General features: G+C 46.9%; 44 protein-coding genes and 1 pseudogene (1 of these 45 running past the window's edge). 20 read left to right on the top strand and 25 right to left on the bottom strand.

Going from position 1 to position 57671, the window contains the following annotated elements:
• Positions 1–101 carry the 5' portion of a hypothetical protein gene (locus tag QUA33_RS08985; protein WP_333148189.1) on the bottom strand. It extends 94 nt beyond the left edge of the window, so only the first 101 of its 195 coding nucleotides appear in the window; it begins with the start codon at positions 99–101; its stop codon lies beyond the left edge, outside the window.
• A gap of 362 nt (positions 102–463) precedes the next feature.
• Complete coding sequence (locus QUA33_RS08980; protein WP_333148187.1) at positions 464–1372, bottom strand: Rpn family recombination-promoting nuclease/putative transposase; 909 nt, start codon at positions 1370–1372, stop codon at positions 464–466.
• 677 nt (positions 1373–2049) lie between these two features.
• Here QUA33_RS08980 and ccsB point away from each other — a divergent pair.
• The 3 genes from ccsB (at position 2050) to tilS (ending at position 5099) form a co-directional block, all read left to right on the top strand.
• Entirely contained in the window at positions 2050–3120 is a 1071-nt protein-coding gene (gene ccsB, locus QUA33_RS08975; protein WP_333148186.1) for a c-type cytochrome biogenesis protein CcsB, read from the top strand.
• Positions 3121–3400: 280 nt separating this feature from the next.
• Positions 3401–3826 carry a KGK domain-containing protein gene (locus QUA33_RS08970; RefSeq protein WP_333148183.1) on the top strand — a complete coding sequence of 142 codons (426 nt, stop codon included), beginning with the start codon at positions 3401–3403 and terminating at the stop codon, positions 3824–3826.
• Positions 3827–3953: 127 nt separating this feature from the next.
• A complete protein-coding gene (tilS, locus tag QUA33_RS08965) occupies positions 3954–5099 on the top strand; it encodes a tRNA lysidine(34) synthetase TilS (protein WP_333148181.1) in 1146 nt (381 codons plus the stop codon).
• Here tilS and hmpF read toward each other — a convergent pair.
• The 3 genes from hmpF to QUA33_RS08950 form a co-directional block, all read right to left on the bottom strand.
• Positions 5096–6841: a pilus motility taxis protein HmpF gene (gene hmpF / locus QUA33_RS08960; RefSeq protein WP_333148179.1), complete on the bottom strand. Its 1746-nt coding sequence runs from the start codon at positions 6839–6841 to the stop codon at positions 5096–5098. The two genes, tilS and hmpF, sit on opposite strands and share 4 nt — an antisense overlap.
• Before the next feature lie 151 nt (positions 6842–6992).
• Positions 6993–7271: a hypothetical protein gene (locus tag QUA33_RS08955; RefSeq protein ID WP_333148177.1), complete on the bottom strand. Its 279-nt coding sequence runs from the start codon at positions 7269–7271 to the stop codon at positions 6993–6995.
• Between the two features lie 585 nt (positions 7272–7856).
• Complete coding sequence (locus QUA33_RS08950; RefSeq protein ID WP_333097412.1) at positions 7857–8129, bottom strand: hypothetical protein; 273 nt, start codon at positions 8127–8129, stop codon at positions 7857–7859.
• A 359-nt stretch (positions 8130–8488) separates the two neighbouring features.
• Here QUA33_RS08950 and QUA33_RS08945 point away from each other — a divergent pair, with 359 nt between their 5' ends.
• The 7 genes from QUA33_RS08945 (at position 8489) to QUA33_RS08915 (ending at position 22135) form a co-directional block, all read left to right on the top strand.
• Complete coding sequence (locus QUA33_RS08945) at positions 8489–9727, top strand: response regulator (RefSeq protein WP_333066407.1); 1239 nt, start codon at positions 8489–8491, stop codon at positions 9725–9727.
• A gap of 489 nt (positions 9728–10216) precedes the next feature.
• A complete protein-coding gene (locus tag QUA33_RS08940) occupies positions 10217–10402 on the top strand; it encodes a hypothetical protein (protein WP_333148175.1) in 186 nt (61 codons plus the stop codon).
• A 22-nt stretch (positions 10403–10424) separates the two neighbouring features.
• Positions 10425–10958: a chemotaxis protein CheW gene (locus QUA33_RS08935; protein WP_190661936.1), complete on the top strand. Its 534-nt coding sequence runs from the start codon at positions 10425–10427 to the stop codon at positions 10956–10958.
• A 147-nt stretch (positions 10959–11105) separates the two neighbouring features.
• Positions 11106–14201 carry a methyl-accepting chemotaxis protein gene (locus QUA33_RS08930; RefSeq protein WP_333148173.1) on the top strand — a complete coding sequence of 1032 codons (3096 nt, stop codon included), beginning with the start codon at positions 11106–11108 and terminating at the stop codon, positions 14199–14201.
• Positions 14202–14258: 57 nt separating this feature from the next.
• The gene (locus QUA33_RS08925; protein ID WP_333148231.1) at positions 14259–15158 is read left to right on the top strand and encodes an HNH endonuclease; all 900 of its coding nucleotides are present in this window, start codon (positions 14259–14261) and stop codon (positions 15156–15158) included.
• Between the two features lie 51 nt (positions 15159–15209).
• Positions 15210–20525, top strand: a complete 5316-nt coding sequence (locus QUA33_RS08920) for a response regulator (protein ID WP_333148172.1) — start codon at positions 15210–15212, stop codon at positions 20523–20525.
• Positions 20526–20824: 299 nt separating this feature from the next.
• Positions 20825–22135: a Rid family detoxifying hydrolase gene (locus QUA33_RS08915; protein WP_333148170.1), complete on the top strand. Its 1311-nt coding sequence runs from the start codon at positions 20825–20827 to the stop codon at positions 22133–22135.
• 359 nt (positions 22136–22494) lie between these two features.
• Here the strand turns inward: QUA33_RS08915 and QUA33_RS08910 are convergent, their stop codons facing one another.
• Positions 22495–24648 (bottom strand): polyribonucleotide nucleotidyltransferase, encoded by a 2154-nt coding sequence (locus QUA33_RS08910; RefSeq protein WP_333148168.1) that lies wholly within the window; start codon positions 24646–24648, stop codon positions 22495–22497.
• 449 nt (positions 24649–25097) lie between these two features.
• Between QUA33_RS08910 and QUA33_RS08905 the strand changes: the two genes are divergently transcribed.
• Positions 25098–29981 (top strand): SNF2-related protein, encoded by a 4884-nt coding sequence (locus tag QUA33_RS08905; protein WP_333148166.1) that lies wholly within the window; start codon positions 25098–25100, stop codon positions 29979–29981.
• A gap of 249 nt (positions 29982–30230) precedes the next feature.
• Positions 30231–31058: an SWIM zinc finger family protein gene (locus QUA33_RS08900; RefSeq protein ID WP_333148164.1), complete on the top strand. Its 828-nt coding sequence runs from the start codon at positions 30231–30233 to the stop codon at positions 31056–31058.
• A gap of 151 nt (positions 31059–31209) precedes the next feature.
• On the opposite strand, the gene QUA33_RS08895 is transcribed toward QUA33_RS08900, so the two are convergent.
• Both QUA33_RS08895 and queG read right to left on the bottom strand, forming a co-directional pair.
• Positions 31210–31848: an HAD-IA family hydrolase gene (locus tag QUA33_RS08895; RefSeq protein WP_333148163.1), complete on the bottom strand. Its 639-nt coding sequence runs from the start codon at positions 31846–31848 to the stop codon at positions 31210–31212.
• A gap of 310 nt (positions 31849–32158) precedes the next feature.
• On the bottom strand, positions 32159–33124 hold the full coding sequence (queG, locus tag QUA33_RS08890) for a tRNA epoxyqueuosine(34) reductase QueG (RefSeq protein ID WP_333148161.1): 966 nt from the start codon (positions 33122–33124) through the stop codon (positions 32159–32161).
• Positions 33125–33403: 279 nt separating this feature from the next.
• On the opposite strand from queG, the gene QUA33_RS08885 reads away from it, so the two are divergent.
• Together QUA33_RS08885 and QUA33_RS08880 are read left to right on the top strand one after the other, a co-directional pair.
• Positions 33404–34366: an orange carotenoid protein N-terminal domain-containing protein gene (locus tag QUA33_RS08885; RefSeq protein ID WP_333097388.1), complete on the top strand. Its 963-nt coding sequence runs from the start codon at positions 33404–33406 to the stop codon at positions 34364–34366.
• Between the two features lie 347 nt (positions 34367–34713).
• A complete protein-coding gene (locus tag QUA33_RS08880; RefSeq protein WP_333148159.1) occupies positions 34714–35148 on the top strand; it encodes a nuclear transport factor 2 family protein in 435 nt (144 codons plus the stop codon).
• Positions 35149–35485: 337 nt separating this feature from the next.
• Here QUA33_RS08880 and QUA33_RS08875 read toward each other — a convergent pair whose 3' ends face one another.
• From QUA33_RS08875 to rsmH, 3 genes are all read right to left on the bottom strand, one after another.
• Complete coding sequence (locus QUA33_RS08875; RefSeq protein ID WP_006633914.1) at positions 35486–35908, bottom strand: ATP-binding protein; 423 nt, start codon at positions 35906–35908, stop codon at positions 35486–35488.
• A 496-nt stretch (positions 35909–36404) separates the two neighbouring features.
• A complete protein-coding gene (locus QUA33_RS08870) occupies positions 36405–38078 on the bottom strand; it encodes a SpoIIE family protein phosphatase (RefSeq protein ID WP_333066376.1) in 1674 nt (557 codons plus the stop codon).
• Between the two features lie 569 nt (positions 38079–38647).
• Positions 38648–39550, bottom strand: a complete 903-nt coding sequence (rsmH, locus tag QUA33_RS08865) for a 16S rRNA (cytosine(1402)-N(4))-methyltransferase RsmH (protein ID WP_333148157.1) — start codon at positions 39548–39550, stop codon at positions 38648–38650.
• A gap of 57 nt (positions 39551–39607) precedes the next feature.
• Between rsmH and QUA33_RS08860 the strand changes: the two genes are divergently transcribed.
• Together QUA33_RS08860 and QUA33_RS08855 are read left to right on the top strand one after the other, a co-directional pair.
• Positions 39608–40792, top strand: coding sequence for an NAD(P)H-quinone oxidoreductase subunit H (locus QUA33_RS08860; RefSeq protein WP_333097385.1), 1185 nt, complete (start codon positions 39608–39610; stop codon positions 40790–40792).
• Between the two features lie 228 nt (positions 40793–41020).
• The gene (locus tag QUA33_RS08855; RefSeq protein WP_333148155.1) at positions 41021–42235 is read left to right on the top strand and encodes a class I SAM-dependent methyltransferase; all 1215 of its coding nucleotides are present in this window, start codon (positions 41021–41023) and stop codon (positions 42233–42235) included.
• Positions 42236–42261: 26 nt separating this feature from the next.
• On the opposite strand, the gene QUA33_RS08850 is transcribed toward QUA33_RS08855, so the two are convergent.
• From QUA33_RS08850 to QUA33_RS08820, 7 genes are all read right to left on the bottom strand, one after another.
• Positions 42262–42909 carry a hypothetical protein gene (locus QUA33_RS08850; protein WP_333148154.1) on the bottom strand — a complete coding sequence of 216 codons (648 nt, stop codon included), beginning with the start codon at positions 42907–42909 and terminating at the stop codon, positions 42262–42264.
• A 140-nt stretch (positions 42910–43049) separates the two neighbouring features.
• The gene (locus tag QUA33_RS08845) at positions 43050–43568 is read right to left on the bottom strand and encodes a deaminase domain-containing protein (protein WP_333148152.1); all 519 of its coding nucleotides are present in this window, start codon (positions 43566–43568) and stop codon (positions 43050–43052) included.
• A gap of 108 nt (positions 43569–43676) precedes the next feature.
• Positions 43677–44810 (bottom strand): DNA cytosine methyltransferase, encoded by a 1134-nt coding sequence (locus QUA33_RS08840; RefSeq protein ID WP_333148150.1) that lies wholly within the window; start codon positions 44808–44810, stop codon positions 43677–43679.
• 96 nt (positions 44811–44906) lie between these two features.
• Positions 44907–45656 (bottom strand): Uma2 family endonuclease, encoded by a 750-nt coding sequence (locus QUA33_RS08835; protein WP_333148148.1) that lies wholly within the window; start codon positions 45654–45656, stop codon positions 44907–44909.
• A 198-nt stretch (positions 45657–45854) separates the two neighbouring features.
• Positions 45855–47129, bottom strand: coding sequence for a histidine--tRNA ligase (hisS, locus tag QUA33_RS08830; protein WP_333148146.1), 1275 nt, complete (start codon positions 47127–47129; stop codon positions 45855–45857).
• Between the two features lie 144 nt (positions 47130–47273).
• Positions 47274–47555, bottom strand: a complete 282-nt coding sequence (locus QUA33_RS08825) for a hypothetical protein (RefSeq protein ID WP_333097439.1) — start codon at positions 47553–47555, stop codon at positions 47274–47276.
• Positions 47556–47589: 34 nt separating this feature from the next.
• Positions 47590–47865, bottom strand: coding sequence for a photosynthetic electron transport-dependent transcriptional regulator PedR (locus QUA33_RS08820; RefSeq protein WP_006633901.1), 276 nt, complete (start codon positions 47863–47865; stop codon positions 47590–47592).
• A gap of 446 nt (positions 47866–48311) precedes the next feature.
• Between QUA33_RS08820 and QUA33_RS08815 the strand changes: the two genes are divergently transcribed.
• The gene (locus QUA33_RS08815; protein WP_333097373.1) at positions 48312–49289 is read left to right on the top strand and encodes a carbohydrate kinase; all 978 of its coding nucleotides are present in this window, start codon (positions 48312–48314) and stop codon (positions 49287–49289) included.
• A 234-nt stretch (positions 49290–49523) separates the two neighbouring features.
• Here the strand turns inward: QUA33_RS08815 and QUA33_RS08810 are convergent, their stop codons facing one another.
• From QUA33_RS08810 to QUA33_RS08790, 5 genes are all read right to left on the bottom strand, one after another.
• Positions 49524–50012 (bottom strand): gluconokinase, encoded by a 489-nt coding sequence (locus tag QUA33_RS08810; protein WP_333148144.1) that lies wholly within the window; start codon positions 50010–50012, stop codon positions 49524–49526.
• 129 nt (positions 50013–50141) lie between these two features.
• A complete protein-coding gene (aqpZ, locus tag QUA33_RS08805; protein WP_333148142.1) occupies positions 50142–50840 on the bottom strand; it encodes an aquaporin Z in 699 nt (232 codons plus the stop codon).
• Positions 50841–51175: 335 nt separating this feature from the next.
• Positions 51176–51940 (bottom strand): HIRAN domain-containing protein, encoded by a 765-nt coding sequence (locus QUA33_RS08800; RefSeq protein ID WP_333148140.1) that lies wholly within the window; start codon positions 51938–51940, stop codon positions 51176–51178.
• Between the two features lie 125 nt (positions 51941–52065).
• Positions 52066–52641 carry an REP-associated tyrosine transposase gene (locus QUA33_RS08795; RefSeq protein ID WP_333148138.1) on the bottom strand — a complete coding sequence of 192 codons (576 nt, stop codon included), beginning with the start codon at positions 52639–52641 and terminating at the stop codon, positions 52066–52068.
• A 211-nt stretch (positions 52642–52852) separates the two neighbouring features.
• On the bottom strand, positions 52853–54175 hold the full coding sequence (locus tag QUA33_RS08790; RefSeq protein ID WP_190661862.1) for a 3-isopropylmalate dehydratase large subunit: 1323 nt from the start codon (positions 54173–54175) through the stop codon (positions 52853–52855).
• Positions 54176–54511: 336 nt separating this feature from the next.
• On the opposite strand from QUA33_RS08790, the gene QUA33_RS08785 reads away from it, so the two are divergent.
• Positions 54512–55342 (top strand): PEP-CTERM sorting domain-containing protein, encoded by an 831-nt coding sequence (locus QUA33_RS08785; RefSeq protein WP_333148136.1) that lies wholly within the window; start codon positions 54512–54514, stop codon positions 55340–55342.
• Here the strand turns inward: QUA33_RS08785 and QUA33_RS28210 are convergent.
• Together QUA33_RS28210 and QUA33_RS28205 are read right to left on the bottom strand one after the other, a co-directional pair.
• A pseudogene (locus QUA33_RS28210) lies at positions 55335–55625 on the bottom strand (ISAzo13-like element transposase-related protein); the annotation flags it as partial. The gene QUA33_RS08785 and the pseudogene QUA33_RS28210 overlap by 8 nt on opposite strands.
• Positions 55626–55635: 10 nt before the next feature.
• Positions 55636–55827: an ISAzo13-like element transposase-related protein gene (locus QUA33_RS28205; protein ID WP_445243228.1), complete on the bottom strand. Its 192-nt coding sequence runs from the start codon at positions 55825–55827 to the stop codon at positions 55636–55638.
• Positions 55828–56562: 735 nt separating this feature from the next.
• On the opposite strand from QUA33_RS28205, the gene QUA33_RS08780 reads away from it, so the two are divergent.
• Both QUA33_RS08780 and QUA33_RS08775 read left to right on the top strand, forming a co-directional pair.
• Positions 56563–56784, top strand: coding sequence for a hypothetical protein (locus tag QUA33_RS08780; protein WP_333148134.1), 222 nt, complete (start codon positions 56563–56565; stop codon positions 56782–56784).
• Positions 56711–57640 carry an HlyD family efflux transporter periplasmic adaptor subunit gene (locus tag QUA33_RS08775; protein WP_333148132.1) on the top strand — a complete coding sequence of 310 codons (930 nt, stop codon included), beginning with the start codon at positions 56711–56713 and terminating at the stop codon, positions 57638–57640. The genes QUA33_RS08780 and QUA33_RS08775 overlap by 74 nt, the downstream gene beginning before the upstream one ends.
• The last annotated feature ends 31 nt before the right edge of the window (positions 57641–57671 follow it).

Genomic DNA, 57671 nt, shown 5'->3' with positions numbered 1-57671 from the left:
ATGGGTATAATCGATCGCAATTTAGAGCGCTCTTTCGGCGTTTTTGCGATCGTTTCAGACCTGGATTCAGCAACGCCCATCTTTTCTTGTGGAATGGCCATCTTGCCCGTCTTAGCTATTTTTTGCAAGAGGTCTAATTTAACATAAGTCTGTGGGTAAGCTGTGGAGCATTTAAATTGGAAATTCGGGACAGGCTAGAAGCACGTCCCACAAAAGTTTTATTGATTTTTAACACACAATTTAAATGTAGAACAGCTTGCGATCGCCCAAAACATCTTCCACCATCATCAATCAGCTTCTAAATCGCCGGAAGAATGCCCGATCGCACCCTGAACATCCTCTCAGCAACGGCGGATGCACCAAAAGAACCCTAAAACCCAGGAAATAGAGGGGGGGTACGTTTGATGTGTTGGTGCGCGTAAATGGCCCGATCGCCCCCTCAAGTGCAATTCCTAACCTCGTATCAATCTCCCTGCGGCAAATTCTCCAGCCAAACCTCTAAATCCTCGATCGACTGAAAATCTAACAATTCCTCTGCTAGAGTTTCAATTTGCTCGATCGACAAATCAGCAATTCTAGTCGTGATAGATTCCGGTAATGTTCCAACTCGCCGATTTAACAGACGGCGATTTAACTGACGTAAAATCAAGGCTCTTCCTTCTTGTTCGCGGCCTTGCACAATCCCTTGCACAATGCCTTGTTCAATACCTTGCTCAATGCCTTCTTCCTTAGCTTCCCGATAAAACCGAGTTTCCTCAAGCGTAATCCCTAACATCGCCTCTGCCTCCCTTCGGTTCAAATTTGTAAACTTGTAAACCAGTATCGTCGTCAGCATCTCTATTATGGCGCGACTCGCTGCCTCAGATTCCTCCCGCTGCGATCGCGCCAGCAACAATCGCGCCGCTTCCGGCGTACTCGCTTCGTCGATCGTCGTCAAAGCCATCAGCGCCACCCCCAGCGGCAACTGTTCAATATCCCCCAACTCATCCAAATATACCCGATGCACCTGATTGCAGTTCAAGAGCGCTCTATACGGATGCGTTTCTGATTGTTCAGTCGATCGACTCGGATAAATTACCACCGCTTCCCAATCTGTAAATCGCTGACGGTTGCGATAAAAATACAAAAACGACTCACCAAACAATCGCTCATAAAGCAATTCATCCCGCTGAAACTGCACCTCACAGAAATATACAACTCCCGGCTCAGCATCCGGTGGCAAAAACACCCCATCAATTTCAAACTTCGGTTCCTTCACAGCAACGGAGTCAAATCGATACTGTTCCGCATTCGATGGTGACTCTTCCAATAGCTCAAACAGCAGCGTCGGAGCTTCTTGAAATAACTTGTAAAATATTGAATCTCGACGCATTAACCCAACCTCTCCTCTAACCTATGCAACTCATCCAACCGTCAGTCGATTTTAGATTTTAGATTTTAGATTTTAGATTTTAGATTTGACTCGCCTTGATAAATCTGGGAGGTTGAGCTTTAGTCTAAAATTTGGGGAGTATCCACAACCATTGTCCGGGGCTTCCGTTTTTTTGCTGGTTGCAAAAACAGCAAATGGGTAATCAGCTCAATCAATTCTAAAGGATTCCAGATAGCCCCAGATCAAAAAACATCCTATATTTTCAGTCCTAGACGCACTCCCGACAAAGAAACCGGGTTTTTTTACTTAATCTTCGAGTACGAACAAAGGATTTTTCTAAAAAAACCCGGTTTCTGGCCCCCCGTGCGTCAGTCCTAATTGTGTTAATCGGCGATCGAATTTCGCCCATCAGCATTCCGTGTTTCCTTCCTTGGAACTCGTCCAACCTCAAGCCCTCAGCCAGAATCAACAAGCGTGACTTGACGGGGTGACACTCGTCTGGTGGGTCAATAGTAGCTTGTTTGATGCGTCCGCGCGATCGCCCACTCGCACCTCAACCACCGCCAACCACTCATAATTGCCACAAAAATTCAAAATCCCAAACCCAAAACTGCCCAACCCCAGTACGATCGATCTAGTTAGCAAAAATAAGTAAAAACACTACCGGAGTAATTTTTATGGATCTGGTTGTACTCCAGAACTGGCTGGACAACATCTCCTTTGCCGTTTTGTTCTCAACAATGCTCATTTACTGGGTTGGCGCAGCATTCCCCGGCATTCCCTACCTGGGGGCCCTAGGAACAGCAGGAATGGCCGTCGCCAACCTATCCATCGCCGCTTTACTCGGTTCTCGATGGATAGAAGCCGGCTACTTCCCCTTAAGCAATCTCTACGAATCCCTATTTTTCCTAGTTTGGGGAATCACCGCCATCCACCTAGTCGCGGAAAACATGAGTCGTTCCCGCTTAGTAGGAGTAGCCACATCCCCCGTAGCAATGGCAATATCCGCCTTTGCAGCCCTGACTCTGCCCGCAACCATGCAATCTGCAGAGCCCCTAGTACCCGCCCTCAAATCAAACTGGCTGATGATGCACGTTAGCGTCATGATGCTTAGTTACTCAACTTTAATGGTAGGAGCGCTACTGGCGATCGCCTTTTTAATCGTCACCCGCGGCCAAAAAATCGAACTCACCGGTAGTTCCTTCGGCACCAACAGCAACCGCAACGGCAACTACCGCCTCCAACGCCCTCAAAACCCCGAACCTCAAAATGCAGAAACCAGCGCCGACAGCGCCTTAGTTTTCAGCGAACCCTCTTTCAACTCCAACAATAACGGTTTAGGCACCACCGCAGTGCTCGAATTAGCCACCGTTCAAACCGCATCAACCGCCCCAACTCAAACCGCAGAACTTCTATCGCCCCAGCGCTTGAATCTAGCAGAAACTCTTGATAACATTAGCTATCGCATCATCGGTTTAGGATTCCCTTTACTGACAGTTGGCATTATTGCCGGTGCGGTTTGGGCTAACGAAGCTTGGGGATCATACTGGAGTTGGGACCCGAAAGAAACTTGGGCACTAATTACTTGGTTGGTATTTGCTGCCTACCTGCACGCCCGCATTACTCGCGGCTGGCAGGGAAGACGCCCAGCAATTTTAGCCGCCACAGGTTTTGTGGTAGTTTGGATTTGCTATCTAGGCGTTAATCTGTTAGGCAAAGGTTTACATTCCTACGGTTGGTTTTTCTAATTCCTGATCCACCAATGGGCCACAGAAGAACAGGATAAGTCAAAGAATCGGGATTAATATCATCTCCGCTTGTAGGGTGGGCAATTCCCACCTTACTCAACCAGCGAGATTCTAATAATTAACTCCATCTTCCTTCTTCCCTTTTTTATCCGATAATGTTCGCCGAAGACCCTTCTTCCTTCTTCTAACTTGGGTCTTCCTGACATCCGTGACATCCGTTGCATCCGTTACAAAATCTGTTGCCGAACTTCCTTCATTCATTAAAATAAGGACAATTAATATGGACGAATCGCCAATATTTCCCCAAGAAGACGATGTTGTTTCTGCCCCTACCAGTGCTTTGATGTATCAATGTACATTCAAAGTCAGCGAATTTATGGCAATTATGCAGGCGAAATTGGTAGACGAAAAATTATTTTCAGACGGTCTGGATTGCGAGCTATTAAGTGCTGGCAAAGACTGGACAAAAGGAAAACTTAGAATGCGTCTGGAGTTCATTCCGCTTGAATCTGAAATCAAAGAACAAAAAGCCCTTCCTGCCGCGGCCGAAAGATCGGACACCGTGCAAAACTACGCCGTAGATAGCTCAAATGAAACCGATATAGATGAGCCATTAAATCAATGTGGCCCAACAGAAATAAGTAATAATTTTCCTATTTCTAGGTATCCAGACCGCGACCCCCAAAGTATAGGAATGTGGAGCTAGAAAGGCAAAGACTCAGAGATTTGGAGAGGGGGATGCTTCCCCTTCTTTGCTCAAAATCCATCGGTTAAATCCCGTACACTGCTCGTTTTCTAACTTCCTGCTTTTTGCTTAATGAAAAACTGGTCTCATGGCTGAATCTTCCAATTGGACGCACCTGCACGCTCAAGTTCACAGGACGCTGCTGTACCGACAAATATTGCCATCGAATCAGCGCTTGCTAGTAGCAGTATCCGGCGGACAAGATTCTCTGTGTTTAATTAAATTACTGCTAGATTTGCAGCAAAAATGGGGGTGGAACCTAGCAATTGTTCACTGCGATCATCGTTGGCGTTCTGACTCGGAAGCCTCGGCAAATCATGTAGAACAATTAGCTAAAAGCTGGGGAATATCCTACTATTTGGAAACAGCCTCGGACATCCCCAAAACAGAAGCAGCGGCCAGACAGTGGCGATATCAAGCTTTAACCGAAATTGCGATCGCCCACCACTACCCCTACATTGTTACAGGCCACACAGCCAGCGATCGCGCCGAAACACTCCTCTACAACCTGATTCGCGGCAGTGGCGCCGACGGACTTTCTGCCCTCACCTGGACGCGACCCCTCGCCGATTTTGGATTGCCGATTTTAGATTTTAGATTGGGGAATTCCGGCGAAAATCCCAACTCCCAAATATCTGCCGATTTTAAATTGGAAAATCAGGATGAAAATTCCCAATCGAAAATCCAAAATCGAAAATATAAAATCTATTTAGTTCGTCCCTTGCTGGAAATAACTCGATCGCAAACAGGTCAATTTTGTCAAGAGCAAAAACTACCCATTTGGGAAGATTATACAAATCAAGACTTGCAATATAGTCGCAACCGGATTCGATCGGAATTATTGCCTTATTTGGAAACTCATTTCAACCCAAAAGCCCAACAAGCCCTAGCTCAAACAGCCGAACTCCTGCGCGCCGACGTAGAATATCTCGAACTTGCAGCCAGCGACTTGCTACAGCGAGCAATGTCTCCCATTGCAGACAGCCTGCTGGTGGATTTTCAACTTCCCGTCAAGTTAAATCGCCCGATTTTGCGGGAAGCACCCCTGGCTTTGCAGCGACGGGCAATGCGGCAACTACTGCAACAAATATTGCCCTCGGCGCCTAGTTTTGAAAGCGTAGAAAAACTAACCAGCTTAATCGTAGCGCCCAACCGATCGCAAACCGATCCATTTCCTGGAGGAGCGATCGGTCGAGTCGAACACCCTTCGATAATTTTAGATATTAAATTTTAAGCTGTGATCAAACCCGAAAGGACTTGTCGCAAATCGGAAACTACCCGATCTTGCTCCTCTCCTGTCTGCTGCACGCGATCGAGTTCCCCCGTCGCCGCTTCGAGCTTTTGGCGTAGCGCATTCAAATTGTCCTGCACCGGCTGCAACATTTCTTGATAAACATTCACTCTGCCCCAGAGTTGCGCCACTGCACCTTTCTGGTTGAACAAATTCTGCTCTAACTGCTTGAGTTCGTAGCGTTTAGCCTCACTTTCCCCATTTTGGCGGTTGACATTGGCCTCAATTTGGGATATAGCTTCCCGCACCTGCTGAATTTCGTTTTCCAGTCTTTGCAATTCTTGGCTTTGCTGCTGCCGCTGAGTATTGAGCTGTGCGACAATCGGTCCCAAATCAATATCTCCTTGCTCTTGTTTGGGAGCATTACCAGTACCCAGCCGCCGCCACAGGACCGCCTGATGCTGCTTTAAAACATCTTCCCGTTCCTGCAACCGGAGGCGCTGTCCCACCAGAGTTTCGTTTAACATCTGATAACTTTCGAGTTCATCTGCCATTTCATTTTCCAAAGCCATGCGATCGTACTCGGAAGCCGCTTGAATTTTCCCTTGCAGCTCCTCGATTGTCTCCCGCTGCAGAGTCAACTCCTCCTCTTGATCGTTAACAAACCGGAACACCTTTTCCAAATCGTGTTGCAGGTGTTGCACCAGTCCCTGTAACTCATCAACAGGCATCTTCTCCAAAGCTGACACATCTACTTTTTGCTCCGTACCGCCAGCACCCGAAGCAGATGCGAGCCTGGAAACTTGCTGGTAAAGATCCTCAACAGCCCGCACCTGCAAAGACATTGACTGAGCCTGGTCCTGCTTCGCGCTGAGGGTACTTTGCTGCCCTTTAAGCTCCGCCCGAGCCCCGGCCAAAGCATCTTGAGATTGGTACCACTCTTGCCAGCGGTTTTGGAGGCTCTGATTTTGTCGATCGACCTCTTCTTGTTGCTGTTGAGCTATGCTTTGTTTTTGCTCCAACTGCTGCCAGTGCTGATCCAGAATTGCCTGTTGAGCGCCCACGGCACTAAAAGACTGATTGAGTTGTTCCCGCACCCCTTGGGCAGAAGCAATTGCCCCTCCCAGCTTCTGCATCAACTCCTGAATCCTCTGGGTCTGCTGCTCGTCAACTACTGCCCCCTGCGGAACCTCAGATTGCTGCTGGGCCACCCGTTGCTGCTCGCCCCGCAACTGTTCCCAAGCGGTCTCAATTTCCACACGACTGCGATCGACTTCTTCTCGCAGTCGGTTAGCTTCATCTCGAGTATTTTCAATTTCTGAGCGCTGAGCTTCCAGTCGCTCCAACTCCTCTTCCATTTGAGCCAACTGCTCTTCGCGGGCTTGCATTTCCATTTCCCGGCGATTGAGTTCCTGACTCGAAAACGTCAGAGAAGCCTTCCACTGTTCAATTTCCTCTTCCTTATCTTTAAACTTGTCCTGCAATCGCGAGAAATTTTGCAGAATGCTCACCAACTGGCGGGCCGCCTCCTGAATCCGCTGCACTTGCTTGCTAGCGCTCAACTCAACCAGCACCAGCGTGCCGTCGTTAAACTTATTAGCTTCCTCAACTGGGATCGCGTCATCGCCTGGTACGGCGCTCCAGTTATGTTCGCCCCGCTGACAAGCTAGCAGTTTCAGTTCAGCCTTACCGCCACCGAGACCAAAGCCGCTTCTCTGTTTTTGTACTTCCGCTAGATACAGCACACTAATAGTCCTCTGCTTCGTAAAACCTATCCCAACTTACTTTAAGTTACTTAAAGGCCTAAAAGATAAGTGGTGTTTACTTCCTACGCTGTTGGGTAGACGGCTAATCCCAAGATAAGTAGGCTATCCCCCTTAAGCCAAAGGTTCTTGACTAAACATAGCACTGCGTGCGATCTTTAGTCAACTTACCTAAAGTAAACAAGTATAGGCAAGTAAGGATAACTTTTTGCCACTTAAGTCTTACTTTTTGGTATCGTTTGCCCAATCGGGGGATAGCATTTTTTTCTAACTTTTCTTCAGCACTCACGCATAGCACGTTCTCACGGGAGAACTTCCAGAAAGTACGGCCGCCGCCAGTTGTCTGGAGGAATGAGAGAGAAGTAACAATCCCGCTTGATTCAATACTAGCTCTCACTGCGGAGACTGCCATAGCCCAAACCTGAAAAAGGTCAGTCCTTGAACCTCCCCACGTCTAAAGCCGGGGGATTCTTGCCCACCTTCTAGACGACAATGGGACGTTCAAATATCGCTCTACTCACTCAAAGAACTTTACTTCTCCCGGAGCGCAGACTTGCTGAGTCCTTCATATTTTTAAGGTTGAACGTGACCTATGCTGCAATTATTTGCCCTTTAACTAATCCGAATTAATCGGATTAGTGCGTTGCCGGGGTTGCTCGCCGTCTAGGATATTTCAATGGGTTGAAAGTTATTCTTACTCTGGCGAATCGCTCTCTGCCAATTATACCACTCTGGTTTTAGCAACACAATCGTTTCACGAGACTTAAAAGTCACGAGACTTAAAAGTCCCTACCGACCGATCCCCAGGTCTAACTCCCCATGTCGTTAGCCTAGGGCTTGCCTCTGGCGTTTCGATCCAAAACTTTGTATTGATTTTACAACTCTTTCGTTATGGGTCGATCGCGATCGAAGCCGTTGCAGCCCCCAAGCTGGGGCCTTGCTCCGGCGGACTAGGGATTTGAACCGCGCTGCCTTAGAATAAGGTAATGACGCGAGCCTACGACGCTCGCCGCGGGCGAGCAAAAAGGTCGATCGGCACTGAGGGTTTTCCTGACAATTGCCAACAAAGGTTCATTTTGACAGCACCTAATTTTAGGGCTGTGGCAAACCCAAAAAAACCTCGATCGCAACTCATCCAACCCAACAGACTAGCCTCAAGTTCCCATTGGGGCTTGATTGGCACTTGCTGCTGGAGCAGCGGTAAAACCAGAGAATCCTCGGTATTTTGAAGTTGCCCTACGCCAAGATGTGTTGGATAAACTGACGGCATACTCAGCCAAAAACTTCAAAACTTTGGCTATCGAAGACTTGAACCAGTCGGGAATGCCAGCGTTGCACACTCGAAGAACCCGTGCCATCGTGCGATATGGATTCTACGAGTTTAGGCAATAGTGGGAATACTAAGGTGAAACTCTACACTTAGAGAATGCCGCGAGTTTCGCGGTTTCAGCTTGTGGACTGGTAGCGCGGCCGAGGAGCAGCAGCAAGTATCGCCCTTTCGTCAATTCCCAATTGTGAGATTGGCATCAGCGCGTAAATTATTGACGGAAACTAAAGTCAATCTTTTCGCCAGCACACAGTCTTTCCGAGCTCAGACGCCAACGGTTTTAAGGAGGACACTTTAGCTGCATGCAGGGAAATTTGAGTGAAATAGACATCCGCAGCATCCTGCAATTGATTGAGTTAGGTCAGCGAACCGGAGAACTGTTCGTAGAGGCCTACACCTCCACCGGCAGCAGCACGGGTACTCAACCTACCTCGCGCTCCCTTGCAGGACAATCCTGGTATGTCTTCTGCTTCAACGGTCAGATTATTTACGCTACCCAGAGTGCGGGCAGTTTGTTTCGCTTGCGCGACTACCTGCGCCGCTACAAAGCAGATACCGCCCTCGACAAAATCCAAGTTCCCTATATGGCATCTACCAATGCCCCAGAATACGGCTACCTATGGGCCCTGCTAGAAAACCACATCCTCACCCCAGCTCAAGGCCGCAACATCATCCAGAGCATGATCCACGAAACCCTATTTGACTTGCTGAGTCTCCACCAGGGTTCCTTCACTTTTGAAATGGGCCCAGCTTTGGCTCCTCAACTGACCAGCTTAGAAATTAGCTCGCTGCTGGCCAAGATTGTCAAACAGGTGCAGCAGTGGAAGCAGTTTCACCCTCACATTCAGTCGCCCAACCAATGCCCGGTGATTTCAGACCCCTCCGAGCTGCGAGTCGCGCTTCCTGTCAATACCTTTAATACTCTCAGACGCTGGGCCGACGGGCACACTTCGATCCGCCAAATGGCGCGCTACCTCAACCGAGACGTACTCACTGTCGCTAAGGCGATTTACCCCTTTGTGCAGCAGGGATTAGTGCAAGTATTTTACGAACCCTCTGTTGCCCCGGCCAACAATAAAAAAGAATGGTCGTCCCCAGAAACCAAAGTTCCGAGAGTTGTCTGTATTGACGACGACAATACTATTCGCAAAACAGTTGAGTCAATTTTAAATGAACACGGTTACGAAGCTACTACGATCGGCAATCCCCTCCAAGCATTGAGTTTGGTGTTTCAACTCAAACCAGATTTAATTCTGTGTGACATCGCCATGCCGGAACTCGACGGGTACGAAATTTGCGCTATGCTGCGTAGTTCTAGCGCTTTCCGGCAGACGCCGATCGTGATGCTGACGGGTATCGACGGATTTATCGATCGCGTTAAAGCCCGCATGGCTGGAGCTACAGACTTTTACACCAAACCTTTTGGTGAAAGCGAATTATTGATGCTGGTAGAAAAATATGTGGGTCCGGGCTACCCTCGGCTCAATCTCTCGGAAAAATTATTAGACCGCTCGCTAGAAGACCAATTAGAAGAAAAATAAATTTCGCACCCATGCCCAGACGGGAGCTTTTTTGTACCTGCGGTTAGATAGAGTCTCGGCCCCCACAAAGAGAAAGCTGGGGGTACTATTGGCGATCGCACCATAAACTAGAATGTATTAATCCGCGCGCTGGCATAAGGGCGTCGGTAAAACTCTGTTCAATTTCTAGGCCCAAGTGGGTCTAACACGCTCAAAGTGCAAATATAATATACTTGTTCTCCACTTGCAGCCGCTCCGAAAAACTGATGCACAGAGCTACTTATTGCTAGGTATTTCTGTACAAAGTCAGAGAGTGCAATTGTCAGTCTTAAGTGACTCCGTTTATGATTGTCGCGACACCAGCCATGTCAACAACTCCTCGCTAATCCGAGTATCGGTTTAGCATTTATCGCAGAAATTACCCAGAGTTTTACCAATTGAGACGGCGGTGGGAGTACAAAGTGAAGCTTTAGGGGTTTCAAATTAATTGTTCGTAGTCGATTTGAGCTAATGTGCCAGCAAAGGTCGCGCGAATTTAGTGATGTCAGTCAATTATTGACGGAGAAATTTTATTGCCAAGGATCTCAGGCAGTCGCGCCATTCACCCCTTGGCTGTGTCAAGCTTGGCTGTGTCAAGTTTCGACCATCGAAGTTCGATCGGGTTATTCTTGGCGGGAAACCTCAACAATTTGCTAGAAATGCAGGTGTCAGAATTATGATTAGCGGTAGCCCAGACTTTATATTACCAGGACTAGGCGTAGATCCGGCTCCGGAATTCCAAGAACTAGAAACTCCCGAAGGCGAGCTGCACCTGCGGTTCTACGTTCCTTCGGGGAACGAGTTCGCACTGCCAGCGACAGGGATTAGAGAGGTACTATCCCCTTCCCCAGACCGCATGACACCGATCCCCAACGTTTCCTCTTTGCTTTTAGGTACGCTAAATATGAGAGGACGAGTAATTTGGGTGGCAGACCTCGGCCAATTTCTGGGAGATCAAACACCTCTGAACACAGATAGACCCGAAATCCCGATCGTGGCTGTGGAAGACCAAGACACGATTTTGGGGCTGGCAGTCGATCGAATTGTGGGGATGGACTGGCTCGACGTAGAGCAACTGCACTCTCAGAACAATGCACCAGACGGCATGATTCCATTTCTGAGGGGAGAATGGATGTTAGGTGCACAAGCTCAGAAAGTGCTCCGACTGCTAGATCAAGTGAAAATTCTGCGCTCGGCGCGGTGGGCAGCGTGAAATCGATTTTAGATTTGCGATTTGCGATTTTCGATTGGGGTCTAACCATCAACAGTCACACAACTTGAGGCGCGCATCTAAACATTCAATTCAAGATAAAAATCTAAAATCTAAAATCTCAAATCTAAAATCCAAAGAGGGCGGCAAATGGCAACAAGTACCAACTTTCAGCAGGACTACCAACGGGCAGAAGCGGCCTACATGGATGGCAATTATTCCGAAGCCGCAGCCCTAGTTTATCAATTAGTAGAAGATTTTCCCGAAGACCCCAGCGCTCGCCTGCTGTGCGGACACATTTACTGCTACGGACTGCAACAGTATGAGGTGGCGCGGGAACAGTACACGGTTGTGCTAGGCCTGAGTGACGACCCGAGTTTGGTGGAACACGCTCACAACGGAATTACCTACACAGACCAATTTTTATCTGGAGAACTGCAAACGGAAAATTTCGAGGCTTTGTCTGCTGAAACTGAATTAGAATTCTACCCAGACTTATCTCTTGATGAAGGGTTAGAAGACCCGGATTTGGGACTTTTCCAAGGAAATTCACAATCCCTTTCCTATACAAGTCAATCCCCAGACGACATGGAAAACGAGGACTTGGCCGACTTGGGCATGAGTGGCTTGGAGTGGGAAGCAGAAGATGACGATCGCGCAGGCTCAGTCCCAGATTTAGCCTCACATTCTAACCCGTTTGGTGGCGACAGCGGCGGAATGGCAGCTTATGCTGAGACCTCCGACTCGCTAGACGACATAGACGAGTTTGCCGACTCGGGCTTTGGAGACCCTTTTGCCTTAGATGATGGAGGGTTTGATGCTGCTGAGGTGTCTAGCAGCAAAGCGTCTGGGAAAAGCCCACCTTACTCAGGAGATTCATTTTCCGAAGCTCCGACTCAGATGCTCAACGGTCAAAGTTTTGCCTCTTCAGAAACCGGGAATTCCTTCGACTCAAACCAACTAGACTCCCCCATCGATCCCTCGGACAATTTTGGCGAACCTTTTGCTGGGCTCGATTTGCCGGACGAATTCGACGATAACTCCGACTACGACTACCAATCCCCGCCCCAGAGCGGCCAAAATTACGGTCATAACGCACCTCTGGCAGAAGAGGAAGACCCGTTTGCCGAGGCGATGCCCTCGTCGGGTTTTGGGTCTTCTCGACCTCAAAACAAACAGCCGAATAACGGGTCGGACTACTCGTCAAACTATTCGCTGGCGGAAGACGAAACGCTGTTGATGGGAGGTGCTGTCCCCAACTCTCAAAGTCAAAGGTCGAGCCGGGGACAGTTTAATTCAGTCGATCCAGCATCCGCCAACAGCAACGGTTACAGCGACTCGGAACCCCCGGCATTTAGCTCTAGAGACAACTTCGAGTTAGATGCTTTTGAAGACGACGCTTTTAGCGATTCTTTCTCTTTCGACGAAAACGAACAAGCGACAGCTTTCGGCGCGTCCGACAAGAACAACAGTGGCTGGTCGTCAAAAGCAGGGAACGGTCAAGAACACAGCGACTTTTTAGACGAATTTGACGAGTTTGACGATTTGGGCAATTTGCCGGACTTTGATATCTCAGAAGATGCCACGAGTTCGATCCTGACTAGAGGTAACACCAATTTCGGCAACTCGACCAGCGGAATGATGGGGACGACCGGCAGCAGCCTGGACTTTGACAACAGCGATGGCTCAGCAATTCGGGATGACGAAATATTTAGCATAAGCGGCCCGGCTGATGCGTCTGTGCCGACTTTTTCTCCCACCGAAACAGAAGCGCTCGATACTTCGGTAACGGTAGAACAGGGGGGACTAGCTTTCTTGGAAAATGCCCCTTTGTTTACAAAACAGTTGTACACGGCAATCGGGGCGGGACTGGTTTCTCTGGTAGCTGTGGCTTTCGTCACGAACATTGCCTCCTATCAAGCTCTGCGGCAAGACAAACCGGAGGCGATCGTTTACCTGCGCCAAACAGGCTGGGTAATGACCGCAGCCGCAGGCTTTACCAGCTTTTTAACTTCTTGGGGCATCGGCCAGTTGATCGCCAAGCAGGTACGCAAGTCCTCGGATAATTTGCAAGCTCAGTTCGATGCCGTATCTCAAGGAACTTTGGATGCTCGCGCTACGGTTTACTCGGAAGATGAATTTGGCAAAATGGCTGCTAAATTCAACCACATGGCGAAGGTCATCCAAACCACGATTAGCGATACCAGGCGCAAGTCTGACGAGCAGGAACAGGCAAAAGAAGACTTGCAGCGCCAAGTGATTCGCTTGCTAGACGACGTGGAAGGAGCGGCCCGGGGCGACTTGACGGTGACTGCGGAAGTGACAGCAGACGTTTTGGGTGCTGTGGCTGACTCGTTTAACTTGACAATTCAAAATCTGCGCGAAATCGTCCATCAGGTAAAGCAGGCGGCTCGGGAGGTCAGCAAAGGCGCTACAGATAGTGCTAAGTTTGCGGGCGATTTGTCTTCCGACGCGCTGCGGCAAGCTGAGGAACTGGCGGCAACGCTCAATTCGGTGCAAGTCCTCACCGATGCGATTCAGCGGGTCGCAGAGAGCGCTAGAGAGGCGGAAGAAGTGGCCCGGGGCGCGGCGGCAACCGCTCTGAAAGGGGGCGAGGCTGTGGAGCGGACGGTGGCCGGGATTTTAGAAATCCGAGAAACTGTAGCAGAAACCACTAGAAAAGTCAAGCGGTTGGCGGAAGCTTCTCAAGAAATTTCTAAGATTGTGGCTTTAATTGCTACGATCGCCTCCCGGACGAACTTGTTGGCCCTCAACGCCAGTATTGAGGCGGCGAGAGCTGGGGAAGCGGGCAGGGGTTTTGCGATCGTGGCAGACGAGGTGCGACAATTGGCAGACCGATCGGCTAAGTCTTTGAAAGAAATCGAACAGATCGTGATGCAAATTCAAAGCGAAACCGGCGCGGTAATGACGGCGATGGAAGAAGGGACGCAGCAGGTTATTGAGGGGACAAAATTGGCAGAACAGGCGAAGCGATCGCTTGAAGATATCATTCAAGTAACTAATCGAATTGACGTGTTAGTGCGATCGATTACTGCCGACACTGTAGAGCAAAACGAAACAGCTCGCGCGGTCGCAAGTGTGATGCAGGCCGTGGAATTAACTGCTCAGGAAACGTCCCAAGAAGCGCAGCGAGTTTCGGGTGCTTTGCAAAATTTGGTGGGCGTTGCTCGCGACCTTTTGACATCGGTAGAAAGATTCCGAGTAGAAACAGCAGAAAGACAATAATCAATTGTCTAATGCTTTTTTTGCGGGCTGATTTACAAGCACGTTAGTGTGGCAACAATGATAGACAAAAAGCAGCCTCGCAGTCTTGAAACCGCTGCGGGGCTGCTAATCCAACACCTAAAGGAAGTAGGAGTTGCACAGATGGACAACATAGTAGAAGTAATTCCTGGCATCTTTGGTGAAATACAGCTGACGGGCTGTATTATCTGTACCCTATCAAAAAACAGCAGGGGCTATGCCAACAAAAGACTTAAAATTAACGGTGAATGGAAAACGCTGAATGTTCACCGTTTAGTATTAGAAAATATCTTAGGTCGTTCGATTAGATCGGAATACTTTGCTTGCCACACTTGCGATGTTCGCAACTGCATTAATCCTAACCATTTATGGGAAGGTTCTCGACTGGAAAATTCTCAAGACAGGTTTAAAAAAGGACTGATTAAAGATGTAGGAAGTACATCGGCTCCTCAACCTCAAAAAAAAGTGCGAGGTCGAGAAATAATTCCCGGCATTCGCGCTGAAATACAGCCGAATGGCTGCATGATTTGCACATTGGCTAAGCGAAGTGATGGTTACTCTGTTAAAACTATCAGAATTAACGGAAAAAATCAAAGTTTCTATCCCCACAGACTTGTACTGGAACACAAACTGGGACGGTCTGTTAAACCCGGTTATTTTGCGTGTCACAGTTGCGACGATCGCGGTTGTATCAATCCCGACCATTTGTGGGAAGGAACCCCCGCCGATAACTCCCGCGATGCTATAGAGAAAAACCGCTTTCCTTTCGTTCCAGGCAAGATATGTCCTAACCGCAAACTAAAACCCGAACAAGTGCGGGAGATTCGCTATCTTTTAAGTGAGGGCATATCGAAAGCAAAAATAGCCAGGACATTTGCGATATCTCGCAGTCAGATTATTCTCTTGGCAAGGGACGATATCTACAAAGAGCTTCTCTAGAACTACTAACATAGACCCAATACAATAACGCTTAAAATCAGGAATAAAACTATGCTACCGGAGCAACAACAGAGGATAATGGGCTACTTTATTGAGGAGGCAAAAGACCACCTCAATACGATCGAACAAGGCTTGCTGAATCTGCAAACCACGATCGAAGACCCAGAACTGGTCAACGAAGTATTTAGGGCCGCTCACTCTGTCAAAGGAGGAGCAGCAATGCTGGGGCTGACCAGCATTCAGCAAACAGCTCACCGACTAGAAGATAGTTTTAAAGTATTAAAAGAGTGCAGCGTTAAAGTAGACCAACAGCTAGAGTCCCTGTTTCTGCGAATTTTTGACACATTGCAAGGGCTGTTAGAGCAACTGTCAGGGCCATTTGGACTGACAGAAGAATTGGGAGAACAGATGGTTCGAGAATTAGAACCAGTATTTGAAGAGCTTAACGGGCACTTGGGGGGACTCGTTGGACACGGAGAACACCATGCAGACGAGAGCTACGCGATGTCAGTACCCGAACCAGTTATGGCGGGGATGGGAGTCGGGGCGTTTGCCTCATCAAGGAGTATTCCGGATTCGCGGTCAGTTTACGCACCTGATGCCAGAGCAACAGAAGACAGCGCGCTGCAGCTAGTATTTGACTCAGACGTGCCGGCGAGGATGCGGGAACTCCTGCAAGAGTTCAAACAGCCCGAGGGGCCAGAAAGCAGGCGACAACTCAAGAATATTTGTCGGAATTTGCTCAGGGCAGGGGAAGAATTTGAACTGCCCTGCTGGATAGAATTGATCAAAACTGTATCAAAGGCGATCGCCAACCCAGAAAATAGCTACCGTACCTTAGCCCCAACGGTAATCAAAGACATCAAACAAGCGCAAGAACTGGTAATTTCGGGTCTAGAATCCTCGATCGCGCCAAGCGCAAAACTTCTGGCGCTGCAGCCGGCTGTTTTGGTTCCAGAAACGGATTTTGAAGATTTGCTGGCCTTCGCTCAACCGAGTAAATCCGGGACAAATGTGGTTTCAGTTGAGGATGAGGCATGGGATCTGGTGGGATCGGGCGAAGCCGCGGATGGATTGAACAAGTTGCTGCCGACTATTTCTGGGCTGAGTATAGACGAGCTGTTCGACCAACTCGACAGTGGCGACAGCAATGAAGACAGTGGCATTCGATCCGTCCAGTTCGACGAGGATTCCGCCTTCGCAGACTCGGATATGGAGACGGGTGCTTTTAGAGGCTCAACCCGCACCGGCCCGGAAGTGGGCGCGGCAGAACTCAACACTTTAGCTGACTTGTTTGACGGCGAGTCCCCGGAACTCGACGGCGCTTGGGAAGAAGAAGAAGACCTCGACTACGCACAGTCTTCTGGGATATCGGCGGCGGGAATGCTGGGGTCAGACGATGATGACAATTCCGGCGATTTTACTGATTTGTTGTTTGACGAATACGATGCGGAAACTTCCGAAACGAACACGAAGCCTCCGATTGATGACCTGACGAGTTTGTTTGGGGAGGATTTGCTGTTTGGAGAAGAGGCAGAGGGCTCGGCAGTAGCTGCAGGTCAGAAAAATGGGGGTTCGAGCCAGCGGTTAACTCGCAAACAACTTAAAACGGGTAACGGTAAGGGGGGTTTGGAGCGGCGAGAGGACACGGTGGCCCCAGGCAGGGGACAAGCGGACGAAGATGCTCTCGGTACGCTTTTGGACGAAGTGGCTGCCCAAACTTCTGCTGGTGGTACGGAAAATGCTGATTTCGATAACTTGTTCGGCGATTTAGGCTTATCTGAGGCAACGGGTGTGCCAACAGTCTCTTCTGAGTATTCCCTGAAATCGGAGGGTTTCGACGCAGGATCGAAGGAGCCTGCAGCAGGGGGGGGCAATAATGATTCAGCGGATGCCGAAGCGTCTGCTCTCCCTGAAATGGATGATTTCGACTTGTTCTCTGAGGTTGGCGAGGACTCGGATTTGAGCGAGCTGTTGGGGATTACTTCTAATTTCCTTTCTTCAGAAGACGAAGGTGGGGAGAACGGGGGCGATCGAGATCGAGCTGCGGGCATCCCACAAAATGAGGAAATGGGCAACGTTCTTAACATGACATCAAATTCTGATTTAGATATCTCTGCGGATGAAAACTGGCTAGAAGATGCTTTCGGCCTGGAAGACGAGTCTGTGCAATCGCTCAACCTGGAGCTGGACGATACGGATTTAGATGCGCTGTTTGGGGATATGACCTCGGGTTCGATTTCTGAGGACGAACAGACTGTGCGGGATCGGCAAGGAGCGGCTACTTCCCGAGAAGCGGCGGATTTGGCTGAGCTGTTCGGTTCTGTACCTACCGGTACTGAGTATGACGGAGAAGCTTCGGGGCAAGCCCGCGGGGGTTGGCCCAATGATGGGGATTCAGAATTGCTGAGTGCGGATGTGGGAGTTGATGAGGGCGACTTGGGGAGTTTGTTCGAGAACAATGGTGCGGCTGTTTCCGACCGAGGCTTGATAAATTCGGCAGAGGTTGAACTTGGGGCTTTGTCCGACGATCGTCCTGAGTCGGAAATTTCAAGTGTCGAGTCTGATGAGGGCGCAGTTTTCGACTTTTTGGAGGATATGTTTGCCGAAGGCATGGTGCAGCAGCCAGATGCTGTAGCGGCGCCAGATGAGGGCGCGGCTCATGATGAGGAAGAATTGTCTGCCCAGCCTCCCGAAGGTTTGTTCGACGAGGTGGGTGCGGATTTATTCGATCGAGCCGAAACAGATGGCGCCGGGGAGTCGGAGGGCGAAGATGATTTGTTTGATGCCCTGGAAACGGATTTTTTAAGTGCGGATTTAGAGCCGCTGCCTGCAGAATCTCTCGATGGTATGTTTGAGAGCGATGCTGACTTGCTCTCGGCCATGGAAACCGGGGCTACTCTCAACAACGAAGAGTTGGAGGGTTTTGACGATTTGTTGGATTCGATCGATGCTGAGGTTCTGGTGACTTCGGAACTGACGACGGGCTTTTGGGACGCTGAGGACGAGCCGGCCCAGGCCGATTCCTCAGACTTGGAAGAGGGGTCGCTGGCAGACTTTTTTGCCGAGGGCGAATCGGGCGATGAGGATGCCGAAGGTAATTTTGACGATTTAGAAGCACTGTTAATTGCAGGGGGTGCTGGAGCTGTCATAGCAGCTTCTGGGAGTACAAATCAGAGTCCGGTAAATACAGAAGTTTTTTCGGATCTCGAAGAACTCCTCAGCGAGAGCGCAACTATGCCGGAAATTCCTGCACCGGCGACAACTGCCAGTAAAGCTCCGCGCGCTGCTGCCGATGAGAGCGACGACGAATTTGGCGATTTGGAAAAACTGCTCGAAGATCCCAAGGACAGCGGCCGCCAAGGGGAAGGCAATATGGGGCCGTCGGCGATCAACAGACCCAGGCGGAATGCCCGCGCGGGCGGGTTCGGCGACCAGACAATGCGGGTGCCGATCAAGCAACTGGATAACCTCAGCAATTTGATGGGGGAACTGGTGGTAAACCGCAACAGTTTGGAGCAAGACCAAGAACGGATGCGGCAGTTTTTGGACAATTTGCTGCACCAAGTAACGCTGCTGAGCGATGTGAGCCAGCGGACTCAGGATTTCTACGAGCGGAGTCTTTTGGAGATTGCTTTGCTGGCAAACCGTCAGGGACACCGATCGGCCTGGCGCTCTGAGGATTCGGCCCACACCCGGGACAGTGCCTGGAGACCGGAGGAAATGGACAGGTTTACTCCTTTCCACAGTTTGGCTCAGGAGATTATCGAGCTGATCGTGCGGGTGCGGGAGTCGGCGGCGGACATTGAGTTTTTGGTGGATGAGGCGGATCAGGTGACTCGCCAACTGCGGCAAGTCACGACTCAACTGCAAGAAGGTTTGACTCGCGCCCGGATGAAGCCGTTTGCGGAGACGACGGACAGGCTGTTCCGGGCGGTGCGGGAAATTGCGATTAAGTGCGGGAAGCAGGCTCAGTTGCAGGTTGAGGGTAAGGAAATTTTGATCGACAAGATGATTGTGGATCAGCTATATGACCCGATGACTCATTTGGTGAACAATGCGATTACTCACGGGATCGAACCGCCGGAGGTGCGTCTGGCGGCTGGGAAGCCTGCTGTCGGCAGGATTACCATTCGCGCTTTCCACCAAGGCAACCAAACGGTGGTTTCGGTTTCGGACGACGGGGCGGGAATTGACCCGCAAAGGGTGAAGGCGAAGGCGATTAAGCAGGGTATGCTGACGGCGGCTCAGGCTCAGAGGATGTCTCGCTCGGAAGTTTACGATTTGCTGTTTATGCCCGGTTTCAGCACTCAGGAACAGGCGACGGAGTATGCCGGCCGGGGGGTCGGTATGAATGTGGTGCAGACTTCCTTGCAGGAGATTCGGGGTACTGTGTCGATCGATTCAACCATCGGCAAGGGGACTGTGTTTACCATCCGTTTACCTCTGGTGTTGAGCATTTCTAAGGCTCTGACTTGCATTAGCGATCGAGCTCGCATTGCTTTCCCGATGGATGGGGTCGAGGATATGATCGATGTGCCTCGCGATCAGGTGACGACGGGGGCGGACGGTTTGCCTTGCATTGAGTGGCGGGGTCAAAGCTTGCCGTTCCGGCCGCTGCGCGATTTGCTGGCTTACAACCGCCATTTGGGCCGGGGCAGTGTTTACGGGTTTAATACTGACGATGACATGATTTCGGTGATCGTGCTGCGGTCTGCTGGCAATTTCTTAGCGGTGCAGGTGGATCAGGTTTCGACGGAACAGGAAATTGTGATCAAGCCGTTGGAGGGGCCGGTGCCGAAGCCGATCGGGATTGCGGGTGCTACGGTGCTCGGAGACGGTCGGATCGTGGCAATTGCGGACGTTCTGGAACTGATCGATTTGGCTACCGGAAGGCTGCGTAAGGACACTGGCGGTACGCTTTGGGATGAGAGCGAGAAGGCTACTAAGGAGGCGGAAATCGAGAAGACTGAGCCGACTGTGCTGATTGTGGATGACTCGATTACGGTGCGATCGCTATTGTCGATTACTTTCGAGAAGTCTGGCTATCGTGTGGAAGAAGCTCGCGACGGTAAGGAAGCTTGGGAAAAGATGAAATCGGGTCTGCCTTGCGATATCGTTTTCTGCGATATTGAGATGCCGAGAATGGACGGTTTGGAACTACTTTCTCGGATGCAGAAGGATGCGGTTTTGTGTGAATTGCCGATCGCGATGCTAACTTCTCGCGGTGCTGACAGACACCGCCAAATGGCTTACAGTTTGGGCGCGAAAGGCTATTTCACTAAGCCTTATTTGGAGGAGCAATTGCTCGATGCTGCTTCTCGGATGTTGAAAGGTGAGGTTGTTGGTGCTCCGGTTGGTGTGTAATGTGTAAATCTGCTTTTATCTGCGGTTGAAAAATGCGAATTTGTTAACCGCAGATGAAATTGGATTGATTAAACCGCAGAGGACACAGAGAACGCAGAGAAAGAGAACAGAGAAAGCGATGATTCCGAGGAAGGACGAATTTGATATAATTTATCGGCGTTTATCTGTGTTTATCTGCGGTTGAAAAAGGGAGTTGATTGACCGCAGATGAAAATGGATTGATGCGGATTTAGATCGCGCTTTCGGTTTTGGTGGTAGGCTGGGAATGTGGGGTGTAGCGGAAGGGCGATCGGTTATTTATGAAAGCTGAAGAACTTTTAGAAAGATACGCTAAAGGCGAACGTGCATTTAAGAGTGCACAGTTAAGTGAAGAAAGCCTTAAAGGTGCTGATTTGAGTGGCATAAACTTAGACAATGCAAATCTTTCAGGTGCAGATTTGAGTGAAGCAATTCTCACAGGTGCATACCTTCAAAGTACAAACCTCACTAAAGCATCGCTGAGAGGTGCTAATTTAAGTGGCGCAATTGCTGGCTCAGCGAATCTCAACTGGGCTGATTTAAGAGGTTCTGATTTGAGTCGATCGAATTTTAGTAATGCGATATTGAGTAATGCCAACCTAGAGAAGGCTAATTTAACAGGAGCAAACCTAACTAGCGCTAAATTGATTTATACCAGACTAGACAATGCAAACTTGAGTGGGGCAAATTTGAGTAGCACAGATATGAGTGTAGCTTCTTTACATCGGGCAAGCCTAAATAGAGCCAATCTGAGCAAGGCTAACATGGATGAAGCATACTTGGTTGAAGCAGACTTGACTCTGGCAAATCTGACAGAGGCAACACTCCAAAATGCAAAGTTTCAAGGCTCTAAACTCCAGAAAGCCAATCTGTATAAAGTTAATTTGTCAGGCCTAAATTTGGCTGACGTAGATATTAAAGAAGCGTGCCTTCAAAGTGCAAAGCTAAACAAAGCCTGTCTTCAAGGCACTAACCTAGAAAAAGTAAATTTGAGATGGGCAAATTTGAGCAGGGCAAATCTAAATGAAGCAAATTTGAGAAGATCTGACTTGACAGGAGCAATAACCTATGGCTGGAATATTAAAAATGCTGACTTCACTGGTGCTATAATGCCCGATGGAGAAATCTACCAGCCTGAAACCTCTGACGGAGAAATCTACCAGCCAGAAACTTCGGAAAAATTATCCCAAAAAGTGACATCTATGACGCGCAAAATTATTCGTACTGACAAAGCACCGGCACCCGTGGGCCCTTACAATCAAGCCATTGCCGCTACGGGCACTATGCTGTTTGTAGCTGGCCAAATTGCGATCGACATTAGACTAAACGATATTGTCTACACCGACGACGTGGCAAAACAAACCGAACAAGTTATGGCAAATCTCGAAGCCATTCTCACAGAAGCGGGCGCTACTTGGTTGGATGTGGTAAAAACTACGGTTTTCCTCAAAGATATGAATGATTTTGCCGCTGTGAATGCGGTTTATGCGAAATATTTTGATGCGGAAACTGCACCGGCGCGCGCTTGTGTGGAGGTTTCGCGTTTGCCGAAAGATGTGTTAGTTGAAATTGACTGTATTGCGGTTATTTGATTTGAGCTTCTTTGAGAAACCAGGCTTTTTCAATAAGTCTGGTTTCTGGATAGTTTGTTTTTTTTAATATTTATGAGTGATTTAACCGCAGAGGGCGCAGAGGGCGCAGAGGAAGAGGGGGGAGAGATCAATAATTCCAAGGTTTACTTATAGCAACCGCCGAGGGGAAAGTGCGCGACTTTATTAACTTCTACAGCCGATCGCACTTTTGTCGATCTGTCGCTGTCGCGCACCTACTCCCAAATCAATCTGAAACAATCAGATTTAATCTCAATTAGCAATTAGCAATTACTAATCACCAGTTAGCAATTAGCAATTAGCAATTACTCTATAAGTAATTACCAATTACCAACCGTAAACTATTTATTCAACGCTTCGCGGGCGGCTACCGCTTCGTCGGGATGAATATTCAAGCGGGTCAAATTAATCCGACCTTTGTTGTCAATTTCTCGCACTTTGACAATCACTTCATCGTTGACAGCTAACTCGTCTTCCACTTTTCCGACGCGGTAGTCGGCTAGCTGGGAAATGTGAATCATTCCTTCTTTTCCTGGCAAAATTTCCACAAAAGCGCCGATCGGAATAATTCGAGTTACGCGGCCGACATACACATCTCCTGCATTCAACTTGCGCGTCATGCCTTGGACAATGTTGTAAGCCCGCTGAGCTTTTTCGCTGTCGTTGCCAGCAATTGTCACGGTTCCGTCGTCTTCGATGTCTATTTTGACACCGGTTTCTTCGGTGATGGCTTTGATCGTTTTGCCACCGGGTCCAATTACCAAACCGATAAATTCCGGATCGATTTTCAGGGTTAGCAAACGCGGTGCAAACGGCGACATTTCCTTGCGGGGAGTGTCGATCGTTGACAGCATTCTTTCTAAAATGTGCAGTCTGGCCGGTTTGGCTTGGCGGATGGCGGTGGCTATCACATCTAAGGGCAAACCTTTGATTTTCATGTCCATCTGCAAAGCGGTAATGCCGGTGTCGGTACCGGCTACTTTGAAGTCCATGTCGCCTAAAAAGTCTTCAATTGCCTGAATGTCAGTCAAAATTCGGACTTCATCGCCTTCTTTAATTAAGCCCATTGCCGCGCCGCTGACGGGTTGGGAAAGGGGAACGCCTGCATCCATTAATGCTAGCGTTGAGGCGCAAACTGAACCCATTGATGTCGAACCGTCGGAAGAAAGGATTTCTGAAACTACGCGAATCACGTAGGGGAAATCTTCTTTGGATGGCAAAACGGGCAGCAAAGCGCGTTCTGCGAGGGCTCCGTGACCGATTTCTCGGCGTCCGGGCGATCGCATCGGCTTGGTTTCTCCTACCGAAAACGGCGGGAAATTGTAGTGATGCAAGTAGCGTTTGTCTTGCTGCGGGTGCAAGTCGTCTCCTAAGTCTTGGGCGTCGCCTGGGGTTCCCAGGGTAGCTGCGGACAACACTTGGGTTAACCCGCGATTAAACAGCGCACAGCCGTGTACTCGCGACGGCAGCACGCCTACGCGACAAGAAACGGGTCGCACCTCGTCTAGCTTGCGACCGTCTACGCGGATGCCATCTTCGAGGATCTGCTTCCGCATCATTTTTTTGGTAACGTCTTTGAAAACGTTGCCGATCGCCTTGCTGTTGGCGGTGGCCGCTACTTTTACCGGGTCCTCTTCCGGGAGTTCGGCGATCGCAGCTTCGACTGCATTTGCCTTAACTTCGTCCAATGCTGCATTCCGTATTGTTTTGTCTTTTTCAAATCTTGACAAAATGATGCGGATGGGTTCTTGGGCGCGATCGCGAATGAAGGTTTCCAGGGCCGAATCTTGCGATGGCCGTTCCTCTACCACCAAATCGATCCCCAATTCGGCCATAATTTCGCGCTGGGCTTGAATCAAGTCACAGGCTGCTTCATAGCCGAAGTCGATCGCCTCGATGATATCCTGTTCCGGCAACTGGTTGGCGCCGGCTTCTACCATGATTACTCCGTCAGGAGAACCAGCTACCACGAGATCCAACTCGCCTTCTTTGATTTCGCTGTAGGTGGGGTTGATGATGAAATCGTCTCCTACCAAACCGACTCGCACTGCCGCCATCGGCCCGTAAAACGGCATTTTCGCTAGGAGTATCGCCACCGAAGCCCCCGTCACCGCCAAAACGTCCGGTGGCACTTGTTCGTCCATCGAAACCGTTGTGGCTACAACTTGGATGTCATCTCGCAGCCAGCTTGGAAATAGCGGGCGCAGCGGTCGATCGATCAAACGGCCAGTCAAAGTCACTTTTTCTGGGGGACGCCCTTCCCTTCGCAAAAATCCACCGGGAATTTTACCGCCAGCGTAGAGTCTCTCTTCGTAATCCACCAACAAGGGCAGGAAATCAATTCCTTCTCTCCCCTGCGATCGAGTCGCTGTCACCAAAACCGCCGTGTCACCCGACTGAATCAAAACTGCACCGCCTGCTTGAGGCGCTAGTAAACCAATCTTCAGTCTAATATCCCGTCCATCGAAGGATATTGACTTGTCTATCTCTACCATGTAGCACTGCTTCCTTATCTACCACATTCTTTCTCTGTCGGGATCGTAACATTACCACAGGATGTTTGAGAGTCCGACGCTAAAAGACAGGGATAATCGCCCCGCGATCGACTGTCTGCGTCTGGCTTCTAAGCATTTATACTCTCGAATTATTTTTTGCTGTCTGGGGTCGATGCTTCGGTCGATCGCCCGCTAAACGCCTTCCATAGATGGTACGATGAATTTTCGTTTGGGAATTGGGACGTTGAAGGAAGAAGGAAGAGGGATTTAGTTATCTAAGACACGGAATAAGCCGTAAGGTGCTTATGGTACACCCTACATATACAGGTTTTACCTAATTCATGTCTGGCTCAAAATATCCTCGGTTTGTTTTAAATAAAGTTTTCATAAATTCCATATAAATGTAGTAGTCAACATCCCACTTAAATAAAAATATCAGGATTTTAAAAATGGCAATTTTACACGGCAGTTGGCTCCTAGACAATGAAAAAAGTAGGTTATTTATTTGGGGAGAAACTTGGCGAAAAATTGGGGGAATTGACATCATAGAATCGGGGAGCAATCTACCGCATCCCTTAGCAATGACAGAATCGGAATTTAAGACTTTCCTAAATTTCTTGCAGCAGTCTGGAAAGCTCAACTGGCAATTACCGGAAACCGCAGAAACTCCACCGGAAAAGAGCAAAAAAACTAGGCGATCGCCCAAAACTCAAAGCGCCGTAGAAATTTCCGCACCCAACTCCTCAATTCAAAGGGAAATTCGGGCGATCGCACTTCCCACCCAAATCTCAGAATCGAACACAAATCTGATGCCGCAGCACTCAGCAGCAGCACTTGATGAACCCGCTAAAACCGAGGAAATTTACCTTTATCCCTGGCAAGTCGAGGGTTTTTGTCTCAGCCCTCAAGCAGCTTTTGTTTTCTTGCAATCACTACCGCTTAACAGCACGGAACCAGACTCTTTTGTCGGCTCAGATTTGCGTTTTTGGTCTCATATTGCTAGGTGGAGTTTGGATTTGTTGGCAAGATGCAAATTTTTGCCGGGATTGGAGAAACAGTCCGACGGTTCTGCTATTGCTAAATGGCAACCTCTGTTAGACAGTTCTACAGACATACTCCGCCTCGCCACTTTTGTCAAACAAATGCCGACGGCTTGCCGAACATATCAATCGAAGGAAGAGGGAAGTTCGGCAACGGATTCTGTAACGGATGTAACGGATGTCAGGAAGAAGGAAGAAGGAAGTTCGGCAACGGATTCTGTAACGGATGTAACGGATGTAACGGATAGAAGGAAGAAGGAAGAAGGAAGTTCGGCAACGGATTCTGTAACGGATGTAACGGATGTCAGGAAGAAGGAAGAAGGAAGAGGGGAAAAGGAAGAAGAATCCAGTCAATTGCCTTTAGCGGTGGATTTGCCGATGGGGGCGGAGGAATTGGTGTTAGGCTTTTTGAGTAGTATTGTAGATAGTCAAGTGCGATCCTCTTCGAGGGCTGCGCTAACGGCTGGTAGCTCTACTTTAGACATCAAAGCAGTTTCTCCGGTGCGCGACTGGCTGCAAGCTTTGCAGCAGGAATCTGGGATAGTTCAAGTAGAAACAACAGCATTGGAAAACTTGGCAACCAAGCTGAGTGCTTGGACTGCACCGCTGCAAAACCAATTATCTCAACAAAGTCAATTTCGCACTTGCTTTCAACTCATACCGCCGTCTCCTGGTAAAGCAAACTGGAATTTAAATTATTGCTTGCAAGCAGCAGATGACGCCGAATTTTTGGTAGACGCGACAACTGTTTGGAACAACTCTGTTGAGCGTTTGGCTTATGCGGGGCGGACAATAGAATTGCCTCAAGAAACTTTGCTCAGCGGCTTGGGTTTAGCCTCGAAACTTTATCCGTTAATTGAACCGAGTTTGCAAGCACAGCGGCCTCAATCTTGCCAATTAAATCCGCTGCAAGCTTACGAGTTTATTAAGTCTGTAGCTTGGCGGTTTGCTGATAGCGGGTTGGGGGTAGTTTTGCCGCCGAGTTTGACAAAGACGGATGGTTGGGCGAGTCGTTTGGGTTTGAGCATTCAAGCGGAAACTCCGAAAGTTACTCCCGCGAAAGGTGGGTTGGGATTGCAAAGTCTGCTAAATTTTAAGTGGGAATTGACGATCGGCGGACAGCGCATTTCTAAGGCAGAATTTGATAGATTGACCGCGTTGAATTCGCCTTTGGTGGAAATTAACGGCGAGTGGGTGGAGTTGCGCGCGCCGGATGTGAAAGCGGCTCAAACTTTTTTTGCCAGCCGCAAAGAGCAAATGACTCTTTCTTTGGAGGATGCTTTGCGTTTGGCGTCTGGCGATTCTCAGATGATCGAAAAATTGCCTGTGGTGAATTTTGAGGCTACGGGTCAGCTTCAGGAATTGTTGAATACTTTGAGCGATAATCAAGCGGTAAGTGCGATCGCAACTCCGGCTAGTTTCCGAGGACAATTGCGGCCTTATCAAGCCCTAGGAGCAGGCTGGTTAGCATTCTTAGAACGCTGGGGTTTGGGTGCTTGTCTCGCGGACGATATGGGATTAGGAAAGTGCATTGTACCACATTCTTTGCTTTTTGTCAATGGATTTTTACAAAAAGCTGAAAAAATCTGGGAAACTTATGCCGGAAAAACAGAATTCGACGGTGAGGGCTTTTGGTCTGAACCTAACGAGCAATTACTGGTAAATTCCATAAATCAGGAAACAGGCAAAATTGTACAGGCGGCTATTCGACGGCTTTACCGCCAGCAAGTGCAAGAAAAGTTGCGAACAATCAAACTACAAGACGGTAGCAGCATCACAATTACCCGCCGCCACAAATTGTTAGGACGCGATGGCTGGACAAATGACCTCAAGGTTGGAGATTATGTTTGCGTTCCTGCTAAATTGTATTGGGAAGGAAAACCGGAAGATCCCGATTTGGTCAAGTTTCTGGCTTGGCAGATAGCTGAGGGATATGAGCAGCGCGATCAAGCAATGCTCACAATAACGCAGAAAGATGTGGCAGTTCTTGAAGAATTGCGTTTCACACTTCACCAATTAAGCAAAAAGTATGGGATAGAAATAAATAATCCTGCTGTTCGTACTCCCGGTAAGGAAAGAGCAGCATATTTAGCTGTGTGTAGTCGATCGTACCAAAGCTTTCTTGAGGCTAAAGGCTACGAGTGGGGAAAGCTGTCAGCCGAGAAAAGCTTCCCACAATTTATCATGCAAGCCAATCTTGACAGCATACGGATTTTCCTCAAAAACTACTTTGATGCTGAAGGTTCTGTCATTCCTAAAATGCGGACTATCGAAATTAGCACCGCTTCGCCTTTAATCATCCAACAACTTTCTACACTGCTGCGGCGCTTTGGAATTTGGCTGCGAATCGCCACTAAGCAGAAACGCGCCACCAATGGCAGCGGTATTTTTCGCACCTATTATATCGGCACTTTCGGCGGTAACTCAGCGCGCATATTTTTGCAGGAAATTGGCTTCGGTGATTCCGAAAAACAGCGTAAATTAGAGCAGATTTGCGAAGTTAGTGCCAATACAAATGTCGAAGGAATTCCGGTTTCGGATCTTGTTGCCGATGCAGTGGAGATGACCAAACTGCCGCTACGGCATTTCGGAATGCACAATCCTGTTTATATTAACGGTTCCCAGCAGTTTTCCCGCATCAGCCTAGGAAAGGTGGTAGCAGGTATGGAAAATGTGCTTGGTGGTTCCGCAGAACAGGAGTACCGCCAGCTAAAGCCTTCTAAATGGACGAATCAGACCCTAGAGGCTTATGCAAATCTCAATGTAGCGCAGCTAGATACTGTCAGAGAAAATTTGCAACTTATACTCGATCGCGAAGTATTTTATTGCCGAATAGAGGAAATTGAGGATTTTGAGTACAGCGGGTGGGTTTATGATTTTGAGGTCAGCAAGCATCACAATTTTGTTGCCAATAATATCTTGTGCCACAATACTATTCAGCTAATTACTTTTCTCCTGCATTTACAAGAACAAAATTCTCTAGAAGCGCCAACATTACTGGTTTGTCCGACATCAGTATTGGGCAATTGGGAGCGGGAAGTCAAGAAATTTGGCCCGACGCTGAAAGTGTTAGTTCACCACGGAGACAAACGCGCTAAAGGCAAAGCATTTGCGACGACAATTAAGGGAAAGGATTTAATCATTACCAGTTACGCGCTGGTATTTCGCGATGCGAAGGAATTTCAAGCCCTTAAATGGCAAGGATTGGTTTTAGATGAAGCGCAAAATATTAAAAACTCCGAGGCGAAGCAGTCGCAAGCGGTGCGGCAAATCGAGGCATCTTTTAGAATTGCGCTGACGGGAACTCCGGTGGAAAATAGACTGCAAGAATTGTGGTCTATTTTGGAGTTTCTCAATCCCGGATATTTGGGGCCGCGCAATTTCTTTCAGCGCCGATTTGCAATTCCGATTGAGAAATACGGCGATAGGGAATCATTGCAGACTTTGCGATCGCTCGTTCGACCTTTCATCCTCCGCCGCCTGAAAACTGACAAAGAAATCATCCAAGATTTGCCCGAAAAACAGGAGATGACTGTATTTTGCGGGCTGGCAACTCAACAGGCGGAATTATATCAGAAAATAGTCGAAGAGTCAATAGCGGAATTAGAATCAGCCGAAGGCATTCAGCGCCGGGGAATGATTCTGGCTTTGCTGGTAAAACTCAAGCAACTTTGCAACCATCCGGCTCTTGTGAAAGCAGAAGCTAAGCCGAAAGAATTGGAGATTAAGAGTCAGGAATCGGGGAAATTGCAGCGGTTGGTGGAAATGTTAGAAGAGGTGCTCGCTGAGGGCGATCGGGCTTTAATTTTTACTCAATTTGCCGAATGGGGAAAACTCCTGAAACCTCATCTAGAAGAGCATTTAGGACGAGAAGTTTTGTTCTTGTACGGCGGAGTTCGGCAACAGCAGCGGGAAGAAATGATCGATCGCTTCCAGCACGATCCTCAAGGCCCGCCGATTATGATTTTATCTTTAAAAGCAGGCGGCACAGGTTTGAACTTAACCAGAGCAACCCATGTTTTCCACTATGACAGATGGTGGAATCCCGCAGTAGAAAATCAGGCCACTGACCGCGTATTTCGCATCGGCCAAACCCGCAACGTGCAAGTCCACAAATTTGTCTGCACGGGCACGTTAGAGGAGAAAATACACGATATGATTGAAAGCAAAAAAGCTCTAGCCGAACAAGTTGTCAGCGCCGGCGAAAACTGGCTCACCGAGCTAGATACAGACCAACTTCGTAATTTACTAATCCTCGATCGCAATGCTATCATAGAAACGGAAGAAGAATAATGTGCTTAATTTTATTCGGTTTCTAGTGAGGACTTTAGTTGTCAAAAATCAGAGTAATTACACACTCTGACCAAAGAAACCGGGTTTTCTACCAGGATTAAAAGTTATAATCCAGTTTTTTACTAAAAGACTCGGTTTCTGACTCTGCTAGATAACTAAAGCTTTTTTCCTTCTTCCTTCTTCCTGACATCCGTTACATCCGTTACAGAATCCGTTGCCGAACTTCCTTCTTCCTTCTTCCTTCCGCTTATGATTGACAGAGAATGGTGGACCCAACAGTGGTTAGATTTAATCAATACCTACCGCTTCAAAAAGCGCTTAGAACGTGGCTGGCAGTACGCGCGCGAAGGTAAAGTTCTCAGCATTAAATTTCCCAATCAAGAAGTAATTGCCATAGTTCAAGGAACCGATCCAAAACCCTATCAAGTTTCTTTAGGACTCGATACATTGACTGATGAAGATTGGGATTATGTGATTGAAAATATGTCGCAAAGAGCAGTTTTTTCAGCTAAACTCTTAGCAGGAGAAATGCCGCACAATATTGAAGATGTATTTGCAGCAGCAGGCAAAACGCTATTTCCGTTAAGCTTATCTGATATTCGATCGCGCTGTAGCTGTCCTGACCCCAAAAACCCTTGCAAACACATCAGTGCAGTATACTACTTATTGGGCGATCGCTTCAGTGAAGACCCTTTCGTACTTTTTCAATTGCGAGGCCGAACAAAAGAGCAAATTTTGACAGCACTCCGTCAGAGACGAGGTACGCAAGGAGAGGAAAATTCCCAACTCAACTCCGGCGAAAATTCCCCCGCTGCGAATTCTAAATTGCCGAAGGTCGATCGCTTTTGGGAATACAACCAGCAGCTAGAATCATCTTTAGTAGTTATTGTACCGCCGCCCAGCAGCGAAACCGTATTAGATATCTTAGGCCCAATTCCCATCGCCACCGACGGAAAAGGCAGCGCTAGCAAATCCTCGCCCGCATCTGACGCACTCAAGCAGCATTTTAGCAAAATCTACCAAGCAGTTAGCCAGCAAGCAGTTTTAGCAGCACTGAAACGGGGCGAAGGAGATTAACATAATTTATCCGCAGACAGGATAGTAGGGAATATGACCGATCGCAAATCAGGCTTTCATACCCCTTTTATTCTTTAGTTCCTCTCTGCAGGAACGAGAGTTTGTCTAGCATAGATTTCCACCGAGGAGTCTTACTTTTTGCAATTTCAGTTTACACTTCCCGCAAATTACTCATAATCTCTATCAATTCCTGGGGGCGTTTAATCAAAAAATCGGGATTGTGTGCAGCCAAAGCCTCCTGAGAATTAAAACCCCAAGCTACAGCCATTACCTTAATTCCTGTTTTTCGAGCAGCTTCTATATCTCTAATCTCATCTCCCACATAAACGACTTGTTTAGGATTTATATGTTCTCTTTTTAGCCAGCTATTAATAACTTTATGTTTGCCAAAAGTTGAACCCGAGTAAATAAAGGTGAAAGTGTCTTGCAAACCATTTTTTTCCAGCGATGCCAAGACGTTTTCTCGGGAATTAGATGTGATAATGCCCAGTTGAAATCCTAGTTTTTTTAACTCCAGTAAAACTTCTTTAATTCCCGGAAATAATTGAATGTTGGGAATTTCGCTGCGTAACTCTGCTTTCAACATTCTAATCAACAGCGGGAATTTGAAGATAGAAATGCCAGAATACTGAAGGAGTTGCCAAGAAGTTAAATTGCTCAGTTGAGCGATTTGCTCTTTGGTCGCAGACTTAAAGCCTAATTCTACTGACAAACGGTTGGTGATGCTCAGAAGAATATCGATTGTATCTGCTAAAGTACCGTCAAAATCAAAAATAATTACTTTGGTCATGGGACAATAGCAAATAAGGAACGGGGGAGCATACAATTTTAGAGTTTAGAGTTTAGAGTTTAGAGTTTAGAGTTTAGAGTTTAGAGTTTAGATTTTAGAGTTTAGCTGGGAATGACTTACTGTATAATGTATTGACTATTGGCGCTCCGTTTTAGATTTTAAATTTTAGATTTTAGATTTTAGATTTTAGATTTTAGATGGGGAATGACTTACTTCATAATATATTGACTATTGGCGCTCCGTAAATACCCTAGGAGTATTATCTATAGGGTAAGGTGCCCCCTAAGCACCCTGACGAACATCTCAACTTTTAAGGGTTAATTTGATTTGCTTTCGCATTTCGCCGCAGCATTTCTGGTTTTATGCGCCGCAGCGCCGAAGCAGTAAATCTGCGGTTCCATTCTTCGTCGGAAATGTCGGCTAATTCTGCAAGTGTCGGTGCTATGTTTTCAGGATAAGGCTCAAACTCTGCCACATCAGTTGGTTTCGCAAATCGCTGATTCCAAGGACAAACATCCTGACAAATGTCGCAGCCTGCTACCCAACCTTGTAAATTAGATGCAATTTCGTCGGGCAATTTTTCGGCTCGATTCTCGATCGTGTGATAGGCTATACATCGATCGGCATTCACCACAAAAGGCTCAGTAATTGCCCCCGTCGGACACGCCTCAATGCAGCGAGTGCAAGTACCGCAATGTTCCGTATGGGGTGCATCGGGCGCTAACTCCAAATTAGTCAAGATTTCTCCCAAAAACACCCAAGAACCGTATTCGCGCGAAATTACATTACCATTTTTGGCAATCCAGCCAATCCCGGCACGTTGCGCCCACATTTTATCCTGAATCGGCCCGGTATCAGCATAATACCGCGCTTCAATTCCCTCCCCTTGCGATCGCACCCAATTTGCCAAAACCTTCAGTTTTTTGTGCAAAATTCTGTGGTAATCCCGCCCCCAACCGTAGCGAGAGATTCTAGCATATTCGACCCCTGCCTCGCCCCCCCCCTCACAAGAGGGATTTGAGGGGCGTTGGTGAGGTGTGTAGTAGTTGATGGCGACACATATTAATGACTGCACCTCTGGCATTATTAATCGAATATCCTGCCGTTTCGGGTTTGCCATCCATGCCATATCCGCCTGATAACCCTTGTCCAGCCAAGCTTGCAATCTTTGTTTTTCTAGATCGAAATCCGTGTCTTTTGAGGCGATCCCGACTTTGTGAAATCCCAACTCAAGGGCTTTTTGCTTCACCAAAATGCTGCTAATTGGCGCTTTCATTTGATACCAGGCAAATATTTACCTTTTGTATTGACTATTTTGATTTTATATGATATGCCAAGCAATTTTTAACGATCGGCTTCCCCAATAAACTAATTCGGCGCACAGTCTAGTGACGGCGATCGCAATTTACCAAACCATTGATTATAGTTTTGTAACTCAGCTATATTTAATTTATATTTGCAATTTTTAACAAAAAGTTACATAATTTTAATCAAGAGAGCTTGAGATTCCCTAACTCAAGTACCTCACTAAAACCACAAATCCCAAAGCATACACATGGCAGTTAGTATTCAATCAGCTCAATCTATTTTCTCGAACACCGAGATTGCGAGCGTTGTGCCGGCTACCACGGAAGCGTTCTACAAACTCAGCGTTGAAGACCAACTCGCACTCCTCTGGTATGCCTACACCGAAATGGGCGTTTCCATTACCGCAGCAGCACCGGGAGTAGCCAGCATGGCGCTTGTCGAAGGCATTCTGAGCGAAATCAAGCAAATGTCGCCTGCTGCTCAAAGCAAAACCATGTTTGACCTAGCCAGCAACGCCGACACAACGATAGGTCGGATTTACACTTCCTTGCGCGTCAACACCAAACTCGGTTTCTGGTACGAGTTGGGACAGTTGATGAAACAGGGCCTTGTCGCTCCGATCCCCGCTGGCTATCAAATGTCTCCCGAAGCCACCGCAGTTCTCGAAACCATCAAGAAACTCGATCCAGGCCAGCAAATTACCGTACTTCGGAATACCGTAGTTAACATGGGCTATGACCCTGCTTTTAACCAAGAGTACGGCAAACGCTCTGCCCCCCGCAGCACTCCCACCGCTCCAGAAGAGCGGGTAAAAACCACAATTGAGGGTATTAGCGAGCAGACTGTGCTCAGCTACATCGACTACATGAACGCTTTCGACTTCACCCCAGCCGTCGGTTTATTTGCTGAAGAAGGTGCCCTGCAACCGCCTTTCCAAAAGCCGATCGTTGGTCGCGAAGCTATCCTCAACTATATGCGGGAAGAGTGCGTCGGACTGAAAATGATGCCCGAGCGAGGCGTATCGGAACCCGCCGAAGATGGCTACCGACAAGTGAAAGTCACCGGTAAAGTCGAAACTCCCTGGTTCGGATCGAATGTGGGAATGAACATTGCATGGCGGTTTTTGCTCGATCCCCAAGGTCAAATTTTCTTTGTGGCGATCGACTTGTTGGCCTCTCCTAAAGAATTGCTCAATTTGATCCGCAAATAGAATATTCTTGTTTGCTCTTTTAAACAGGCTTGCCCAGAAACCCAGATGCCATTAGGTGTCTGGGTTTATATCATTTTAGATTTGAGATTTTAAATTTTAGATTCAAGAATTGAAGGATGGAAAATGACTGATCGTATCAGGGTTTACAGCTTGGCTACACTTGTATTTTTTGAAAGTAGGATTGATTTTGGTCGATCGCTCTGAAAGCTGCGCTCGACGCTCTGCGGTTCCCGATTCCTCCTTTTTTCGGAGAATTATTTTCCTACCCCTACTTATATCTTTTGAGGGATTTGCTGCGGCAAAGAGAATGATTACAGTATACTCATTCATTTGAAATCACTTGTTTTATGACCGCCACAACTCGACCTATTTTAACTAACTCTATAAAGATTGCAGGCATCACAATGCCAGGGATACTGCAATATTTTGAAACTTTAAACGCGGGGGATTTTGAAGCGACGGCTAATTTATTTGCCGATGATGGGGTTCTGCACGCGCCGTTTGAAGATCCAATTATCGGCAGGATTGCGATCGCCGCTTATCTAAAAAAAGAAGCACGAGGAATGCAGCTAGAACCCCAGAAAGGTGTCAGCCAAATTTTAGAAGATGGCAAAGTAGAAGTTCAGGTCAGCGGTCGGGTGCAAACTTCCGCATTTGGCGTTAATGTCGGGTGGCTGTTCTTGCTCAATTCTGACCAAAAAATCCTTTCTGTGACGGTCAAACTGTTAGCTTCTCCCCAAGAATTGCTAAACCTGCGGTCACATAAAAAATTTGATGTTTAATAAGCTGTTTCAGATTTAAATTGCCTATTGGGGTTTGACCTGTCGATCGCACGTAATAGTTAAAGTCGTGCGATCGACAGGTTAATCGGCTTTTTCTGGCAAGAATGAGGCAGACACCGGGTTTTTATCCAAATCTTTGGTAAAGTGTCCCTCACGGTATAAAAAATCGGTTTCTTGGCTATTTGTGCGATCTGGACTGTACCCCTACAATCTTACAGTTTCTTAGAGAGGGACGCTACTCCACGAAAAACTGGCTGTCACCGCAGCGTGCGACAGACAGCCAAAGCGAGTTAAAAAGTGCATTGCCAATCATTAATGACTAATGACTAATGACTAATTAAGATTTTTCCGGCAAACTCGCTTCCAACTTTAGACAGTTGCGACCGTCTATTTGCAAAGTGTAGTCCACCCGATCCATAAGTCTACTCATAATCAGCCAGCCGTAGCCGCTTTCCTGTTTAGCTTCCGGCCTCGGAGGATTGTAAGTATCCATTTCGTAACCTTTACCGTAATCCCAAATTTCTAAACCAATATCCCTATTTTTTAAATTCAAGCGAATTAAAACTGGTAAATTGGGTTGATCTTTGTGAGCATGGCGGATCACGTTAGAATAGGCTTCTGCTAACACCAAGCGCAAACGATTCGACTGACGCGGCCAATCGACGTGCTCTCCTAGCTCTACTTCCAAACTGCTCAGCAACCAATTTTCAACAATTGTTAAAAACCGCAAGTCGCTTGGCACATGAAGCTCAGTATTCATAAAAAAATCCCGTAAGTTTGAAAACCCTGTGTCTTCACACCAGGTATGAAACACGACGCGCCGAATGGATTCGGCCTCAATACTTGTCGCTACTCGGGGGACACTAGCCTTTTCTGTTTAAAAATCAGGCATTGGTCATTCGGTAGAAGGCAGAAGTTAAGAGTGTAGTTGAAAACTTTAGTTATGGGTCTAAAGCCCATTAACAATTGATAATTATACCGAGACTGCAAGCAGCGAGGTATAAAAAATCTTTGTTTCAATCTCTGGCTTTTAAGCTTGGGTTTTTTCTGACCAATGCCTTCTACCTTAACCTTTTACAGGTGTTGAATCCCCCAGAAAAGCGATTCACGAAACTAGCTGCGCCATCGCCGGCTAGGTTTTTTACTGTTGACGATAATGCCGTCCTTTGCAGGACTACTCTGTGAGCCGTCAACCAGCAGCGCTTAAGTTTTTTCGGCTCTCACCCCCGACTATGGGTCGGGAGTCGCTGACAGATTCAAAGAACCTCCAAAGAGAGTATGGTTTGGTCGTCTTCCTGAACGGGATTGTCGGCTCGGATGTGAGCCAACAAATTGTCCAAGTTGAAGGAACCAGGCTCCTGAATCAACAGTTGCCAAAGCCCTTCTTGTTGTAGCATAGAACGGGTTGGTACACCCCCGGAGACCCCTTCAGTGGTGACGCTAGCTTCAGTAATCCCGTCACTCGTCAGCAGAAATACATCTCCCGACTTTAATTCGATCGCACCTGCTTTGCCTCTCCAAACTGGTAGTATCCCCAAGGGAATGCCGCGAGCTTTCAGGAAATTAGGCTCGGCTGGCGTTTTACCGCTAGCGGCTTGAGCTTTCACCTCTGAGTGAGACCAAACAATCGGGTAAATGTGACCGGCATTAGCAAAGGCGAGGTGTCCGGTTGACGGAGTGTAACGAGCTACAACCATTGTAATAAAATGGTTGTTGCCGATCAGGTCGTCAGACATACTGCTATTCATGTTCTGCATAACTTGATCTGGCTCTGGAGAAACTTCTTGGGAAAGTTCCCGCCGCATCACCGAAATCGCGCTGGCCATAAATAGAGCAGCCGGAACTCCCTTACCCGAAACATCTCCCACCGCTATCCAAATATCCCCTTGGGAGTGGACGTAGACTTCAAAAAAGTCGCCGCCAACTTCCCGCGCTGGATAACAGCAAGCTTGCACCCTAACAGTTTCAAAATCCGGCCAACTTTGGCGCAACAAGTTTGTTTGGATTTGGCGAGCCACTTCCAACTCGTTTTGCATCTGCTTGGCTAAATCCAGAGTGCGCTGGTAGAGCTTAGCTTGAGACAGGGCGAGAGCCGCTTGAGCTGCTACACCTTCTATTAACTCTATATCTTCTGCCGACCAAGGGTTAGTGCCGCCAATCTGGCACAAAGCCAGTACCGCCAGTAATTCTTGCTGGTAAGTCAGGGGCACGGCAATCTCAACCGATTTACCGTCCCCCCCGCTGTTTGGGTTCACTTGAGTTTGGCGGCTGGCTACTGCTTGAACCAACAAATTTTCATCAAAAGAAAAACTACTGGCATCGTCGGTTTGGGCTTGGTAGGGGAAGGTACTCGGCAATAGTCGATCGCTCTCTACCGGCCGCAGCATACAATAGTTGGCCTCAAAAGTTTGACCTACGGTTTGAACAATAGTTTGTACCATACTAGAGTAATCTAGCGACCCGCGAATCACGCTCATTACCTCATTGAACAGAGATTCCTTGCGTAAAGCGCGGCGCAATGCAACGCTGCGCTGCTTGTAGTATTTGTAAGTTTCTGAGGCTTGATTGATCACCAATTTGAGTTCTTCAGGATTCCACGGTTTGGTGATGTATTTGAAAACTTGACCTGAGTTGATGGCCTCAACCAAATCTTCAACATCGGTGTATCCCGTTAGCAGAATCCGAATCGTATCGGGAAATCGCTCGACTGTTTTCCCCAAAAACTCGGTGCCATTCATTTCTGGCATCCGCTGGTCAGATATAATCACCGCCATCTCGCCCTGTTCGTCTAGAACTTCCAAGGCGCTGAGGGCGCTATCTGCTTTGTAAACCTGAAAGTCGCGTCGAAACGTCCGGTACAATAAATCCAAGTTATCGGGTTCGTCATCGACTACCATCAGTTTCAGCTTGCTTCCATCTCCCCTACTCATCTTTCTTCCCCCTTGAAAACCCCCACCATAGCTGTATTCAGCAAGGTGGCGGGAGGAAAAGGGGGGCTGGATATATGCAACATATCAGTTACGTCAAGTTGAGTTAAAGAAACCCGTTTTACCTTAAGGTGAGCATTCCTTTCGCACCATCTGTTCGCACAACAGATGAGAGGCTTTCGATACTGTAACCCGCCTCGGTAGGCCGCTTCAATAGGGAAAATTTCCGAGTGAGCTTTCACGCTGTGATACGAGCAATGACCTTGTTAGCAGTCGGTACTTTTATAAACACACCAGCATTCAAAACGGCTAATTAATGCTCTGATTGCAGAGTTCTTAACTAGCTGGGCACTGTCCTCGGTGTGAATTTTAACACTTACTACTAAGGAAGGTATTGCTACCTAAGTCTGGTCAACACTGGCTGTATTTCAAGCCCCACTGTACCCGGAGGGTTAGTGGTGGGTTGTTGGCGCTATTCCCTACCTACACCTGTGCCCAATCGCACTTGATTGCTGCATGCAATTCTCCCTAATCTCTGAACTTTTTGCAGCAATCATATTACTACTGCTGAATCAAGTTATTCTTTCTGCCAGTCTGAGCTTAGCAGAACGAGAGCGGGGATTTCTAGCGACTTCTTCGGATTGTGGCCCGATCGGCTTTTTTGTCAGTACCTGCAAACTGGGTGTTCCTCTGAGTTGGTGCTTGACTGGTCGGTCTTCCAGACTGTGAAATGTAATGATTCCGATTCTCCCACCTGGTTTTAACCACCTTGGCGCTTGGTTGAGGAAAGTTTCTAAAGAAGCGAGTTCGGAGTTGACAGCTATCCTTAAAGCTTGGAAAGTACGGGTGGCAGGATGGATTCTGCCGTTGCGCTGCTTGGGGGGGAAGCTGGAGGCGATCGCCCCTGCAAGTTCTGTTGTTGTTTGAAAAGGACGCCCTTGCACAATCCGCCTCGCGATGCGCCGCGACAGTCGTTCCTCGCCGTACTTGTAAATAATATCTGCTAGTTTAACTTCTTCCCAGTGGTTGATAATCTCTTCTGCCGTCAAAGATTGCTGCTGGTTCATACGCATATCTAGTTGAGCTGGGTGGCGAAAACTAAATCCTCGTTCCGGTGTATCGAACTGAGCAGAGCTGACGCCCAAGTCTGCTATGATACCATCAAATTCGGCCTCTGGGGACTGATATTCAGCAAAATTGCCGTGCCAAAACTCAACGGGCGAGTTGGCAAATCTGGCTTGGCAAAAACGGATGGCTTGTTCATCGCGGTCGATCGCCACCACTGTAACATCTGGCGCCGCCGCTAAAATCAAACTCGTGTGTCCGCCGCCCCCAAGCGTCGCGTCCAAATAGCGGCCGCCTGGACGCACAGCCAAACCCGCAATTAATTCTTGACCCAAAACTGGAACGTGATAGGTGTCAATACTGACATCCGATCCAAGGGTCTCCTTCTCAGAGAGCTCGATATCCTTCATAATCATAAAAGCCAAACAAAAATCAACAATAGCTAGTAATCATTAATTCATTTAATTATGTCAAGAATTGAGACTAGAACCGAACCGATGGTGCTCAACATGGGGCCGCACCACCCATCCATGCACGGGGTACTCCGGTTAATTGTCACCCTGGACGGGGAAGATGTGGTGGACTGCGAGCCAGTTTTGGGCTATCTGCACCGGGGGATGGAAAAAATCGCCGAAAATCGCACCAACGTGATGTACGTGCCCTACGTCAGCCGCTGGGACTATGCCGAGGGGATGTTTAACGAAGCGGTGACAGTAAATGCGCCGGAAAAGTTGGCGAATATTGCTGTCCCCAAACGGGCGAGTTACATTCGGGTAATCATGCTGGAGTTGAACCGGATTGCTAACCATTTGTTGTGGTTGGGGCCGTTTTTGGCGGACGTGGGGGCGCAAACTCCTTTTTTCTATACTATGCGCGATCGCGAACCAATTCTCGACTTGTGGGAAGCCGCTACAGGTTATCGCATGGTGAATAATAACTATTTCCGCATTGGCGGAGTCGCCGCAGATTTGCCCTACGGTTGGGTAGATAAATGCGAAGATTTCTGCGATTATTTCGTTCCCAAAATTGACGAGTACGAACGTTTAATTACCAACAACCCAATCTTCCGCCGCCGGATTGAAGGCCTGGGTACTATTTCTCGCGAAGAAGCGATTAACTGGGGACTGTCCGGTCCCATGTTGCGCGCTTCCGGCGTTAAGTGGGATTTGCGGAAAGTTGACCATTACGAATGTTACGACGACTTCGACTGGGAAGTTTGTACCGAAGCTGCTGGCGATTGTTTGGCCCGGTATTTGGTGCGGGTTCGGGAGATGCGCGAGTCGGTTAAAATTCTTTATCAAGCCTTGAAAGGACTCCCCGGTGGGTCTTACGAGAATTTGGAAGCGAAGCGACTCGAAAGCGGACCCAAATCTGAATGGAATGGTTTTGACTATCAGTTTATTGGCAAAAAAGTAGCGCCGACTTTTAAGATTCCCAAGGGCGAACATTATGTCCGCGTTGAAAGCGGCAAGGGTGAGTTGGGGATTTATATTATCGGGGATGATAATGTGTTTCCTTGGCGCTGGAAGATTCGGACTGGGGATTTTAATAATTTGCAGATTTTGCCTCACATTGTGCGCGGCGTAAAAATTGCCGATTTGGTGGCAATTTTGGGGAGTATCGACATTATTATGGGCTCAGTTGACAGGTAGGTTTTGTCGGTTTTGATCTAAGAAATTAACCCGGTTTTTTTATGGAACCGGGTTAATTTTTTTGAACCGCAGATCAACGCGGATATCGATTAATATTGCTATTAACGTCGCTAAAATCTACCTTATTTCTCTCTACTCTCTTCCTCTGTGCCCTCTGCGCCCTCTGCGGTTAATAAAAAAAATCTCTCCTTCACCAATGAAATAACATCAACTTTGATTCGATAAATTATGAAAGTTCAGCAATCAGATATCAATGACAGCAACTCGGATCTCTGCGCTTTAATCCGCGAAATAATTGCCGCCAGTCCGCAGCAGCGAATTACTTTTGCTGAGTATATGAATTTGGCATTATATCATCCGCAGCACGGTTATTACAATAGCGATCGCCCGTCGATCGGCAAACAAGGCGATTTTATCACGTCGTCTCATTGGGGTGCTGATTTTGCGGAGGTTTTGGCAAAGCAGTTTGTGGAAATGTGGGAATTGCTCGATCGCCCTTTCAATTTCGCGATCGTAGAAATGGGCGCTGGGCGGGGAACTTTCGCCGAAAATGTGCTGCAATATCTGCAACGGCAACATCCCGACTTATTTAAAACTTTAACATACATAATTGTTGAAATTTCGCCAATACTTCAAGCGGAACAACGCCAAAGGTTAGGTGATATCAAGTGCGTTAAGTGGTGCAATTGGGATGAGATAATTAATAATTCAATTGTCGGTTGTTTCTTTTCTAACGAGTTAGTGGATGCTTTGCCAGTGCATCAATTCATTATGGAATCAGGGCAAGTTAGGGAGATTTACGTTGCCGCAGAAACCCCCAAAGATGAACAAAAAGAGATAAAATTTATTGAAGTAACTGGCGAAGTTTCCACGCCTAAAATTGCCGAATTTTTGGATTTGGTAAGCATCGATTTGTCGGCGAGTGTTTACGGGGATGGTTATCGCAGTGAGGTGAATTTGGCGGCTTTGGACTGGATGAGTACAGTTGCTCAAAAGTTGCTGCGGGGATATTTGTTAACTATTGATTACGGTTATCCGGCGCACCGCTATTACAATCCGAGGCGCAGGGAGGGGACGCTACAGTGTTATTATCTGCACCGATATCACAATAATCCTTATATTAATGTGGGGCGGCAGGATTTAACGGCTCACGTTGATTTTACGGCGTTGGAAAGGCAGGGTGAATTGTGCGGTTTGGATGTGGTAGGGTTTACTCAGCAGGCTTTGTTTTTGATGGCGTTGGGTTTGGGCGATCGTATTGCTTCTCTGTCTACAAATGATGCGGAAGTATTGGATTTGGCAAGGTTTTTGCGGCGCCGGGAGGCTTTGCATCAGTTGATCGATCCGATGGGTTTGGGGGGTTTTGGGGTTTTGGTGCAGTCGAAGGGGTTGAAGGAGGAGGAAAAGGGGAGAATTCTGAAGGGTTTGATGGTGCCTGATTAGTTATTCGATCGATTTGCTTATATCGATTACGCAAGCTTACTCAACGGCGGAAATTCCCATTTTCCCGAATATAAAGTAGATGGCAGCTTTAAACAATAAGCAGCAGGAATTACTTCGATCAGCCACCAATTAAACATATCTCGTCGGGCTTCAGTAAAACCAGAAATGGCATCTCCGGTAATGGCATCATACAAAATATCCAAGATGGCATTATAGGCTGTTTTGCTGTTGAGTGTTTGCAGCAAGCCGTAGAAGATATTATAAGCTTCGTTACTAGCTTGATATTTTCCGATTTTGTTGATATTAGGAAACAACGTATCAGCCCAAGTTTCTGGGATTTCACAACTATCCTTCAGCCAACAAGATACAATTGCTTCAACGATATCAGCTTTGTGTTCTTCAGGAAAGTAATGTTTAATCGTCGGTTTAGCTGCTAATGCTATTCCATAAGCCATATAGACGTATCGCTGATGGGATAGTGGATCATTAGGCATTCCAAAGGCTGTCATTACTTCTACAAAAGCTTCTTCTACATTGCACTTTCCACCTGTTTCGTATAAATCGTCATATTTTCTGTCCCAAACCGTCTGAAGTGTTTGCTGTAATTGCTCGGGAATAGTTGAGTTGCTGGGCAATTGAAAATCGGTGTAGTGACCTAGATCAAACTTTATCATTGGCTTTCCCTCCTTATGTATTTCCCTTGATAGTCAACCAAGATCAAGCTAATTTTAAGATTCATATCACCTCCATTCTACCTTACCCAGAGAAGCCAGTAAAGCCTTCCTTGACTCTACTGGCTTTTTATCTTCTATTTCTACGGATATGGTTCCTTGTAGAAGATAATCACTTCAATGTTCGGGAACAACCTAGCAAAGTCTTCATCGCAGGTAGTGTTGCAGCCAGAACACATCTCCATCTCCGTGTAAAGGTAAAGCCTTCCTGTCACCTCAGAAGGTACACTATCTCCTTCCAACTCTTCTGCAAGTGCATTGAAGAGCTTGTACTCGGCGTGTTCTTTGTTGTAATTATTATGGAGTGCTGCTCTGTCAATCCTTTCCTGAAAAAACAACTTTGGCCCATTGTCTCTGCCTGGAATATTGAGAGGCTTTTTCTTGCTGGTAGCTTCTTTGCTATAAACTCGGCCAGTTTCTAGTTCGAGTTTGGCAGCCGCAGCATTACCAGAACTGGGTTTTCTAATATGGAGCGAGCGAACATCTTGAGCCTTAGTCCGCAGTTCCTGTACGATGTCCGCATCGCACTCAGGTATGCCTTCGGGATACTCGTAATGAGGTGTGTTTCTAGAGGGGTTTCCTGTAGTGAAGTTTTTGTTCACGTGAGTAATGATTCATTTTGCAGACACCGATAAATAAAAATATATAACCTGGCTTAGACATAAGATTTAAGCTTCGTCTGACTCAGGTATTTTGATTATACCACACTTTTAAATTAACGGCAAACTCTGCTCGTACCCCTCGGATTCAGCCCATTTTAATCGTTGTTGAATTGACATACCCTGCAACTTTTTACTCATTTCATATAAATCCACTTGGGGATAATTCCTCTTAAATAACGGAATCAAAGCCTCAACAACAGCCGCGATTCCCTGCGGTGGCACTGCATTGCCAATCTGCCGCCGCACTTCAGTCGTAGAACCTTCAAAAACAAAATCATCGGGAAATGTTTGCAATCTTGCCCTTTCACGATTTGTCAAAGAACGCGGTTCTAAATAATGATAACCCCAAGTCCCGCCACCTCCACCCGCAATAATTGTTGATGATGGTTTATCTGGATGAATTCTGCGATAAACGTGACTGATCATACCTTTTACATAGTATGGACTATCCTTGGGAATATCAGAGAAATTGCCTCCCGGTTTAATTCGATTTAAAATTTCAATGGTTCGGGCTTGAATTTTATGATGTTGGTTATTGTCAAGAACTGCTTCCACATTTTTGAGTGCTTCGCCCGCTGTTCGATAGGGATTTTTGCGATTTGGCCCGTATTCTGGCTGAGGATGCACAAAGTTAAATCCTGTATCCATCCGAATGCCAACTAATAACACTCTTTGCCGAAATTGCGGAACTCCGTAATCTGCAAAGTTGTAAAGTTTAGGTTTAACTAAGTAACCTGGTGCTATGCTTTCAAAGTCAGAAATTATTTGTTTTATTGCTTGATAATTGTTGGCACTTAATAAGCCTTTGACGTTTTCTGCTACAAAAGCTTTGGGCTTTTTTTTATTGACAAAATCGAGAAAGTATGTATATAAATTGCCTCTGGTCCCTTCAAGTCCGGGACGTTTCCAAATTAGGGAGAAATCTTGACAGGGGAATCCTCCTATACATATTTCGGCTTCGGGTACTTGTGCAATGTCTATATTTTCTATGCTGTCGTTGATGATGACATCGGCGATGTTTCTGCTGAATGTTTTGCAGGCGTATTTATTGGAGTCGATCGCCCAAACTACCTCAAATCCGGCTTGGTGGAATGGCAAATCCATGCCGCCGCAACCAGAAAATAAGGATATGAGTCGCGGTTTTTTTGTCCAGGCGATCGGCTGGAGACGTTCGATTAACATAGGAGTGTAAAGTTAGCCAAGGGCGGACTGGATGCCCGCACCACAAGAGTGTCATCATACCAAAACCCGATCGAACTCGGCTCATCAATTGATATTTCACTCTTCATCATCTAACTCGATCCCCGCTTGACGCAGTTTTTCGGCCAATTTTTCAGCGCGGAGTCTTTCGCGATCGGCTCGTTCTTCCGACCACAGCAACAACTCGCCTTCTGCATTCCACCACCTCAACCAACAGCCTGTTCTCCCTTCGTGGGTTCCTTCCCAAAGTCCTAAAAACAAGTTTAATCCGGGTATCCAATAACGTCCATTTTCATCTGGTTTTTGCAACTTGTAGTGCTCTGATTCTAAAGCGTAAACTTCTAAATGAGCTGTTTTTGCTCGGAATATGACGTATCTCGGTACTTTGATTACTTGCTCGTAAAAATACCACTTTCCCACCCGCGATGTAAACTCTACAGAGTATTCTTCTCCATAGGTTTCTGAAAGAAATTCCATCACGATTTGGGGGATAGTTCCTTCTGTGTGTGGCGTGTAACTACGGCGGACTTGAGAGACATTTTTGGGATTGACGGGTTTCACGTACATCCAATCTGGCGCTTTGCAGATAATGCGCTGTTCGTCGCTGCTTGAACCTGGGAAACTAATTCCGGCACACAAGGCAAAGTTGGAAACAATTAAGGCATCCTGCATTAATTCAGGAAATGCTGTTAGCGGCTGGCGCAAAGCGGCGGCTAATAATGGTTGGCTTTCGTCTTCCACGGGATCGTCTGGTAGTTGGAAATCTTCTGGTAGTAGCGGCCAGGTGATTGTGAGTTTTATTTCTGGGTTTTTAGTTGCTACAGACATAGTTGATCAGAGGTTAAATCTTTTAATGCTTAAATTATATCTCTTGGTTTTTGGGATTAATGTTAATGGCTTAATGACGAGGCAGAGCCTCTGGATATGCGTTACCGGGCAGAGCCAGGTAACGAGAGGATTGGAATTCAAAGTCCCCCTTCTTAAGGGGGATTTAGGGGGATCTAGACTAGGCTAAAACCGAGAGTTTTAAGGGTTGTTAATTTTCTGCTGTAGTTCGGTGGTCATTGCTAGCAGTTCCGATTGCCCGATCGCACTTTGTTCACCACTCGCCAACCACTTCAATTGTACCGTCTCGTTTTCAGCTTCCGCATCTCCCAAAACTAAACACGCAACAGCACCGCTGCGATCGGCCCTTTTAAACTGTTTCCCGAAAGCACTACCGCTCAAATCTATCTCGACGCTAAACCCCGCACTTCGCAATTTTTGAGCTAACAATACCGATTGCTGTTCGGCTTTTTCGCCCCTGGATACCAAATAAAAATCCTGCTTGGGTACGGGCAAAGGTTGCAACTTTTGCAGCAGGATAATCAACCTTTCGATACCCATTGCCCAACCGACTGCCGCCGTATCTGGGCCGCCCAATTCCTTGACTAAACCGTCGTAGCGGCCGCCTCCGCAAACTGTTGCTTGCGCTCCCAAATCGTCGGAGATAATTTCAAATGCGGTGTAGGTATAGTAATCTAAACCGCGCACTAATCTCGGATTTAACTGATAGGTAATTCCTAAGTTTGTCAGCATAAGCTGCACTTGCTCGAAGTGATCTCGCGATTCCTCTCCCAAATATTCTAAAATGCTCGGCGCACCAGCTACAATTTCTTGAGTGCGCTGATTTTTGCTGTCCAAAATCCGCAGCGGATTGCGAGTCAAGCGGTCTTGAGAATCGGTGTCTAATTCATCTTTGTGCGGTGTAAAATAATCTATTAATGCTTGCCGATAATTTTGTCGGTCTTCCTTATTTCCGACGGAATTAATATCGAGGCGCAAATTTTTTAAACCGAGAGTTTGCAGGATGTCGCAGGCGATCGCAATTACCTCGACATCCGCACGAGGATTCGCACTCCCCAAGACTTCCACGCCAATTTGATTGAACTGCCGCTGTCTTCCTTCTTGCGCGCGTTCGTAGCGAAACATCGGCCCCGCATACCACAGACGCTGCACGTCTCCCGCCGCGTACAAACTGTTTTGAATAAAAGCTCGGACTACTCCGGCGGTGCCTTCTGGACGCAAAGTAGTCGATCGATCGCCCTTATCCTTAAAAGTGTACATTTCTTTGCCCACAACATCGGTAGCTTCGCCGATGCCGCGTTCAAATAAAGATGTCTGTTCAAAAATTGGCGTCCGAATTTCTCGATAAGCCGCTTTTTTTAAAATGGTTCTAGCGACTTCTTCTATATTTTGCCAATATTGAATTTCAGCGGGCAAAATATCCCGCGTTCCCGGTAAAGTTTTAATTGCACTCATTTTGTTAGTCAGTTGTCAGTTGGCAGTTGTCATTAGTAATTAGTCATTAGTTATTAGTTATTAGTTATTAGTCAACAGTCAACAGTCAACAGTCAACAGTCAACGGTTAACAGTTAACAGTCAACAGCTAACAATTCCCAATAACTAATGACTTAATAATTCCCAGGCTCCGTAACGATCGCCATAATAAGCCAAAATGCGATCGACCCGCTCGCGACCGGCCAAATCGAACCCTTCAGGATACTGTATCCACAAACCCCCAACTTGGCTGTCGTAGTAATCAAACCGCTGCGACTGCTGCGGAATTAAACCGGTTTCCACCCCATCAACTTGACGCAAATGGATCGCCACTTCGCGATACACCGTCAGCGGCAATCTAGGGCATTGAATTTGATAGCGGAGTTGTTTTTCTTGTGCCGTTTGCATCATTTCTTTGCCTGTCCCCAACCAAAATCCCTACTTAAGATACTTCTTTATCGATCGGCCGCGGTAAAGGGCAGCAGTTAATATTGTCCAAACATACCTTTCCCCACTGCAACGCCCAGCGTACAAGCGTAACTCGATTGTCAGCGCGCGTCTTGTTCAAGATATTGCTAATGTGGTTGTCAACTGTACGCTTGCTAATCTCTAACTTTTCGGCAATTTTCTCATTAGTCAATCCCGCCGCTACTAACTCTACCACTTGCAATTCTCTGTCCGACAGGGTGACAGGGGTCCCAGAGACAATCCCACTCATAAATTTTTCCTATGTCTGCATATTTACCTATCTACAATTCTAAAGGATGAGGGATCGAGTATGAAGAGAAAATTAAATTAGTTGTGCTACTCTTTCGGGCCCGAAGCACCAACTCGCTGGCAGAATCGCCGGGAGTGCAAACCCCGCCCCGACACAGCAAGACGCGCAGCCACTTGCACTGCTTGTGCATCGGGTGGTGGATGCTGCTTTTACCTGCGCCTATCTGACATCCGTACACAACCTGCAAATGTTTGCGTGCCCAACAACTAACTGATACGCCGGCACTATACTTCAGTCTTAAGGGAGTAACTGCCAGTATCAGTAGGTCTGATATTATAGGAGCAGCCATTAAAAAATAGCTGGCAATTTTTCTGGGATGGGTTAAAAATCATTATTGACCTGTCTACTGCTGGTCTCAAATCTCAAATCTCAAATCTCAAATTCCTATGACTTATCCTCGCGTTCTGTGTCTGGGTGAACTTTTATTTGATTGTTTAGCAGACAAACCAGGAGTATCTCTCGAAGAGGTAGAATCTTGGACGGCATATCCCGGCGGTGCTCCAGCTAATGTTGCCTGTGCTTTGGTTAAATTGGGGACGGCGGCGGGATTTATCGGTACTGTAGGTGGGGATGAATTGGGGAATTCCCTAGTGCAGGTATTGCAAGAAGTAGGGGTTGATATCACTGGAGTGCAGCGGCATCCGAGTGCGCCGACGCGGCAAGTTTATGTCTTGCGGAATCAAGCGGGCGATCGAAATTTTGCCGGTTTTGGCGAATTCAATACAGCGGATTTTGCCGACACCCGTCTCATCGCTGCAAAACTACCCGAGGTGCTGTTTGAAAATGCCGAATTTTTAGTGTTAGGCACTTTAGAATTAGCTTATCCTGAAAGTCGAGAGGCGATCGCCAGAGCGATCGAACTAGCAGAACAGTACGACGTTAAAATTATACTTGACATCAATTGGCGTCCAGTGTTTTGGCCAAATCCAGACGAAGCAAAAGCGCAGATTAGAAAAATCTTAAAAAAAGTTGATTTTGTCAAGTTATCTGAGGAAGAAGCTGAATGGTTGTTTGCAACTACCGACGCAGGAGCTATTACCTACCGCCTCGATTCTGTAGAAGGCGTTTTGGTGACTGCGGGCGAGAAAGGTTGCGCCTATTGTATCTCGGAAAATGAAGGAAAAATCCCCGCCTTTACAGTAGATGTTGAGGATACAACAGGTGCCGGCGACGCATTTCTGGCTGGTTTTGTACGCCAATTGTGCAAGCATGGAATCAAGAACTTAGCCGACCCAAAAATAGCCCAGAAAATTGTAACTTATGCCAGCGCGGTAGGTGCAATGACAGCGATGAAACCCGGGGCAATTAGATCTCAACCAACCGCCGCTGAAGTAGAAGCTTTCTTGTATTTGTACAAAAATTAGCATCCCGAACTTATCAGCCGGGAAACGGAGAGGGCGCTAAATGTGCTTCAGAAACCCGGTTAATCCGAAAAAAATAACTCTTATACTAAACTAAATCCGCCTTAAAAAACCTCGATCGGACTAGGCGATTGAAATCGGTACTATACAAACTCTCGTCCTAGCTGAGAGAAACTGATAAATAAATCGGTATTTAAGTTAAGCTAGATTTGGTATTAGAGGTTTTATTGTGGGGCATTAACCGCACACGAGATGATTTCTAATTTGGCGCAAGATTACCTCTAGCGGTTGCGAAGCATCTATGATAATTGCATCTTCTGGTTCTTCGAGAGTGTCTAACTGACTTAACAACAAGTCTGCTTTCATGTAGTGATTTTCGCGACTTGTTAACCGGGCTGCCAATACCTCAAAAGAACATTTCAGATAAACTATTGTCATCCGCTGTTGGTCGCGGCAGAGCATTTCGCGGTAAGATGCTTTTAAAGCAGAACAAGCCAAAACGACATTTTTATTTTCTAACAGCCACCTGTCTATTGTAGCTTGCAATTCTAATAGCCAAGGAAGGCGATCCGCATCTTCTAAAGGAATGCCGCAACTCATTTTCTCGATATTAGCTGATGGGTGAAAATCGTCGGCATCACTGAAATCACAATTGAGAGATTGCGCCAGCAATTTGCCAACTGTAGTTTTGCCTGAACCGGAGACTCCCATCACGATCGTAATCATGGCACCTATTTACCGAAATACTTGCAATCTCATCGAGTTGTGCGATCGACAAACCGGGTTTCTTAAGTTGCCGGGTGAATTCTACCACCCTAAAAAAATCAATAAACCCGGTTCATTTTTGATTCTCGATCAAACTTCTTCCAGAGTGGGTTTAATAAGATTATAAGCAAAAACGCCGATAATTCCACCAATCACTGGGAATACAATAAACGCCCACAACTGTTGGATTGCCCATCCGCCTTGAAAAAGTGCCACACCGATACTTCTAGCTGGGTTAACTGAAGTATTGGTTACGGGAATTCCGATTAAGTGAATCAATACCAGCATCAAGCCGATGGGAATTCCGCCCAAACCGACGGGATAATTGGGATGGGTAGTACCCATGATTGTAAATAACAGAAAAGCAGTCAGTACAATTTCCGTCAAAGCTGCTGCCAAAAGTCCGTAACCAGTGGGAGAATGTTCTCCAAAACCGTTAGAAGCAAATCCCGAAGCCGCCGCATCAAAACCAGGTTTTCCTGATGCTATCATGTACAAAACAAGACCGCCTAAAATTCCCCCTACAATCTGACCTCCTATATAATAAGGAAGCAAAACAGCATCGATCAGTTTGGCAACTACTAAACCGATGCTTACCGCCGGATTAATGTGGCATCCAGAGATAGGGCCGATCGTATAAACCATGATTAAGAGAGACAGACCAAAGGCGATCGAAACTCCCAAAAAGCCGATTTTGTCTCCAGCTAAAACCGCACTGCCACATCCACCTAATACCAACACAAAAGTACCAAAAGCTTCAGCAACCCCAATCTTTATTTTTTTGTTCATACTCACAATTATCGGAAGTTTATGTTCGGTCAATTTCGCACCCCGACCAATTGTAATTATAAAAAATATAACTCTAATTGGTTTTCCGCAGAACAATCATACTAATGGATAGCATTAGCAATGTGCAGCTCTAAGTTTCATAAATTTTATGTGCTTAAACTGAGACTGCGGAATTGGGAGTCGATAAATTAGCTCAAACATACTTGATTATGGAAAAAATGTCAACGTTGAGCTAATTATTTGTATAAATTCTGCAATCTTCTGTATTCAATTTACAATAATTAACTTGACTTCTTCCCTAATTATGCGATCGTAATTTTACTTATTATTGCTGATTATCCGATCGCACTGGCAGCTAAAACATCACTGCTAACCGGCTGGTACATCGGGCCTTTGAAGGGGCGAAAGCCTTGCTGGCAATCGACGGTCATCTTGCACAGCAAGCGGAACTGTAGCGGCGTTGGGGGTTGATTGAGGCGATCGACTTCTACGCGAACCAATTCTCGATGCTGCGAGATAATTTGAAAAATATCCCCGCAAAGATAGCGCGGACAATAGCCTACAATCCCGCGATCTTCAGTACACAGAAGCAAAGCAGAGGAATCGTGCCGATTTTGAAATTCGTGGGCTAAATACAAAAGTTCGCCCACTTGAAGCCCATTAATCCGTTCAATTGCCGGCTTGGGAAGGTGTCGCAGTCCATGTGCAAAAAAATGGATGCAGTAACGTCCATTTTCATCCGGTTCGGGACAGGGGAATACCTCAAATTTATCAGTTACCCGTTTCCCTCCGCTGCGGGCCAATAAAGCAATTGGGTCATCTTCGTGTTTAGGGATATTCAACCACTCTAAAAATTCAGGGTAGTCAGGGCGCGATCGCGGCATCACTCGATTGGAAAACAAGGGAAACAGTTTCTGTGAAGTATAAACCTTATTGAAATCAGGGAAAGATGGCAAAGGTTCAAACCCGCACTTATCTTTAGCTTTTAGAACACCATTTGTATAATTGAACTGGTATTCTTTACCGTTAAATGTTAATCGATCAATCGGAAACCAAGAACCGCTGCCCGGATCTTGCCAAGCCAAAAATAGTGTTTTCAAGGTAAGTTTCCTCCCTATTCAAGTAGGGTGCGCACTGCGCACCTTCCAGGGGAATCGGGTGCGCAGTGCGTACCTTACCGCTATTTATAGCGCGTCAAACCACTTTTTACGTAAGTCCTGTGGATTTATTCTCCTAGTCTATAGGAAATGGCATCAAAATTTGGTATTTTTGGATTTCTGCCATTACAACTACAGCACCAATCAACTGCATAAACATCTTTTTTAACCCATAAGCTAAAGCTAGAGTAAGACCACAAATGCGGACAAGAAATTAAATTGTGCTTAACAGGATTGTAGTGAATATAGTTTAAATGCTGTTCAAAGTCATCTTCGTTGCAAATAGTATGTTCCCAAAATCGCCGATGCCAAACATCACTTTCTCGACGCTTGCGACGCGAAAAGGAGACATTTTGAGGCAAAGTTCCTTGACCGCGCAAAGATTGTGTAAATAAAACTTTTATCCGTCCCAGACGCTTGGGATAGGCAGTATCATTAGGAGGTAATTTCCACAAAAAATGGATGTGGTCGGGCAATACAACTGCCCCAAGAATTTCAAAAGGTTGTTCTGATTTAATCGTCGCTACAGCGTTGCGGAGTCGCGAGACATTTTCTGAGTCGGAAAATAGCGGTGTGCGATTGTAGGTAACAAGCGTTAGAAAGAAAGTTCCACCAGGAAGATAAAATCGGCGATAGTTTGGCATTAATATCGTCTTCCTACTTTTTTATAGGGCATCTTACACTCATCTGTGCGGGTGCGCATTGCGCACCTTACATTCATCTCGTAGGGTGCGCAATGCGCACCTTCCAGGGGCCTCCGGGTGCGCATTGCGCACCTTACATTCATCTCGTAGCGCAATGCGCACCTTCCAGGGGCCTCCGGGTGCGCATTGCGCACCTTACATCAGCTACTTTCTAACACAGGAATTCGCGCGGATCGGTGACATACCCAGTCAGCGCAGACGCCGCCGCCGTGTAAGGCGAAGCTAGATAAACTTGCGCTTCTTTATTCCCCATGCGGCCGGGGAAATTGCGGTTAGTTGTAGACACGCAAATTTCGGGCTCGTTCATCCGCCCAAAAGTATCTTTCGGCCCGCCCAAACAAGCGGCGCAAGAAGGCGCTGCGGGTTCAATGCAGCCTGCTGCTAAGAAGATTTCCGAAAGTGTTTGACCCTCGTATTTTGTGACAAACAAATCTTCGTAAACTTTCTGAGTTGCTGGTACTAAATAAGTCGGAACTTTGACTTGGTTTCCTTTCAGAATGCGGGCGGCATTCAGAAAGTCGGAGGTTTTGCCGCCGGTGCAAGAACCGATGTAAACTCGATCGATCTTGACATCGCGGCAGTTGCGGGCTAAGTCGCGGTTGTCGGGAGAGTGCGGTTTGGCGACAACTGGTTCTAATTTGCTGACATCGTAGGTGCGATCGCTATAAAATTTAGCATCCCCATCGCTGTAAAATGAATCGAAGGGTTTATCAGTCCGCGAAGTAACGTAATCAAACGTAGTTTTGTCGGGCGCAACCGTGCCGTTTTTACCGCCTGCTTCAATCACCATATTGCACAGGGTCATCCGTTCTTCCATCGTCAAACGCTCAACTGTATCGCCGGCAAATTCCATTGTCCGGTAGTTAGCACCGGCAACGCTAATATCACCAATAATCTGCAAAATTAGGTCTTTTGCTAACAAATAATCCGGCAGTTCACCGTTGAACACAAAGCGCATGGTTGCGGGAACTTTGATTAACAGTTTGCCGGTTCCCATGATAAAAGCCGCGTCTGTATTGCCGATACCCGTGGCAAATTGTCCGAAAGCGCCGGCATTGCAGGTGTGGGAATCGGTGCCGAAGAGCACTTCGCCGGGCCGGGTGTGGCCTTCTTGTGCTAGCGCGATGTGGCAAACTCCTTTGTAGTCGGGATTTGCTTTGAAGTCCGATCGATCCGTGATGTCGTAAAAGTATTTTATCCCTTGTTCTTGGGCAAAATCGCGGAGAATATCGACGTTGCGGTTAGCGCGTTCGTCGTTGGTGAAAATGTAGTGGTCGGGAATGAGGACGATTTTGTCTGGGTTCCAGACTTTAGCATTCTCGCCGAATTCGCGTTTGAAAACGCCGATGGTGCCGGGCCCGCAGACATCGTGGGTCATCAACACATCTGTTTCTACCCAGATATTTTCTCCGGGCTCTACTTTAGTGCGGCCTGATGCTTTGGCTAATATTTTTTCGGTCAGAGTCATTCCCATAGTGCGATCGCTCTTTTTTGTTAGATGCTACATAGTGTAATTGTAAGCGAAACATTCCCTGTTACCGAGGATACTGAGACAGGAAAATGTCTCGGATGTACTTCCAACTTTAGGGAACCGTCCAGTTTGATAGCAGTTTTCAATTGCATCGAATACCAATTGTAGGGCGGAAAATCACCACCTTACGAAAGTATGCGTAATGTTATGTCTTGTTAAATAATCAGAGTTCATTATCAGGATATAAACTATATTGGACGCAACCTAATTTAAACATTCAGTTTTGGCAGTACTAAATTTTTGTAAGATTTTGTGGAAAAGTTGAAGGGAGGAATTATTATGATTTGTGACAAATGTCAACACTTCAAAGTGCAGGTATTGGAAAGCGATCGCCTGCCGGAATTTGTACCGATGAAAAAAAAAACGCGATCGCTAAAACTATCTGCTGCGGGAACTGCGATGGGCACTCTTTTAATTCTGTTAGCACCGCCAGTTGAAGCTGCTAATCTGACATTCGTGAGCGATCGCGCGGCCTTGGGAGGGAGCGATCGCGTTGATTGGTCGATTTTAGGGCCAGTCCAGCCGCCCTTTAAAGTATTGCCCAATTCCTTCTCAGTCACCTCGGAACAAGGACTGGGAGTTAATGTCAGCATTCCCCCCACAGCAGCCCCAGGAGTGACGCCTCCTTTACTTTTTCAAACCTTGCCTTCACCAGGCATTCCCACCAACTTTGCCAGCGGCGATTTCATTTTGTTGACTGGTTTAAGACCAGGCCCGCAGCCAGCAGTAGGGAACCCCGGCCCGCTAACGATTACCTTCGATCGCCCCGTGGCGGCCGCCGGGACGCAAATAGCGGTAGATGATACATTTTTATTCACTGCATCGATCTCGGCATTTGACAGTAATAATAATTTGTTAGGCAGTTTCTCAACCCCAGGAACCTCCTCATTAGCACTAGATAATTCAGCGCCGTTTCTCGGAGTTCGCAGCGATGCTGCCAACATTTCGCAGATCGTCTATAGCAGTTCTGAGGGATCTCGCGCTTTGGGGATCAATTCGCTCAGTATTGCCGAAGCAGTGCCTGAACCTAGCAATATTGCTGCTATGATTGTTGCAGGATTGGGATTGTTGGTCGTCAAAATTAAGAGGCGATCGCTGTTGGTTAAATGATTGTTTTACCAGACCCAATTGCCGATCGCGATCGGGTGTTATAACGAAGACAAGCTCTAGTTACATGAGCAAATAAGCGATGCTCAATTGGATTGTACTTGGATGTATAGGGAAGATAATGTGCTATTATGATTTCTATATCTAGCTCATTAACTAATTTTTGTAAGTCCGATTTAAATCTATAATAATTGGAATTATTACTACCACGTCTATCACATTTAATCAAAATTGAATGGTTTGAGGGGATAAATCCGATAATTTTCCCCCACCATTTAATTGCTTGACAAGCAAAATTAACTCATATATTTACTAATACATAGGGTTAAATATCCTCGGTTATTTTGCACCTCATAAATTCTATGATGCACTATTTTGCTATCAGCAAAACTGAAAAAGTCATGGTCAAGTGTGGTAACGGTTTCGGTAGTATACAGAGTTATTGAGCGATATAAATTTCCAATAAATTCCTTGGTTTGGGCATCCATACTAATGATAAAATTCCCCTGTCACTCATACTCTTCATTTATTATGGCAAGATTTTTAAATTGTTCGTTACGATTATTTGTTATTCCTGTTGTTTGTTTGTTTTGAGCTTGACGTTTTACATATCCGTGCTTTTTTAATATTTTTTTGAACAAGCGTTAAACTGACTGTTATGCTAGGAACTTTCAGACCTTCAACTATTTCTTATTGAGTGCGATGAGTTTATTTAATTTTCTCATTCATTGGGCTGCCTGCTGTATAAAATTTTAAGAGTTCTAAAAAACTTTCATTCACACCAGGTATGAGAGACTCGCTAGTTTTTCTTAATCCTCCTTTTCGACGAATTCTGCGTTGATGAAAAGTAGTGTCTGATTCACTTTTTAATTCTTTAATGTCTTTGGCTATTGTATTTCTGCCTGCTGCCCAAATTCGGGATATGTAACTAATTCCACCATCCCCAAGTTTTTGGGTTTAAGAAAGCTGCATATCTTCGTCGCTCTTTTTCGGACAAAGATTGATAAAGTTTCCGCATCTGAGCAGTATTTTTCGAGGAGTAATACATAAATTTACCTGAATAAAATGACTGAATCCAACCCACCCATTATTAGCAAAAAAAACCAGGTGAGCATCGAATTAGGATAACTGGTGACCATCACAATCAAATGTCAAGTACATTGATATTCCCTCATTTGTTTATTATACCTTGCTTGTGTTATTAAATTTTCATTCCTTAACTAATGACTCCTGACTCTTCTTTTGAATTTCTCCGCACCGCAAAACCGGATGAATTCTTGCCGCCCGTCAGCCGCTGGATAACGGCGGGCGGATTATTTTTGTTGGCAACTTTTGGCAGTGCGATCGCACTTGCTGCTGTCGCTAAATATAATGTTACCGTCAGAGCAAACAGCAGCAGCAAATTTAAAGGCTGCCGAGGCAAATTTAAAAGCAGCCGTTTCTAAACGCGATCGCTATCAGTCAATCCAAAAAACAGGCGCTATTTCGCTGGATTTATTGGAGGAGACGAAACTTGCCGCCCAGCAGCAAGAACAAGCCGTGGCAGGGCAAAAAGCCGCCGTAGAAGCGCAAAAAAAAGCAGTTGAAAGCCAAAGAAAAACCGTTGACAGGCAGCAACAAGCTGTTAAAGTGTCGGCTGCTAAATTAAAAGTTGTTGAAGCTGCCTTGAATCCCAGTTCCGCACCCGTGGCGATCGCCCAACAGCGAATTGCTCAAGAAAAAGCCAAGGGTGAAGCAGCTTTGGCAGCGTTGAAAAAAGAACAATTAACTTCGATTCAGAGTCGCGCTGACATCGAAAATCAAATCAATCGCGATCGCCAAGAGTTCAAACAAATTGATACCGAACTTGCAAAAAATGTCGTTCGTTCTCCCGTAGACGGCACCATTCTCAAACTGAATCTGCGAAATCCCGGACAAACTGCACAACTCGGTGCGGCAATTGCTCAAATTGCTCCCGCTAATGCTGCGATTGTCGTCAAAGCTCGCGTCGCCGCTCCCGATATTGGTAAAATTGCGATCGGTCAAACATCTATCCTGCGGATTTCTGCCTATCCCTATCCCGACTACGGCGTACTAGAAGCGAAAGTTAGCGCGATCGCACCCGATGCCATTGCTGGTGAAAATAACAGTGCACCTTACTATGAAGTGACTCTTATGCCCCAAAAAACTTATTTAGTCAAGCGCGATCGGGCGATTAGCTTATCGTCGGCTAACGAACAGTGCTGTCAGTATCATATTCAAGCAGGAATGGAAGTTATAGCCTTTCTCAGAAAGATGAGGTACAATAACAGCAGTGTGTAAACCAGTTAAAAATATTTGATGATGTAACTTG

The organism is Microcoleus sp. Pol14D4 (genome assembly GCF_036701245.1).
Classification (GTDB): domain Bacteria; phylum Cyanobacteriota; class Cyanobacteriia; order Cyanobacteriales; family Microcoleaceae; genus Microcoleus.
This window is presented reverse-complemented; position numbering and strand designations above follow the sequence as displayed.

Bases quoted from the DNA above. Each gene is read 5' to 3' on its own strand.
- QUA33_RS08980 (WP_333148187.1), bottom strand. From the start codon at position 1,372: ATGCGTCGAGATTCAATATTTTACAAGTTATTTCAAGAAGCTCCGACG.
- ccsB (WP_333148186.1), top strand. From the start codon at position 2,050: ATGGATCTGGTTGTACTCCAGAACTGGCTGGACAACATCTCCTTTGCC.
- QUA33_RS08970 (WP_333148183.1), top strand. From the start codon at position 3,401: ATGGACGAATCGCCAATATTTCCCCAAGAAGACGATGTTGTTTCTGCC.
- tilS (WP_333148181.1), top strand. From the start codon at position 3,954: ATGGCTGAATCTTCCAATTGGACGCACCTGCACGCTCAAGTTCACAGG.
- QUA33_RS08955 (WP_333148177.1), bottom strand. From the start codon at position 7,271: ATGGCAGTCTCCGCAGTGAGAGCTAGTATTGAATCAAGCGGGATTGTT.
- QUA33_RS08950 (WP_333097412.1), bottom strand. From the start codon at position 8,129: ATGCCGTCAGTTTATCCAACACATCTTGGCGTAGGGCAACTTCAAAAT.
- QUA33_RS08945 (WP_333066407.1), top strand. From the start codon at position 8,489: ATGCAGGGAAATTTGAGTGAAATAGACATCCGCAGCATCCTGCAATTG.
- QUA33_RS08940 (WP_333148175.1), top strand. From the start codon at position 10,217: ATGTGCCAGCAAAGGTCGCGCGAATTTAGTGATGTCAGTCAATTATTG.
- QUA33_RS08930 (WP_333148173.1), top strand. From the start codon at position 11,106: ATGGCAACAAGTACCAACTTTCAGCAGGACTACCAACGGGCAGAAGCG.
- QUA33_RS08925 (WP_333148231.1), top strand. From the start codon at position 14,259: ATGATAGACAAAAAGCAGCCTCGCAGTCTTGAAACCGCTGCGGGGCTG.
- QUA33_RS08920 (WP_333148172.1), top strand. From the start codon at position 15,210: ATGCTACCGGAGCAACAACAGAGGATAATGGGCTACTTTATTGAGGAG.
- QUA33_RS08915 (WP_333148170.1), top strand. From the start codon at position 20,825: ATGAAAGCTGAAGAACTTTTAGAAAGATACGCTAAAGGCGAACGTGCA.
- QUA33_RS08910 (WP_333148168.1), bottom strand. From the start codon at position 24,648: ATGGTAGAGATAGACAAGTCAATATCCTTCGATGGACGGGATATTAGA.
- QUA33_RS08905 (WP_333148166.1), top strand. From the start codon at position 25,098: ATGGCAATTTTACACGGCAGTTGGCTCCTAGACAATGAAAAAAGTAGG.
- QUA33_RS08900 (WP_333148164.1), top strand. From the start codon at position 30,231: ATGATTGACAGAGAATGGTGGACCCAACAGTGGTTAGATTTAATCAAT.
- QUA33_RS08895 (WP_333148163.1), bottom strand. From the start codon at position 31,848: ATGACCAAAGTAATTATTTTTGATTTTGACGGTACTTTAGCAGATACA.
- queG (WP_333148161.1), bottom strand. From the start codon at position 33,124: ATGAAAGCGCCAATTAGCAGCATTTTGGTGAAGCAAAAAGCCCTTGAG.
- QUA33_RS08885 (WP_333097388.1), top strand. From the start codon at position 33,404: ATGGCAGTTAGTATTCAATCAGCTCAATCTATTTTCTCGAACACCGAG.
- QUA33_RS08880 (WP_333148159.1), top strand. From the start codon at position 34,714: ATGACCGCCACAACTCGACCTATTTTAACTAACTCTATAAAGATTGCA.
- QUA33_RS08875 (WP_006633914.1), bottom strand. From the start codon at position 35,908: ATGAATACTGAGCTTCATGTGCCAAGCGACTTGCGGTTTTTAACAATT.
- QUA33_RS08870 (WP_333066376.1), bottom strand. From the start codon at position 38,078: ATGAGTAGGGGAGATGGAAGCAAGCTGAAACTGATGGTAGTCGATGAC.
- rsmH (WP_333148157.1), bottom strand. From the start codon at position 39,550: ATGAAGGATATCGAGCTCTCTGAGAAGGAGACCCTTGGATCGGATGTC.
- QUA33_RS08860 (WP_333097385.1), top strand. From the start codon at position 39,608: ATGTCAAGAATTGAGACTAGAACCGAACCGATGGTGCTCAACATGGGG.
- QUA33_RS08855 (WP_333148155.1), top strand. From the start codon at position 41,021: ATGAAAGTTCAGCAATCAGATATCAATGACAGCAACTCGGATCTCTGC.
- QUA33_RS08850 (WP_333148154.1), bottom strand. From the start codon at position 42,909: ATGATAAAGTTTGATCTAGGTCACTACACCGATTTTCAATTGCCCAGC.
- QUA33_RS08840 (WP_333148150.1), bottom strand. From the start codon at position 44,810: ATGTTAATCGAACGTCTCCAGCCGATCGCCTGGACAAAAAAACCGCGA.
- QUA33_RS08835 (WP_333148148.1), bottom strand. From the start codon at position 45,656: ATGTCTGTAGCAACTAAAAACCCAGAAATAAAACTCACAATCACCTGG.
- hisS (WP_333148146.1), bottom strand. From the start codon at position 47,129: ATGAGTGCAATTAAAACTTTACCGGGAACGCGGGATATTTTGCCCGCT.
- QUA33_RS08825 (WP_333097439.1), bottom strand. From the start codon at position 47,555: ATGCAAACGGCACAAGAAAAACAACTCCGCTATCAAATTCAATGCCCT.
- QUA33_RS08820 (WP_006633901.1), bottom strand. From the start codon at position 47,865: ATGAGTGGGATTGTCTCTGGGACCCCTGTCACCCTGTCGGACAGAGAA.
- QUA33_RS08815 (WP_333097373.1), top strand. From the start codon at position 48,312: ATGACTTATCCTCGCGTTCTGTGTCTGGGTGAACTTTTATTTGATTGT.
- QUA33_RS08810 (WP_333148144.1), bottom strand. From the start codon at position 50,012: ATGATTACGATCGTGATGGGAGTCTCCGGTTCAGGCAAAACTACAGTT.
- aqpZ (WP_333148142.1), bottom strand. From the start codon at position 50,840: ATGAACAAAAAAATAAAGATTGGGGTTGCTGAAGCTTTTGGTACTTTT.
- QUA33_RS08795 (WP_333148138.1), bottom strand. From the start codon at position 52,641: ATGCCAAACTATCGCCGATTTTATCTTCCTGGTGGAACTTTCTTTCTA.
- QUA33_RS08790 (WP_190661862.1), bottom strand. From the start codon at position 54,175: ATGGGAATGACTCTGACCGAAAAAATATTAGCCAAAGCATCAGGCCGC.
- QUA33_RS08785 (WP_333148136.1), top strand. From the start codon at position 54,512: ATGATTTGTGACAAATGTCAACACTTCAAAGTGCAGGTATTGGAAAGC.
- QUA33_RS28205 (WP_445243228.1), bottom strand. From the start codon at position 55,827: ATGGATGCCCAAACCAAGGAATTTATTGGAAATTTATATCGCTCAATA.
- QUA33_RS08780 (WP_333148134.1), top strand. From the start codon at position 56,563: ATGACTCCTGACTCTTCTTTTGAATTTCTCCGCACCGCAAAACCGGAT.
- QUA33_RS08775 (WP_333148132.1), top strand. From the start codon at position 56,711: ATGTTACCGTCAGAGCAAACAGCAGCAGCAAATTTAAAGGCTGCCGAG.